A 57,671-nucleotide genomic window follows, 5' to 3' on the forward strand; every position below is an offset into this window, starting at 1 on the left:
GCCTGAGGATCGCGCCGCCACAGCCCGTCGGGTCCGCGGTAGTCGGGGATGCCCGAGTCCGTGGATATGCCGGCGCCGCTGAGGATGGCCACGAGAGTCATGCGGCGAGCGTACGCAGGGTCCCAAGGGGTCGCGAGCCCATTTCGCCCCCTCGGAGTGGCGGGCCCAGCGCCGCCATCACCCGCAGGGCGACAACGCGCCCCAGCCCCGTGAGCCGGTCCCGCACCCATGGCCGACACGGTCGAGGACAACGCATGAGGACAACGACTGAGGGCCCGGACACCCGTGGTGTCCGAGCCCTCACCCTCTGTTCAGAGATCGCTCTAGAGGTGCTGTGCCGCCCGCGCCTCTCGGCGATTGTCACGGAAGGTGTTGACCCGCCGTGCGGTGGCGAAGAGCGGTATCACCGCACCGAGCACCACCTGGAGCGCGCAGCCCGTCTGGAGCAGCAGATGCCCGCCCGGGGCGTCGAAGGCCCATGCGGCCAGCAGCCCCATCGCGGACACTATCCAGCCGAGCATCGCCACCGCGAGGACTCCCCGCGGCTTCGGGTACTCGACGCGGCTCACCATCAGCCACGCCGTACCGATGATCGCCAGCAGTGTCGGAATGAACGGAAGCTCCAGCAGGACGATGGAGACGACGGTGAGTGCGCCGAAGGGACTGGGCATCCCCTGGAACATGCCGTCCTTCATCGTCACGCACGAGAACCGCGCAAGCCGTAGCACCACCGCCAGGAGCACCACGATCGCGGCTACCGCCGAGACCTGTGGATGCGCGTCCTCCGCGACCATGCCGTACACGAGCACGAAGTAGGCCGGGGCCAGACCGAAGCTGATCAGGTCCGAGAGGTTGTCCAGCTCCGCACCCATCGGCGAGCTGCGCAGCTTGCGCGCCACCAGCCCGTCGAAGAGGTCGAAGATTGCGGCCAACAGCATCAGGATCACGGCGGTCGCGGCACTGTGCCGCGCCATACCCGATTCCTGGCTGCCGGTGAGGTGCGGGATGAGGATTCCGGTGGTGGTGAAGTACACCGCCATGAATCCGCAGGTCGCATTGCCGAGTGTGAGGGTGTCCGCTATCGAGAGCCGCAGTGAGAGCGGCATCTCCTCCGCGTCGTCCTCGTCCTCCGCATCGGCGACCCAGCCGGCCTGTGTTTCTGGATCAATCACGGTCAATGCGAGTCACCCCCGCGGTCGTGGTCTGCCCGACTTCGACCGCGACGTCGACACCTTCGGGAAGGTAGATGTCGACGCGTGACCCGAAGCGGATCAGACCGATCCGATCGCCTTGCTCGACCTTGGTGCCCTGGGGCACGTACGGCACGATGCGTCGGGCCACGGCCCCCGCGATCTGCACCATCTCGATGTCACCGAGTTCGGTGTCGAAGTGCCAGACAACGCGTTCGTTGTTCTCGCTCTCCTTGTTGAACGCGGGGACGAAGCCGCCGGGGACGTGCTCGACGGACGTCACCGTGCCGGCCAGCGGCGCGCGGTTGACATGAACGTTGAGCGGGCTCATGAAGATCGCGACGCGGGTGCGGCCGTCCTTCCACGGCATGATGCTCTGCACCACACCGTCGGCAGGTGAGATGACCCTTCCCTGGGTGATCTCACGCTCGGGGTCGCGGAAGAACCACAGCATCCCCGCCGCAAGCGCGGTGGTGGGCACGGCGATGGCTGCGGCACGCCGGGAACGGCGCGCACGGGCCAGGCTGAGTGCGGCAGTGGCGACGGTCGGCAGAAGCCACGGCGATGCTCCGCGTGCGAGGCGGACACGGCCGCGAGGTGCAGAGGTTTGGCTGTGGGGCATGGATGACCTTCGTAGCGGATGAGGCCGCGCTGGCAACGGGGATGGCGGCTTTCCGTCGATGCTATCGGTTGGGAGCCGCAACTGGGAAAGCCAGCAGTCGAGTCGACGATCGAAACGTGTTGATCAGGTGTGATCTTGTTTGCGAACGAATCAACCCAAAAGCGACAATCACCCCTGGAATCGGTACTCCTCAAGCAGTCGACGGCCAATGATCATTTTTTGAATCTCAGCAGTGCCTTCACCGATGAGCAACATGGGCGCCTCGCGGTAGAGGCGCTCGATCTCGTACTCCTTGGAGAAGCCGTACCCGCCGTGGATGCGGAAGGCGTCCTCGACGACTTCCTTGCAGTACTCCGAGGCGAGGTACTTCGCCATTCCGGCCTCTAGGTCGTTTCGTTCCCCAGAGTCCTTTTTGCGTGCTGCGTTCACCATCATCGCATGGGCGGCTTCGACCTTGGTTGCCATTTCAGCCAGTTTGAACTGAATCGCCTGGTGCTGGGCGATCGGCTTGCCGAAGGTGTTCCGCTGTTGTGCGTAGGAGATCCCCAGCTCGAATGCGCGCTGGGCGACTCCGCAACCACGCGCCGCGACATTGACCCGGCCGACCTCGACCCCGTCCATCATCTGGTAGAAACCCCGGCCGGTGGCCCCTCCCAACACGCGATCCGCAGGCAGGCGCAGCCCGTCCATGATCATCTCGGTGGTGTCGACGCCCTTGTACCCCATCTTGTCGATCTTCCCCGGGATCGTCAGCCCCGGACGGACATCGCCGAAGCCGGGCTCCTTCTCCACCAGGAAGGTCGTCATCGACTTGTGCGGCGCCGTGCCGGCCGGGTGTCCTTCGTCACTGCGCACCAAAACGGCCACCAGGGACGACGTACCGCCGTTCGTCAGCCACATCTTCTGCCCGGTCAGCAGATAGTCGTCGCCGTCGCGCACCGCCTTCGACGTGATGGCCGACACATCGGAACCCAGTGCCGGTTCCGACATGGAGAACGCACCGCGCACCTCACCCAACGCCATGCGGGGCAGGAAGGTCGCCTTCTGCTCCTCGGTGCCGTGCTGCTTGATCATGTACGCCACGATGAAGTGGGTGTTGATGATCCCCGAAACGGACATCCAGCCCCGGGCGATCTCCTCCACGCACAGTGCGTACGTGAGCAGTGACTCGCCCAGGCCGCCGTACTCCTCGGGGATCATCAGCCCGAAGAGCCCGAGGTCCTTCAGACCCTCGACGATCTGCTGCGGGTACTCGTCCCGGTGCTCCAATTCCGTCGCAACGGGAAGAATCTCCTTGTCGACGAAGTCGCGGACCGTCGCCAGGATCTCTTCCTGGACGTCGGTGAGCCCGTGCGTCTGGGCGAGTCGGCTCATGGCGTCACTTCTCCGTCTTCTCGGCGGGGGCCGCGGGCTTGTCGAGGGGGGAGACGGGCACGGGACGGCCGGGCTGCTCCCCGCCGCGCTCCTTGACGTACGCCTCGGTGGGGACCATCACCTTGCGGCGGAAGACGCACACGAGGGTGCCGTCCTGCTTGTAGCCGCGGGTCTCCACCGCGACGATCCCGCGGTCCGTCTTGGACTTCGATGGCGTCTTGCCGAGGACGGTCGTCTCGCCGTAGATCGTGTCCCCGTGGAAGGTGGGGGCCACGTGCCGCAACGACTCGATCTCCAGATTGGCGATCGCCTTGCCGGAGACGTCCGGTACGGACATCCCCAACAGCAGCGAGTAGACGTAGTTCCCCACGACGACGTTCTTCCCGAAGTCGGTCGAGTGCTCGGCGAAGTGCGCATCCATGTGGAGCGGGTGGTGGTTCATCGTGAGCAGACAGAACAGGTGGTCGTCGTACTCGGTGACCGTCTTTCCGGGCCAGTGCTTGTACACGTCGCCGACGGTGAACTCTTCGTAGGTCCGGCCGAACTGCATGGGTTCATCCCTCCGGGGCTTCGAAGACCGAGGTACGGCTGAGCCCGGCGGCGCGGCCCTTTCCGGAGATCACGAGGGCCATCTTCCGGCTGGCCTCGTCGATCATCTCGTCACCGAGCATCGCCGAACCCTTTCTGCCGCCGGCCTCCGACGTGTAGTGGTCGTAGGCGTCCAGGATCAGTTCGGCACGGTCGAAGTCCTCCTGCGACGGCGAGAAGACCTCGTTGGCCGCCTCGACCTGTCCCGGGTGGAGCACCCACTTGCCGTCGAATCCCAGTGCGGCGGCCCGGCCGGCCACCTCGCGGAAACCGTCCACGTTCTTGATCTGGAGGTAGGGGCCGTCGATCGCCTGGAGGTCATGGGTCCGCGCGGCCATCAGGATGCGCATCATGATGTAGTGGTAGGCGTCCGCGGGATAGCCGGGCGGCTGCTCGCCCACCACCAGCGACTTCATGTTGATCGATGCCATGAAGTCGGCGGGGCCGAAGATGATCGTCTCGGTGCGCGGTGACGCGGCGGCGATGGCGTCCACGTTCACCAGGCCCTTGGCGTTCTCGATCTGCGCCTCGATGCCGATCCGGCCGACGTCGAGCCCCATGGTCTTCTCGATCTGGGTGAGCAGCAGATCGAGCGCCACCACCTGTTGGGCGTCCTGCACCTTGGGCAGCATGATGCAGTCGAGGTTGTGGCCCGCGCCCTCGACCACGGTGACCACGTCGCGGTACGTCCACTCGGTGGTCCAGTCGTTGACCCGTACCACCCGGGTCTTGCCGGTCCAGTCGCCCTCGTTGAGGAACTTCACGATGGTGTGGCGGGCATCCGGCTTGGCGAGCGGAGCGCAGGCGTCCTCCAGGTCGAGGAAGACCTGGTCGGCGGCGAGCCCCTGGGCCTTCTCCAGGAAGCGCGGGTTGGAGCCGGGCACTGCCAGGCACGAACGACGCGGACGCAGACGGTTCACGGACCGGGTCATACGGAAACCTCCAGAGGGTCGAGCTTGTTCGCTTTTCGGATCACATCGACGATACGACCGATGATCTCCGTAATGCCGAAGTCCTTCGGTGTGAAGACGGCGGCGACTCCCGCCGCCTTGAGGGCTGCGGCGTCCGCCTGCGGGATGATCCCGCCGACGATCACCGGGATCGGAGTGTCGCCAGGCCCGCCGGGTCCCGGGGACGCGGCGCCCGCGGCACGCAGCCGGGTCAGCACGTCCGGTACCAATTCGGTGTGGGAGCCGGACAGGATCGACAGCCCCACGCAGTGCACGTCCTCCGCCACGGCCGCGGAGACGATGGCCTCGGGCGTGAGACGAATGCCCTGGTAGATCACTTCGAAGCCGGCGTCACGGGCCCGTACCGCGATCTGCTCGGCGCCGTTGGAGTGCCCGTCGAGACCGGGTTTGCCGACCAGCAGCCGCAGCCGCCCCACGCCCAGGTCGTCGGCGGTCCTGGCCACCTTGTCGCGTACGGCGGTCAGGGCGGGGCCCAGCTCCGCGCCGACGGCCACGGGCGCGCCGGCGACCCCGGTCGGCGCCCGGAACTCGCCGAACACCTCGCGCAGCGCCCACGCCCACTCGCCGGTGGTGACGCCGGCCCGGGCGCATTCCACGGTGGCCGGCATCAGATTGTCCGTCCCCGCCGCCAGCCGCTTCAAGGCGGACAGCGCGGCGGTCACTCTCGCGTCGTCGCGGTCGGCACGCCAGGCGTGCAGTGCCGCCACGACGCGTGCCTCGTTCGCCGGGTCGACCGTCATGATCGCGGCGTCCAGATCTGCGGTGAGCGGATTGTCCTCGGTGGACTCGAAGACGTTGACGCCCACGATCTTCTCGTCGCCGGCCTCGATCCGCGCCCTGCGCTCGGAGTGCGCGGCGACGAGTTGTGACTTGAGGTAGCCCGACTCGACGGCCGCCATCACACCGCCCATCCGCTCGATGCGTTCGATTTCGGCGGAACACTCCTCCACCAGTTCGGCGACCTTCGCCTCGATGACGTGCGAACCGGCGAAGATGTCCTCGTACTCCAGGAGGTCCGACTCGTGTGCCAGCACCTGTTGGATGCGCAGCGACCACTGTTGGTCCCAGGGGCGGGGCAGACCGAGTGCTTCGTTCCAGGCCGGCAGTTGTACGGCGCGGGCCCGTGCGTCTTTGGAGAGCGTCACGGCGAGCATCTCCAGGACGATCCGCTGCACGTTGTTCTCGGGCTGTGCCTCGGTCAGACCCAGCGAGTTGACCTGGACGCCGTAGCGGAAGCGCCGCTGCTTGGGGTCCTCGATGCCGTACCGCTCCCGGGTGATGTGGTCCCAGAGGCGGGAGAAGGCCCGCATCTTGCACATCTCCTCGATGAAGCGCACGCCCGCGTTCACGAAGAACGAGATGCGGGCGACCACGGCGCCGAACTGCTCGGGTGCGACCTGTCCTGAGTCCCTGACCGCGTCCAGTACGGCGATGGCCGTGGACATGGCGTACGCGACCTCCTGGACGGGGGTGGCCCCCGCCTCCTGGAGGTGGTAGCTACAGATGTTGATGGGGTTCCACTTGGGGATGTTGGCCACCGCGTACGTGATCATGTCGGTGGTCAGCCGGAGCGAGGGCCCCGGTGGGAAGACGTGCGTGCCGCGGGACAGGTACTCCTTCACGATGTCGTTCTGCGTGGTGCCCTGGAGCGCCGAGGTGTCCGCGCCCTGCTCCTCGGCGACGACCTGGTAGAGCGCCAGCAGCCACATGGCGGTGGCGTTGATCGTCATGGAGGTGTTCATCTGCTGGAGCGGGATGTCGTGGAAGAGCCGGCGCATGTCACCCAGATGGGAGACGGGCACTCCGACGCGTCCCACCTCGCCGCGGGCCAGGACGTGATCGGGGTCGTATCCGGTCTGCGTGGGCAGGTCGAAGGCGACCGAGAGCCCGGTCTGGCCCTTGGCGAGGTTGCGCCGGTAGAGCTCGTTGGACGCCTCGGCGGTGGAGTGGCCGGCGTAGGTCCGCATCAGCCACGGCCGGTCCTTGCGGCGATCGGTCATCAGGGCCCTCAGACGTTGCGGAAGCGGTTGATGGCGTCGAGGTGTTCGGCGCGCATCTCGCGGTCGCGGACTCCGAGACCTTCACGAGGTGCGAGAGCGAGGACCCCGACTTTGCCTTGGTGAAGGTTGCGATGGACATCGTAGGCCGCCTGCCCGGTCTCCTCCAGGGAGTAGACGCGGGAGAGCGTGGGGTGGATCTTGCCCTTGGCGACCAGCCGGTTGGCTTCCCACGCCTCGCGGTAGTTGGCGAAGTGGGAGCCGATGATCCGCTTCAGGGACATCCAGAGGTAGCGGTTGTCGTACTCGTGGGTGTAGCCGGAGGTCGAAGCGCAGGTGACGATGGTGCCGCCCTTGCGGGTGACGTAGACGGACGCGCCGAACGTCTCGCGGCCCGGGTGCTCGAAGACGATGTCGACGTCCTCGCCGCCGGTCAGTTCGCGGATGCGCTGCCCGAACCGCTTCCACTCGCGCGGGTCCTGGTGGTGCTCGTCCCGCCAGAATCGGTAGTCCTCGGCGGCGCGGTCGATGATGGCCTCCGCGCCCATGGCCCGACAGATGTCCGCCTTCTGGTCGCTGGAGACCACACAGATGGGCGTCGCCCCACCGGCGAGGGCGAACTGCGTGGCGTACGAGCCCAGGCCGCCGCTGGCACCCCAGATCAGCACGTTGTCGCCCTGCTTCATCCCGGCGCCGTTGCGGGAGACCAACTGCCGGTACGCGGTGGAGTTCACCAGCCCCGGGGACGCGGCCTCCTCCCAACTCAGGTGCGCGGGCTTGGGCATCAGTTGGTTCGACTTGACCAGGGCGAGTTCGGCGAGCCCGCCGAAGTTGGTCTCGAAGCCCCAGATGCGCTGCTCGGGGTCGAGCATCGTGTCGTTGTGACCGTCCGACGACTCCAGCTCGACGGAGAGGCAGTGGGCGACGACCTCGTCGCCGGGCTGCCAGGCGTTCACTCCGGGCCCGGTGCGCAGCACCACGCCCGCGAGGTCCGACCCGATGACGTGGTACGGCAGATCGTGCCGCCGCGTCAGCTCCGAGAGCCTGCCGTAGCGCTCCAGGAAGGCGAAGGTCGACACGGGTTCGAAGATGGACGTCCAGACGGAGTTGTAGTTCACCGAGGACGCCATCACCGCCACCAGCGCCTCGCCCGGACCCAGTTCGGGCACCGGCACCTCGTCGAGGTGGAGGGACTTGCGGGGGTCCTTGTCCTTGGTCGCCAGTCCGGCGAACATCTCGGTCTCGTCCTTGTGCACGGTCACCGCGCGGTAGGACTCGGGAACGGTCAGCGCGGCGAAGTCGGCCGGCGTGGTGTCCGCCGACTGGATCGCGTCCAGGATTTCCTTCACGGTATTGCCTCCGGCCAAGCGCATCGGGGAAGTCCAGGGGGATGCCCCGGGGAATGTGAGGGCGTTCTGCTGTGGAGGTGTGCCGTCGGTTCGGCGGTGGTGCCTTGGGCAGCGCGGGTGGGCGCAGCGGGAGCCTGTGACGCAGGCGTCCGGGCGCTAGCTCGATGGCTTGCTGGGACAGCCGGCGTACGAAAGGTCTCTGCACGCCGGCCGCCCGGACGTTCTTCACGCTATGGCACGCCGTGCCAAGTGACAAGACACTGCGTGCCAGTATTTTTCTCAAGTGTCATCCCGGCGCCACGAATGAGCAACACGCAGGGGCCGCCCCTGGTGGGACGGCCCCTGTACGCCCGTGCCGGGCGGGTCATGAGTGGTACGGCGGAAAGATCCGGCGGTGCGGCGGAAAGATCCGGGAGGTGCGGTTCCTCTCGTGGTTCCGGGCCGGGCCGAGGGGCGGCCCTGCCCGGGGGGACCGGGCGTCTGGCCCGGGGATCGTGGCAGCGGGACTGGTCAGCCCCGCTGCTCCAGGAGGGCGCGCTCGATGGTGCGCAGCACGTCGTCCAGCGGAGCATCGGTCCTGGCCACGGCCACCAGCACCTTGTCCTGGCCGGTCAGTACCACGGGCGCCTCGTCCGAGGCTCCGGTCGTCTCCCGGGCCTTCGACTCCGCTCCGGAGTCCGAAGGCGACTCCCGGGTGGTGTCCGGCCCCCGCTCGCCGACCTTGGCCCGGCCGGCTCCTATCCCCGTTCCGAACGTCTCCCGGACGATGGCGAAGGCGTGGTCGAGCTGGGCTTCCACATCACCCTCGCCACCCGCGCGCAGCCAACGCCGCAGCACGTGGTTGTGCGCGGTGACGACCGCCGATGCGGCCACCTCGGCCAGCAGCGGATCGTCGTTGCCGACGTGGTGGTCACGCTCGTCGAAGTGGCCCAGCAGGTAGCGCGTGAACAGCCGCTCGTAGCGGGCCACCGAGGCGATCTCCCGCTCTCGCAGGGTGGGCACCTCACGGGTCAGCCGGTAGCGCTCCACGGAGACCGCGGGGGAGGCCGCGTACATCCGCATGACCTCTTTGATCCCCCGGCACACGGTGTCCAGCGGGTGTTCGTGCGCGGGCGCCGCGTTGAGCACCGCCTCGGCCCGTACCAGGGTGTCGTCGTGGTCCGGGAAGATGGCCTCTTCCTTGGAGCGGTAGTGCCGGAAGAAGGTGCGCCGGGCGACCCCCGCCGCCGCGGCGATCTCGTCGACCGTGGTCGCCTCGTACCCCTTGGTCGCGAACAGTTCCATGGCCGCGGTCGCCAGTTCTCGACGCATCTTGAGCCGCTGGGCGGCTGCGCGGTTGCCCGCGGCACTTTCGGGAGCGTCGGCGGCGGACTTCGGACGGGGGGACCGACGGCTGGGGTCGGAGGGCTGGGGCATGACCCGAACGTACTGCATCCGCGCAGGAGAGCGCGCCTGCGGGAGACCGGCGCGGACGCCCTCGGCGGGCTCCCGACGAAGGCGCGGGGAGCCCACCGAGGGGGGTGCGTCGGGGGACGGGCGAAGGAGCCCGCCCCAGCCGGCCGGAGGGTCAGCGTCGGGCATGTTCGCGAAAGCCACGCCCCGACTTGCGGCCGAGGCAACCCGCTGCCACCAGGTGTTCCAGGAGGGGCGCGGGCGCCAGGCCGGGGTCGCGGAACTCCCGGTGCAACGCCTTCTCGATCGCGAGGGAGACATCGAGCCCCACCACGTCGAGCAGTTCGAAGGGGCCCATCGGGTAGCCGCCGCCCAGCTTCATGGCCGCATCGATGTCGTCGGGACTCGCGTAGTTCTCCTCCACCATCTTGATCGCATTGTTGAGATAGGGGAACAGCAGCGCGTTCACGATGAACCCGGCCCGGTCGCCGCAGTCGACTGGGTGCTTCTTGATGCTCGCGGTCACCGAACGCACGGTGGCGTGGACCTCGTCCGATGTGAGCACCGTACGGACGACCTCGACCAGCTTCATGGCTGGCGCGGGGTTGAAGAAGTGCATCCCGATCACGTCCTGCGGGCGGCTCGTGGCCCGGGCGCAGGCCACGACGGACAGCGACGAGGTGGTGGTGGCCAGGATCGCGCCCGGTCGGCAGATCTTGTCGAGTTCGGCGAACAGTTGCCGTTTGACCTGGAGGTCCTCGGCGACGGCCTCCAGGACGAGATCGACTTCGCCGAGGGCGTCCAGCGAACCCGACGGGGTGATCCGGGCCAAGGTGCGGTCTCGGACCTCGGCCGTCATCCGTCCCTTGTCGACAGAACGTGAAAGGGACTTGGCGATACGGGCCTTGGCGTTCTCGGCCTTCTCCTGGGAGCGGGCGACGACCACCACGTCGTGCCCCGCCCGGGCGAAGACCTCCGCGATACCGCTCGCCATCGTGCCGGAGCCGGCCACTCCGACTGATCGGACCTCGCGACCCACCGGTTCCCGCAACCCGGGCCGAACGGTCAGTGCGTCCGGCAGTACCGCCGATGCGTCGGGGTCACCCGTGGTGTCGGCGGCGGCATAGGTGTAGAAGCCCCGGCCGGCCTTGCGCCCGGTCAACCCGGCCTCCGCCAACTGTCGAAGGACCGGCGCCGGCGCGTGCAGACGGTCCTTCGACTGTGCGTACATCGCCTCCAGGACCGTGAGGGCCGTGTCCACGCCGATCAGGTCCAGCACCGCGAGCGGTCCCATGGGGAGCCCGCAGCCCAGCCGCATCGCGGCGTCGATGTCCTCGCGGGACGCGTACTTGGACTCGTACATCGCCGCGGCCTGGTTGAGGTAGCCGAAGAGCAGTCCGTCCGCGATGAAACCGGGTCGGTCCCCGATGGAGACCGGCTCCTTCCCGAGTTCTCGGGCGAGCACGGTGACGGCTTCCACGGCGGCCGGTGAGGTCAGCACCGACGAGACCACCTCCACCAGCTTCATCGCGGGCACCGGATGGAAGAAGTGCAGGCCCAGCACCCGTTCGGGGTGTCGCCCTGAGTCGGCCGCCAGTTGGGTGACCGAGAGGGCGTTGGTGCCGGTGGCCAGGATCGCGGTGGGCCGCACCAGACGGTCCAGGGCCCGGAAGACCTGTCGCTTGACCTCGTACGACTCGGAGACGACCTCGATCACGAGATCGGCTTCCGCCGCCGCTTCCAGTTCGTGGAACGTCCTGAACCGGGCCAGAACGTCCTGCCGTTCGGCTTCGGTGATGCGCCCGCGTCGCACCGAGCGAGCGGTGGACGCCTCCAGACGGTCCACGGCCCTGCGGGTGGCCGTGGGGCTGATGTCGATGCCGATGACCTCACGGCCCGCTGTGGCCAGGAGTTCGGAGATGCCGGTGCCCATGGTGCCGAGGCCGACGACGGCGATGGTGCTCAAGGGGATGTCCATGGAGGGGACTCCAGGTGAGTGACGACTGAAGGGGCAGAGGTGCGCACCGCGGGCACGAGGGGCCGCGGGAGGCGCGAAAGGCGTGGATGGAGCCCCGCCGTGCGATCGCAGGGCGGTGGACGTGCGGGGCGGAAGTGCAGGTCCGGGCGGTATCGACCGAAACATCAACGGGCCGAGGGGACTTTGGCGACGGGGCTTGGGGCAGAGCCCTTCACCCAGGGGGGAAGTGCCGACGGACTCTGTCCCGGAGTCCCGTCGTACTGCGGTGCGCGACCGACTCACGCACGCGTGTGCTTGCCGAACCGACTGCACTCGTGGTGGCTGCGTCACCAGGCCACCGACGAGATCGCGGGGGTTGCCCGCTCACTTGAGATTAACTCGCGGGTAACGAGCGCGCCAGCCCCCTTCGCCTGTGATCTGGGTCGCCAGTGAACCGATTCTTCGTGGCGCTACGCTCATGACTCATGGACGAAGAGTTACGTTCGCTGGCCATGCGCCTCCGGACCGAGTCCGGCGGGTCGCCGGCATTCGAACGACTGTTGACCACTGCCGACCGCGAAGAGCTGGCCCGGGCCCTCGTCGAGTACGAACGCCCGCTGTGGGCCAGGGAACTGGCCGCCTTTCGGCTGGGATGCGAACGGGACCCCAGGGCGTTCGAACCGCTGGTTCTGCTGCTGAACCACCGCGACCCGGAGCGCTGTATCGCGGCGGCCCATGCCCTCGCGACCCTGGCTGACCCCCGCACCCCCCGTGCCGCCGCAGCACTCGCCACCAATGAACGCAGGGTCGCCTACGCCCTGGTGCCCGTGCGGCTGTTGACCCGACTGCGTGCACCCGAGTCCGTGCCGGCGTTGATCGCCGTGCTCGGCCGGAGGCTGGCGCCGGGCGACTCCCATGCGCGGGTGGCTCTGGCCTGCGTGGAGGGACTGGGGGCTCTCGGTGACGCCCGGGCGGCTGCGGTACTGGAATCGGCCCGCTGGCATCCGAGACTCGCGGCGGCGGCCGAAGCCGCTCTCGCCCGGCTGGGGTGACGCCCCTTCAGCAGCGTACCCATGGCGCCCGGCCCGACTACCCCACCGGCCCGATACGCGCCGCGGGCTCCGCAGCCGCCTCGGCGGTGCGGAGCCCGCGGCTCCCCCGATTCCCCCACCGCTGCACCGGGGTCCTGGTGACGGCGGGGGCGCTGATGTCCCACGGTGGGGACTGCTTTCAGTAGGGCCTCAGTAGGGCCTCAGTAGAGCTTGGCGACCGCGGTCTGCGTGGTCTTCTTGAACCCCGCCAGCGGAGCACCGCTGAGGTCGCCCAACTGGCTCCAGCCGACGACGGTCACCGTCCGGCCGTCACGCCCCACCGAGTAGAGGGCGATGTCCGTCGAACCGACGCCGGGATCGGCGGTGTCGACGCTGTAGACGTACGCGCCCTCCTCCACGTTGATCTTCCCGTGGTACTTGGACGTGCCCTTCAACCCCGGGTACTCCTGCTGGAGGCGCTTGAGGCAGCCGCTGATGGAGGTGCGCAACTGGGTCACCAGCGTCTTCGCCTTGGCCTCCGTGGCGGCGACCGTGATCGTCTGGTGGGCGCTGGTGTCCAACTCCGTCTGGAACAGCCGGTGCTTGCTGGACGCCTTGGGAGCGATCTTCTTGGTGCAGAAGTCGGCGGCGGCCCCCGACTTGATGCCACCGGCCGTCCACGGGGTGAGCGAGGCGGGCAGTTGCTTCGCCGTCAGGAAGACGGGAGCGGGAGCCGCGGTGGCCGCGGACATCGAAGCGATCGTCATCCCGATGGCTGCGGCGGTCACGGCAGCGGTACGGAGCATGTTCATGGAAGTGCTTCCCCCTGGTGGTGGTTGGTGGAACGGTCATCAGCTTCGACGGCCCGTCGGCCGATGGGCAAGGGTCTCCGTCGGGGGTGGAACGATGGAACCATTCCACCCCCACTGACGTGGGAATACTCGGGAGGGGTGGAACGCCATCCTGGAACGGACCGGGGGCTGTACGGGTGAGCACAGGGGACACGGAGGCGTTCGCGCAGCGGCTGCGGGAGATGCGGGAGGCATCGGGGCGCAGTTACGGGGCGCTGGCGCGGCGGGTGGGGGTGAGCGCCTCGACCCTCCACCGGTACTGCTCGGGTCACACCGTGCCCATGGAGTTCGCTCCCGTCGAGCGCCTGGCGCGACTGTGCGGATGCCGGGGCGATGACCTGGTCGCGCTCCACCGCCTCTGGGTGCTCGCCGACGCCGAACGCACCAGACGCCAACTGGCCGCACAGGGAACGCCGGGCCCCGCACAGGGAACGCCGGGCCCGGAGTCGGACGGGAGACCGCTCGCCGACACCACGCACACCGTCCCGGCGCCGGTGGACGGCCTCGACGGTTCGACCCCCGCGAAGGAGCCTTCCGCGTCGGGGCCTTCCGACGAGCGGTCCGTCAACGAGGACACGGCCGCTCCCGATGCGCCTTCGGCCGAGGACCCGCCGGAGGTCACGGTGGTCCTCGGTGCCCGTCGGCCACGGCGTCACCACCGGGCCGTGTACGCGTCGGTCGCAGTGGTGCTGACCACCGTCAGTCTCGTGCTGCTGCTGGCCTTCGACCGGGCGCCGTTCTCCCGCGCCGATCGACAGCGCACGACCGTCGAACAGCCGGACGGCACCCGAACCGGACAGGCGTCGGCAGCCACACCGGACGGTCGCCCGAGCGTCGCGACCGTGCCCCCTTCCCCCTCGGCGTCCGCCTCCGTTCCGTCCTCCGGGGCGTCCCGGCGCGGACCGTCGACCGAAGGCACCGGGGTGAGCGGCTCCCCGACCACCACCCCTTCGCGGCGGACCACCGCCCCGGCAACCCCTGGCGGTCTGCCGTTCTCCTGGACCCTCGACCAACACGTCTGGAAGAACGAGTGCGATCACGCCTACCTCGTCGACCGGACCCCCTCCCGAGTGCCCCCGCCACCGTCCGAGTCCGACGCCGCGCCCTGGGCCGGCTCCCTCGGGGCGGTGCACGGCGGCGAGACCATGGTGCGGATCGCCGTGCAGGGCAAGACCGATCGGGCGGTCGTCCTGCAAGCGCTACGGGTGCGGACCGTCGCCCGCCGCACACCTCCGCAGGACAACGTGTATCTGATGAACGTGGGATGCGGCGGCTCGCTCACCCCGCGGATGTTCGATGTCAACCTTGACGCTCCGCGTCCCACCGCCCGGTCGGTGGCCGGCAGTGACGCCGGTGTGGAGATCCCCGCGGTCTCCTTCCCCTATCGGGTCTCCGCCACCGATCCCGAGGTTCTGTTGGTCACCGGTCGCGCCGTCGACTGCGACTGTGACTGGTATCTGGAACTGGAGTGGACGAGCGGGTCCGACGCCGGGACGGTACGCATCGACGACCGCGGACGCCCCTTCCGCACCAGTGGGATCAAGGGCCGGCCGACCTATGAGTACGACACGATCGAGGGCACCTGGCGACGGGTGAGCGTCGAGGGCAGGGGCGGTACGGAGGGTCCGTCGCAGCCCTGATCGGTCGGGCGGGCACCCGTTGTGCGGTCCGGGCGGCCCGGCCCGTGCCGCAGAAAGGTCCCGTGGGAAGGATCGCGCGAGTAAGGGTGAGGGTTTCAGAGCAGGGTCAGCTGTGTCTGTTCCGCCGTGGTTGCCCCTGTGCCCGTGGACTCCGGGGCCGGCGGTCGGATGCGTCGGGGCATTCCCGGGCCGGCGGGTCCGATGCCGAACTCCGTCGCCAGTTCGTGCACCTGCCGGGTGATGCGGCGTTGGTACCAGGTGGGTGCGTACGCCCCCTCCGCGTACAGCCGCTCGTATCGACGTACCAGGAACGGATGGTGTTCCTCCAGCCACGCCATGAACCACTCGCGCGCCCCGGGCCGCAGATGCAGGACGAGGGGGGTGACCGAGGTGGCGCCCGACTCGGCTATCGCGCGCACCGTCGCCCTGAGCTGGTCGGGATGGTCGCCGAGGAAGGGGATGACGGGGGCCATCAGCACTCCGCAGCCGATGCCGTGATCGGTCAGGGTGCGGACGACGTCGAGCCGGCGTTCCGGTGCCGGAGTGCCCGGTTCCACCGTGCGCCAGAGGGCTTCGTCGATGAATCCGACCGAGACCGAGATCCCCACGTCGGTCACCTCGGCCGCCTGTACCAACAGATCGAGGTCGCGCAGGATGAGCGTCCCCTTGGTCAGGATCGAGAACGGATTGGCGTGGTCGCGCAGCGCGGCGATGATGCCGGGCATCAATCCGTACCGACCCTCCGCCCGCTGATAACAATCGACGTTCGTGCCCATCGCGATGTGCGCGCCACGCCACTGACGGGAGCCGAGCTGGCGGCGGAGCAGTTCGGGCGCATTGGTCTTCACGACGATCTGGGAGTCGAAGCCGAGGCCGGTGTCGAGGTCCAGATAGCTGTGCGTCTTGCGGGCGAAGCAGTACACACAGGCGTGAGTACAGCCCCGATAGGGGTTCACCGTCCATTCGAACGGCATTCGGGAGGCCCCGGGCACACGGTTGATGATCGACCGGGCGCGCACCTCGTGGAAGGTGATCCCTCTGAACTCAGGAGTGTCAAAAGTCCTGGTCGTCACCGCTGACGTGGCGAAAAGGGCGGCGTCCGCGGCGGTCCGCCGCGCCGACGGGGTCTCCGCCAGATGGTCCCAGCGCATGGTCGCCTCCTGAGTAGTTCTCTCCCCGGTCCCTAGAATAGAACAACTGTTCGCACAAGAAGCGCAACCCCTGCGCTTCGCGCCGTGCGTCGGCCCCGGATTTGGGCCGCCGCACCTGAGGTGATTGGCTAGGGCGCCCCTGGAGGCACCCCCGAACAACCGAGTGCTGGAGGAACAGCAATGGCGCAGGTCGAGTCCACGACGCAACGGACCATCGCGGCGGACGCGGCGACGGTGTTCGACACACTGGCCGACTACGAGAACACCCGTTCGAAGCTGCTGCCCGGGCAGTTCAGCGAGTACGAGGTCCGCGAGGGCGGCGACGGCGAAGGCACCCTCGTCCACTGGAAGCTCCAGGCGACCAGCAAGCGGATCCGGGACTGTCTGCTCGAAGTGACCGAGCCGACCGACGGCCAGCTGATCGAGAAGGACCGCAACTCCTCCATGGTCACCACCTGGACGGTCACCCCGGCCGGGGAGGGGTCCTGTCAGGCCGTCGTCACCACGGTCTGGACCGGTGCGGGCGGCATCGGCGGATTCTTCGAGAAGACGTTCGCGCCCAAGGGCCTCGCCCGGATCTACGACCAGGTGCTCGCCAACCTCGCCAACGAGGTCGAGAAGGAGGCCAAGCGGTAACCCTTCGGGTGGGATCGTCGTAACACTCACTGTTTCGAGTGGTTTTCCCGCGGGGCCGTGCTGCGCCGGGTGCGCCGTGGACCGCGGGAAAGCCTCTGCCGGTCCTGTGCCGTGCACCGGGCCGAACGGCCCCCGGTCCGCCCGTTCGGCTCGAAACTGACGGGGTGCGGGGCCATGCGGTCCGCATCCGGACCCGCTGCTCATGGCTAGGCTCCTGGACCGTGGGCCCGGTTTCCATGGACGTACGGACGCCTCCCGGCTGATTTCCGCTGTTCTGCCCACTCGGAGCGTCCCGTGCATCGGGCAGCGGTTCGTACCGCACACTTGCCCTGGGAACGCACAGGCGATAGACCCCTGTTGACGTTTTGTCATATCCCTGGGGGGCTGGCCATGAGCGTGACGAGCCGATATCGGGATGCCTGGGAAGGATTTTGGGCCGAGGCGCCCGATGAGCCGGGAGCGGTCTTCTGGGACGCGGAGCCCGCGCTGACGGCGAGTCGACATCTGGCGCGCTACGAACCGCTGGTGGAGGACGCCGGGCTCACCATGGTGGACCTCGGCTGCGGCAACGGCACCCAGACCCGTTTCCTCGCAGACCGGTTCCCCGAGGTGCTGGGCGTCGACCTCGCCCATGCGGCGATTGACCTGGCCCGACGACAGCAGGCTGCGGCCAGACCGTCCCGATGTCCGGGGCTTCTCTCCTTCCGGCCGTTCGATGCCGTGGACGAGGAGTCGGTCGCCGGGTTGCACGACGAGGTGGGCGACTGCAACGTCTATGTGCGTGGGGTGCTGCACCAGGCGGACCCCCGAGATCGGCAACGCCTCGCGGATGCGGTCGGCGTGCTCGTGGGAGAGCGCGGTCGTGCCTTCGTGGTGGAGTTGACCGAGGCGGCCGGGATTCGGCTGGCGCAGCTCGTCAGCTCGCCCTCGGGACCGCCGGCCAAGCTCCTGCCGGTCTTCCGGCACGGGATCGTTCCGGGTCCGCTGCCGGACGAGGAACTGGTCGAACTCTTCGCCCGATCCGGGCTCTCGACGCTGGCCGGCGGGGAACTGCCCCTGACGACGACCGAGTACGAACTCGACGGCTCCCGCATCGAACTGCCGTCGAAGTGGCTCGTCCTGGGGCGCCGCCCCTGACCGACGGTCAGGTCCCGTGCCGTGTCACGGTACCCACCGCGCAGGCGGGGTCGGGTCGTACGGGCGGTTTCGCCCCGTACGACCCGGGCCCGTTCTCCGGTGTGCGCGGGGCTATGGACTGCGTCGATCCGCGGCCACGGCGAGACATGCCGCGATCAGCACCACGTTCTTGATGATGTACTGCCCCTCCAGTGTGGGGGTGCCCATCTGCCCGTTCCACATCTCGTCCGGCAGGATGAACAGCGCGGCGAACACCCCGGTCATATGGAGGAAGAACGCCGTGAGGACCAGGCGCAGCAGGACTCCGGATATCAGTCCCACGCCGATTGCGGTCTCGAAGAGTGCGAGCAACGGCCGGGAGAACTCCGGTGGTACGAGGTCGAAGGTCAGCACGCTCATGGTCCGGGTGGCGACGTCCTCCGCGGGGCTCGCCGCCGGCACGAACTTCATCACTCCGAACCAGAAGAAGACCAGTCCGACCGATATGCGAAGCACGGTGGTGCTGTGTACCTGATAGCGGGCCAGTACGGTCCCGATCAGAGGCTTGCTGCGCCGTCGTCTGCCCGTCGGGGCCATCACCAGGGGCCGTTCGGCCACCCGCCGCGACGTGCTGCTGGTGCGTTCGGTGTAGCTCATCGTCGTCCGTCCTTCCCGAGGGCGTCGCACCAGCTCCCGATGTCCCCGAACTCACCGTCTGGGGAGCGGTCCGCCAACGCCTCGGTCTCGATTCATCCTGACGATCGCTCGTGGGGTGCGACCGCCGGTCGTGCGCGCATGGGAAACGGCGATCGCCCTGCTTGCCGACCCGGATGGTCCGTCCGGTCGCCTGTGGGCGTGACGGCTTCGGCAGGGTGATCCCGCGGTGATGCGCTGTGTGCGTGTTTCTGGTGTTCTGGCGCCCTTACCGATCGGTGGCCGGGGAGAGCGCCGGCGGTGGGGGCCGCCGTCGCCCTGAAGTGGCCACGGTGACGACCGACCCGGAACGAGGGGCTCGTGCTGGAGCCGGGGCGGGCGCTGTGGGTGACTGCGGTCTCGCAGCGGGACGCGGTGGCACCCGGCGATGCCGGGGGAGTGCCGCCGTACCGGGGCTGATCATGTTGGGGGCATGACATTCAACGGTGTGTCGGCCATGGGTCCGTAGTGATGGGGCGCGTGGGGGCGCCGATCGGCTCTGTGTCAAACGCATGGTTCCTCGTGGGGGTGGGGGGATGCGACTGAGCTATGCGTTCGAATCTGGCATCACGCTATAAGCTTCTGCCCATGTCCGTAAAGGTCTGGACCAATACCCGTTCCTTGTGTGCACGGACCAGTTCCCTTCGGCGCCGCACCCGTAGGACTTCAGATCCCCTCCAGTCGCACCGTCGAACGGGATCACACCACATCCGCCCGTAAAACCCCACTCCTGTTCATCCCGGGTGTCGCTGAACTCCCCGCGGTACAGGGTAAGTTGCGTCCGAAGGCAACGGCGCGGGAGTGCACCTCCGTGCCGGCACACACCATCGACGTACCCATGATGGGCTCGCGGTACGGCACGGGCGTACGGGAGAACCCTTGGTTCCCCGTACCGTTCGGGGGCATCCGGACACCGCACGGTGTCTACGGGTCCGTCATCATCGGTCGGTTCGTGGCCAAGTGCGGTGTGTTCGTCGACGGGGCCGCTCGACGAACGTGCGCCACCTCGCATGCCCCGGTTCCTCAAGGGTGAGCTACGCACATCATTTTTCCCAGGTCAAGGGGCCATACCGTCGAGTACGCCGGGACCGGGCAGCCGTCGGGGCGACTTGCCCGCCCCCCGAGCGGACTGTTGGCTGGATCGGGTGATCGGGTGCAGTTCGGCCGGGCCGCCTCCAGTCGCCGCGCCGGGACACGGCGCGGGCCCAGTGCCCGAGGACGACGGTACGGATGATCTACTCGAAGCCGATGCGACCGATGCGTCCGATGTGGCCGGTGTGACCGGCATTAACGACAGAGGTCAGTGGGGCAGTGGATCCCGCTGGCCCGGGAAGAACAGGGCGAGCTGTGAAGATCCTCATCAGCGCCGACATGGAGGGCGCCACGGGTGTCACCTGGCCGGCCGATGTGCTGCCCGGCACACCCCAGTGGGAACGCTGTCGCACCATGTTCACCTCCGACGTGAACGCGGCAGCGCTCGGCTTCTTCGACGGCGGAGCCGACGAGGTCCTGGTCAACGAGGCGCACTGGTCCATGCGCAATCTGCTGCTGGAGCAGTTGGACGAGCGCGTACAGATGCTGACGGGCCGGCACAAGTCGCTCTCCATGGTCGAGGGCGTCCAACACGGCGACGTGGACGGGATCGCCTTCATCGGCTACCACACCGGAGCCGGCGCGGAAGGGGTGCTCGCCCACACCTACCTGGCCAACTCCATCACCGGCGTCTGGCTCAACGGCACCCGGGCCAGCGAGGGTCTGCTCAACGCCCAGGTCGTCGCCGAGTTCGGCGTCCCGGTCGTTCTCGTCACCGGAGACGATCTGACCTGCGTGGACGCCGACGGCTATGCACCCGACGCCCGCAAGGTCGCCGTCAAGGACCACGTCTCACGGTACGCGGCCGTCTGCCGCACCCCCACCCGCACCGCTGCCGACATCCGCACCGCCGCCCGACAGGCAGCCGCGCTCGCCGTGCGCCACGAGCCGGTGCAGGCCGGACCCTTCACGGTGGAGTTGGAGTTCGACGCCGAACACCTCTCCGCCGCGGCCACGGTCGTACCCGGTGTGGCGGGCAGCGGTGAACGACGCGCCGCGTACACCAGCGAGACCATGTTCGAAGCGATTCGCACGTTCAAGGCGGTCACCACCATCGTTTCGGCGGCCGTGGAGGAGCAGTATGGCTGACATGAACGCATCTGTCGGGCGCCGCGGAGCGGTCGACACCGGCCCCGTCGATGCGCAGGCCCTGGACGAGGTGGTGACCTTCACCTCCGAGTTGATCCGGATCGACACCACCAACCGCGGCGGCGGAGACTGCCGGGAGCGCCCCGCCGCCGAATACGCGGCCGAGCGGCTCGCCGCCGCGGGGCTCCAGCCCCTGATGCTGGAGCGCACCGCCGGTCGCACCAACGTCGTCGCCCGGATCGAGGGCACCGATCCCACCGCGCCGGCCCTCCTGGTCCACGGGCATCTCGACGTGGTGCCCGCCGAGCCCGACGACTGGTCGGTCCACCCCTTCTCGGGAGAGGTCCGCGATTCGGTGGTCTGGGGGCGCGGCGCCGTCGACATGAAGAACATGGACGCGATGATCCTGTCGGTCGTCCGGGCCTGGGAACGGGCCGGGGTACGGCCCCGCCGGGACATCGTGGTCGCCTTCACCGCCGATGAGGAGGCGAGCGCAGAGGACGGGTCCGGATTCCTCGCCGACGAGCACGCCGACCTCTTCGAGGGGTGCACCGAGGGGATCAGCGAGTCCGGCGCCTTCAGCTTCCACGCCGGGCCGGGGATGACGCTCTACCCCATCGCGGCGGGGGAGCGGGGCACGGCCTGGCTCAAGCTCACCGCCCACGGCAGGGCCGGCCACGGCTCCAAGGTCAACCGGTCGAACGCGGTCAGCAGGCTCGCCGCCGCCGTCGCCCGCATCGGCGAGCACCAGTGGCCGGTCCGGCTCACCCCCACGGTCCGCGCCGCCCTGGCCGAACTCGCCCGGCTGCACGGCGTCCCCGCCGACCCGTACGCCCCGGACTTCGACGCCGACGCGTTGATTGCGCAGCTGGGACCCGCCGCGGCCCTGGTCGAACCCACCGTGCGCAACAGCGCCAACCCCACCATGCTGGATGCTGGATACAAGATCAATGTGATCCCCGGTCATGCCACCGCCTACATCGACGGGCGGATGCTGCCCGGTGCCGAGGACGAGTTCGCACGGACCATGGACCGGCTCACCGGGCCCGATGTGGAGTGGGAGTTCCACCACCGCGAGGTGGCGTTGCAGGCACCGGTCGACTCGCCGACGTTCGCCAAGCTCCGTGAGGCCGTCGAACGCTTCGACCCCGAGGGTCACGTGGTGCCGTACTGCATGGCCGGCGGCACCGACGCCAAGCAGTTCTCCCGACTCGGCATCACCGGCTACGGCTTCTCGCCGCTGAAGCTGCCCGCCGGATTCGACTACGCGGCGATGTTCCACGGCGTCGACGAACGGGTACCCGTCGAAGCCCTGCACTTCGGCGTCCATGTGCTCGACCACTACCTCCGAACCGCGTGAAGTCCCAGTGAACCCGCTGACAAGGGAGTCGGACATGGCACCCACGGCCGCCTTCGGTACCTGGCCGTCACCGATCGACGCCGCGCTCGCCGCCTCGCACGACGGGCGCCCCGAGTTCCTCGGCACCGTCGGCGACGAACTCTGGTGGACGGCGCCCCGGCCCGCCGAAGGAGGCAGACGCGCCCTGGTGCGACGGCGCGCCGACGGAGCCGAGGAGTCGGTCCTCCCGGCGCCCTGGAACGTCCGCAGCCGGGTCATCGAGTACGGCGGCCACCCGTGGGCCGGCGCACTCCGCCCTGACGGCACCCCGCTGGTCGTCTTCGTCCACTTCCCCGACCAGCGGCTGTACGCCTACGAACCGGACGCCCCCGGCGCCGAACCGACACCGCTCACCCCTCTCTCCACGGTCGGCGACGGCCTGCGCTGGGCCGATCCGCAACTGCACCCGGAACGGGGTGAGGTGTGGTGCGTGCTGGAGGAGTTCACCGGTGCCTCCCTCACCGATGTGCGCCGGGTGATCGCCGCCGTGCCCCTGGACGGCTCCGCCGCCGACGACCGCGCGGCCGTGCGCGAACTCACCGACGACCGTCACCGCTTCACCACCGGGCCGAGGCTCTCCCCGGACGGCCGACAGGTCGCCTGGATCGCCTGGGACCACCCCCGGATGCCCTGGGACGGCACCTCGGCGATAGTGGCCGATGTCGGCCCGGACGGCCCGTTCACCGCGGTGCGCGAGGTCGCCGGAGGCCCCGAGGAATCCATCTGCCAGGTCGAATGGGCCCCGGACGGCTCGCTGTTGTTCCTGTCGGACACCACCGGCTGGTGGGAACCCCGCCGACTCCGCCCCGACGCCCTGACGGCAACAGCCGGACGCCCACCCACCGCCCCCGGGGCGGGTGAGGCCCTGTGCTCCGGACGCGGCGAGGAGTTCGGCGGACCGCTCTGGAAGATCGGCCTTCAGTGGTTCAAACCGCTCGACGACGGACTGATCGCCGTCATCCACGGCACCGGCACCACGGCACTGGGCATCCTCGATCCGGACACCGGCGAAGTGGTCGACGCCGCGGGCCCCTGGACCGAATGGGCCGCCTCACTCGCCGTCCAGGGCGATCGCGTCATCGGCGTCGCGGCCAGCCCCCGCAGCGCGTACGAGATCGTCGAACTCGACACCCGCACCGGACACACCCGGGTCATCGGGGCGCCCCACGACGATCCGGTGGACCCCGCCTACTACCCGGAACCCCACCTCCGTACGTTCGCCGGCCCCGGGGGCCGCGCGATCCACGCACACGTCTACCCGCCCCACAGCCCCGACCGAACCGCACCCGACGACGAACTGCCCCCGTACGTCATCTGGGCCCACGGCGGACCCACCGGCCACTCTCCCCTCGTCCTAGACCTGGAGATCGCCTACTTCACCTCCCGCGGCATCGGCGTGGCCGAGGTCAACTACGGCGGATCCACCGGATACGGCCGTAAGTACCGGGACAGCCTGCGCGAGCAGTGGGGCGTCGTCGACGTCGAGGACTGCGCGGCCGTCGCCCGGGCGCTGGCCGCCGAGGGCACCGCCGACGCCTCGCGGCTCGCCATCCGGGGCGGCAGCGCCGGCGGATGGACCACCGCCGCGTCCCTGGCCCGCACCGACGTCTACGCCTGCGGAAGCATCAGCTATCCCGTGCTGGACCTGCTCGGCTGGGCATCAGGAGAGACCCACGACTTCGAGTCGCAATACCTGGAATCCCTCATCGGCCCCCTCACGGACGTACCGGACCGCTACCGGGAGCGCTCACCGCTCCAGCACACCGACCGCATCACCACCCCCTTCCTGTTGCTCCAGGGGCTCGACGACGTCATCTGCCCGCCCGTACAGGCAGAACGGTTCCTCCAGCAGATGACGGGCCGCGGCATCCCCCACGCCTACATCGCCTTCGAAGGCGAGGGACACGGCTTCCGCCGGGCCGAGACGATGGTGCGCGCGATCGAAGCGGAACTCTCCCTCTACGCCCAGACCTTCGGCTTCGAACGGTCGGACGTCCCCCTACTGGAGCTCAAGAAGTGACCCTCACCCCCCTGACCCGGGCCGCTCGACTGCGACCCGGGGCCAAGGTCGCCATCGTCGCCCCCAGTGGTCCCGTACCCGACGAACGGCTCGACGAGGGCCTGGACGTCCTGCGCGGTTGGGGGCTCGATCCGCTCGTCATGCCGCACGTCCGCGGCGCCCACCGGGACTTCCCGTATCTGGCCGCGACCGACCACGACCGCGCACGGGACCTCACCGAAGCCTGGTGCGATCCCAGCGTCTCGGCCGTCCTGTGCGCCCGTGGCGGCTACGGCGCACAGCGGATGGTCGACCTACTGGACTGGACGGCGATCCGGGCCGCCGGGCCCAAGGTCTTCGCCGGCTACAGCGACATCACCGCCCTGCACGAGGCGTTCGCCACCCGGCTGGGACTGGCCACCCTGCACGGCGCCATGCCCGGCGCATTGACGTTCCTCAAGGACGAGACCACCCGAGAGTCCCTTAGAGCGACCCTCTTCGAACCGGAGTCGGTGCAGGTCCTCGCACTGGAAACCGCGGGCACCCTGGTGCCGGGCCGGGCCCGAGGCATCACCCTCGGCGGCTGCGCCAGCCTTCTCGCAGCCGACCTCGCGACGCCCAACGCCCGGCCGAACGCCGCAGGCGGAATCCTCCTCCTCGAAGACGTGGGCGAGGACGACTACCGCATCGACCGCATCCTGACCCAACTCCGGCGGTCGGGCTGGCTGGACGGCGTACGGGGCATCGCCCTGGGTTCCTGGGCGGAGTGCGGCCCCTACGAGCGCGTACGGCGGGTCCTGTTGGATCGACTCGGTGGTCTCGGTGTTCCCGTCGTCGAGGAACTGGGCTTCGGGCACGCGGCGCAGAACCTCACGATGCCGCTGGGTGCGTCGGCGGTGCTCGACGCGGACGCCGCGACCCTGACCCTGGACGAGCCCGCCCTGATCTGACCGCCCCTTCCGAACACCCCCTTCCGAACACCCCCTTCTGACCACCTCGTTCTCGCACCTCGCGGGGTCCGCGGGGTCCGCGGTGATCGGTTTCCGCGTCGTCCCGTCCGTGCGCCCGGACCCGGATCGCCGGGACGAACGTGCCCCTTTTGAGCCCAGCCGTTTCGCATGGTGGGACGGTGTGCGCGCGTAGACGTTCGCAAAGGTGGCGTGTACTGATCGTCGGGGTGGCACGATGGGCACATGAAGGGGCAGTTGGAGTCGTGGAGCGCACGACGGGCCCGCCCTGTTCCCGGCACGGTCATCCATCCCGTGCACGGCCAAGACGGCGCCGACCTCGCCCGGGCCGGCTCCCTCGACGACGGGCCGCACCTTCGGATCGATCCACCCCGGCCGCACCGCCCGCAGCCCCTGCACATGGTGATGGCGCTGCTCCTGGCCACGGCCGGTGGCGCCCTCACGCTCTGGCGGGTCGACCCGCACTGGACGGGGCCGCTCTGGCTCGGTGGCGGGGTGCTCGCCATCGGCCTGTGGCAGCTGACGCGTGCGGCGTGGGCCCGGCGCGGGCGCAACGCCAACCACCCCGACCACGCCGACGGCGCGGCCCTCGACGCCGAGCGACTCGACGCAGCCGCCATACGACTCGGCGAGTGGCTGCGCACGGCCTACGACCAGGAAGAGCGTCGCGCCCGCCTCCACGATCCGATCCCGATCCAGGTCCGCTGGCGCCCGGCCGATCCACGGCTGTCGGACCACGCGGCGAGCATCAGCCGGGGCAGCAGCCAACTACCCGACCTCGGCGGAGAATTCGACGACATCAACGACGTCTTCGCCCGGCTCCCCTCGCGTCGACTGGTCGTGCTCGGCGCCGCCGGGGCGGGCAAGTCGGTGCTGGCCCTGCGCTTCGCCCGCCGCGCCCTCGGCAAGGGCCCCGTGCCGGTGATCCTTCCGCTGGCCTGTTGGCAGCCGGGCCGTCAGTCCCTCTGGCAGTGGGCGGCCGAGTACCTCGCCGACCGTCATCCGCGGCTCGCCGACCGGGACGACGAGCGCCGAGCGGTCGCATCGGCGCTGCTGCGCAGCGGCCGTGTCCTGCCCGTGCTCGATGGCTGGGACGACATCCCCGCCGTGCTCCAGCCCGGCGCACTCGCCGAGTTCCACGCGACCCTCCGCCCCGCCGCGGGATTTGTGCTGACCAGCCGTACGGACGCCTACCGGAACGCCGTCGCGGGCAGTCAGGTCCTGACCGCCGCCGCCGTCGTGGAGCTCGAACCGCTCACCGTCGTGCAGTTGGCCGAGTACCTGCCCCGCGCGAGCCGTCCCACCAGCGCCGCCGGTCGCATCGCCACCCAGTGGGACCCCGTCCTCGACCGGCTCCGTACTGACGGCACCAGTGGTGGAACCGCGCCCGGGGACCCGGCCGTCGGCCGGCTGCGGGCCGTACTGTCCACTCCCTTGATGGTCGCGCTGGCCCGTGCCGCCTACAGCGACACCCGTGCCGACCCCGCGGAACTGCTCGACGACACCGGCGAGTTCCCCGACGCCGACACCATCCGGGCCCATCTCTTCGACCGTTTCCTGCCCTCCGTCTACCATGGCCCGCTCGGCGACCGCAGCTGGAACCCGATCGCGGCAGAGCGCTGGCTGCGCTTCCTCGCCCGCCATGTCCGCTCCGGCGGTACCGGGGAGTTGGAGTGGTGGCGGCTGGATCTGGCCGCCCCTCGATGGACCGGACCGCTGGGCTTCCTTCCCGCCATCGCCGCCATGACCGCCGTCGCGTACGGGATCGGCCTGGGCGCCGCCCGTACGACCGTCGCTCCGGGAGGCACGGTCTGGCCGACGCTGGCACTCCTGGCCCTCATCGCCCTGGTGCTCGGATGGCGCGTCATCGACGCCGCCGTACTACCGGCGCCGCGGCGTTGGCGTGCCAGGCTCTCCCGTCCACTGCCGCTCACCGAGCCCGCGGACACCTCCGCGGCCAGCACCCCCTGGCAACTGCTCGGACAGGACCGGACCGCGGCCTTCCTCACCGGGGTGCAGCGACCGTTGAGTCAGGACGGCTGGTTCGGAGCGCTGCGTACGGCACTGGTCCTCACCCCGATCGCCGTGTTGCTGTGGCTGCTGTCCGCGGGCGCCGACCGGAGCGGGGACCGGACCTGGGCCGCCCCCGTGCTGCTGGGGCTGATCGCCTGGCTGCTGTACGGGGTCGCGCTCTCGGCCTGGGGCCGGTACACGGTGGCACGCTTGTACCTCGCCGCCCGCGGCAAACTGCCCTGGCAGCTGGGCGCCTTCCTGCACGATGCGCACCGCCGCGGCGTACTGCGGCAGAGCGGTGGACGCTACCGCTTTCGCCATCGAGAACTCCTCGACCGACTCGCGGGCGACCCCCTACCGAAGCGTCCCGTGTCCCCGCGCGGCAAGCAACGCGTCAATCGAGCCGTACTGGAGATCGTTGCCGGGCTGACCGTCATGGTCTGGCTGTTCGCCGCGGCGGTGCACACGCTGGGCCCGCCCGGGCCCGTCCACACCGTCGCACCGGCCTGCTCCCTGCTCACGGCCGGCCAACTCGCCCCCGCGATCAGCGATCCGCACAGTCAACCCGACGGCCGGAACGGAGGCCCGGACCGGTGCCGCTGGACCGAGCTGGCCCCGTTCCACCGTGATGTGCGCGTGGAGGTGACTGTCACCGTCGAGCGCCCGGACGGCGGACGGAGCGCACTCACCGTCGCCGACCGTCGGGTGCAGGACCACCGCGGCGACCGGCTCACCGGAGTGGGCGACGCAGCGGAGATACGATCCGACGACCTGCGGCCGGGTGAGGCCACGGCGTCCGTACGAGCACGGGCGAAGAACGTCGTCGTCGATCTCCACTACCGGGAACAGGCGTCGGACCGGCCCCGGGTGGCCTCGATGGCGGGCATCCTGACCCGTCAGGTGCTCCACAACGCCGGGCTCGGCCCCTCTCCGGGCACTGCGCTCTCCGCCGTCTCCAGCCCCCCGCTGCCGGCGCAGTCCAAGTACCTGCGCTACCGCAAGGAGGACCCGCGCTCGCTCAAGGGGCCCGTGTGGCAGTCGGGCGACCGTTCCCAACTGCTGGAACTGGACGGCTTCCCCTTTGTCTTCAGGGGCCCGCCGATGGAGTGCGAGCGCGGCCCGGTGTGCCGGACCGAAGCCGTCGGCTCCGCCGCGGACGGCAGATCGATCCACGGCCGATTGACGGCGGACCTGCGCCCCTGCGGAGCGACGCCCTGCGACGGAGAGAGCGTCGGGCGCTACCTCGACGCCGTTTCCACCCGGCGCACCACGGCGACCGACTGGTCGTGGGCGGACGCCACGACCGTCATCGCCGACTTCTCCTGCCGTGACGAGCCGACCACCGACCGGCCGGACCCGGACGGGTTGCGCTGTGTCGAACTGGTACGGGCGTTCAGTCTGGACGGTCGGCACTATCTGCTGGGACTGCGGACCGTCGTCGCCGAGGAACACGCGGACGTGATGCGCAAGACCGTCAACGACATCTACACGCAGAGCCGTCCGCCCGCGCAGCCGAAGCGCTGAGCCTACGGTTGCTCAGTCGGTGGACGGGGCGTCGAGCGCCGCGTACCCCGGGCGGATCACTTCGTCGATCAGCCGACGCCGCTCCGGCAGCGGCAGGAACGCGGACTCGACCGCGGCGACGGTCAACTCCTCGAAGACCTCGCGGCCGTACCCGAAGGCCCGTACCAGATGCTGGAACTCCTGGCTCATGGTGGTGCCGGAGACCAGGCGGTTGTCCGTGTTGAGCGTGACGCGGAAGCCGAGGCGGCGCAGCAGGTCGATGGGATGGGTGGCGTAGTCCTTCGCGGCGCCTGTCTGGAGGTTGGAGGTCGGGCAGATCTCCAGGGCGATGCGGTTGTCCCGAACGTAGGACGCCAGCCGGCCGAGCGTGGCCGTGCCGTCCTCGTGGACCGTGATGTCATCGGTGATGCGCACCCCGTGACCGATCCGCTCCGCACCGCAGATCTGCACGGCCTCGTGGATGGACTCGGCGCCCACGGCTTCACCGGCGTGAATGGTGAAGTGGCAGTTGTGTCGCTTGAGGTGCTGGAAGGCCGGCAGATGGCGGGCCGGGGGGTTGCCGATCTCGCCGCCTGCGATGTCGAAGCCGGCCACCCCGCGGTCGCGATGGGCGACGGTGAGTTCGGCTATCTCCAGTGAGCGATCGGTGTGCCGCATCCCGGTGAGCAGGGCGCGGACCGTGATCCGGCCACCCGCGCGCCGCTCGCCCTCGCGGAACCCGGCGTTGACGGCGTCCACGACCTCGTCGAGGGTCAGCCCGCGCTCCAGATGCTGTTCGGGCGCGTACCGCACCTCGGCGTAGACGACCCCGTCCGCAGCGAGGTCCTCCGCGCACTCGGCGGCCACGCGCTCCAGTGCGTCCCGGGTCTGCATCACCGCGCAGGTGTGGGCGAACGTCTCCAGGTACCGCTCCAGCGAGCCGGAGTCCGCCGCGTCGCGGAACCAGTCGGCCAGTGCCGCGGGGTCCTCGGTGGGCAGCGCGCGGTAGTCGTGCTCCCGGGCCAGCTCGATGATGGTCGCGGGGCGCAGGCCACCGTCGAGATGGTCGTGGAGAACGGCCTTGGGCGCGCGGGTGATGTCAGACAAGTGCATGCAGCGGGAGTGTACGGCACCTCTGGGGGCGCCGCCGTGACGGCCGTCTCCCGCCGGGATGTCCGGGATGCCCGGGCGGGTCAGGTGGCGGCTGCCCGGCTGTGGGCGGGGCAGGGAGTCTCGGATCAGGATCGCCCCGAGTGCAGGACGGGGCGCCGGAGCGGCCGGAGGCAGCAGGACGTGCAAGCGTGCAGAACGCGCAGGACCGGGAGCCTCGGATCAGCCCGACTGCACGACCGGGAGGGCGGGTGCGCCCGTCGGCAGCATGTGCTTGGCCGCGAGGACGGGGGTGCCGTCCACTCGCACCACCTGGGTGATCAGTACCGCGGGGGTCTGGGGAGCGCGGTCCAACTGTTCACCGCGGCGTCGGCCGAGCAGGGTCGCGGTCACCGTGCTGTGTCCGGTCAGCGGCAGTGCGCGCGAGGCGCCGACCAGCGCGGCGAGCATGGAGCCCGCCTCGCCCGCGGTCGACCGCAGGGCGTCGGCGAAGGCGGGATGGGCCCGCTCCAGCACCTCGCCCGGGGCCGCCCACTCCTGGCTCAGCGCCGCTGCCGTGCTCTCCGTCTCCAGGACGGATTCCCAAAAGCGCAGTTCGGCATCGGCCGGGGCGAGCAACTGGTGGGTGGTGAAGTCGGTCGGCTCCTCCACCGCCCGCAGCAGCGGGCGCACTCGTACCGGTGCACCGGTGGACAGCGTCTCCTCCAGCGGCTGGATGCGTTCGTGGCCCCGGCGCGGCGGGCTGAGGTTGACCGTGCGGCCCACCCCGCGGCGTACGGTCAGCAGCCCGTCCTCCTGGAGCAGCAGCAGGGCCTCGCGCAACGCCGGCCTGCTGACGCCGAGCTCGGTCGCCAGCCGGGGCTCGGACGGGAGGGTGCAGCCGGGCGGATAGACGCCCTCGTGGATCGCGTCGGCGATGCGCTCGTACAGCGCCACGACCGGTCGGCGCTGCGGTCGGTTGACGGTCACGGTCCGCTCCTCGCGCAGGAAGTCACCGTGATCATCGAAGACCACGGTTGATGGACCCAAGCTTGTCAGACAACATCCCGCGCCAGTCGCAGTCAGCCGCTCCGGCTACTTGTCAGACATCAGCCGCACCCGTTCCTCTGCCGGGCCGTGGACCGTCGAACGCATCGCTGCCCTCACCCGAACGGACCGCTCCACAGCACCCCGTCGTGGAGCACGGCCCATTCTGGTGGCATGAGTGCTCAGGATGCATCGAGGGGCAGGAAGAGCGGCTTCAGGGATCGGCTGACGCCGGGGCGGATCGCGGTCGGCGTGCTCACGATCCTGGCCATCATCTTCATCTTCGAGAACACCCGGGAGGTCAAGATCCGCCTCCTGATCCCCGAAGTCACCATGCCGCTCTATCTCGCCCTGCTGGCGATGTTCGTGATCGGGGCACTGTGCGGCGGCTACCTCTTCCGCCGACGCCCCCGCTAAGGCCCGCCCGATAGCCTGGCCGGATGTCCCCCTCGCCCACCAGCACACCGCCGACAGGACCGCCCCATCTGGCCCTCGGCCCACATGTGGGCATCCGGGAGATCACCCACGCGGATGGCACGGAGTTCATCGCGGCAGCGCGCGCCAGCACCGCCCACCACCGGCCCTGGCTCTTCCCGCCGCTGACCCCGAGCACGTACGCCACCTACGCCCAGCGGCTGATCGACGACCCCGGACGGATGGGGTTCCTGGTGTACGAACGGCTGGGCGGCGGCGGGCACGGCGGCGATCCGTCCCGGACGGGACCCGCGCACGCGCACCACGGTGGCGACCCGACCCGGACCCCGCCCGAGCCCGCTCGGCATGGCGGCGACCCGTCCCGGACCCCGCCGGATCCGGTGCCGGACCGCCTCGCCGGCTTCATCAACATCAACAACATCGTGCACGGCTCCTTCCGCTGTGGAGCCCTCGGATACGGGGCGTTCGGCCACGCCGTGGGCCGCGGCCTGCTGAGCGAGGCGCTCGACCTGGTCGTCCGCCATGCCTTCGGCCCCCTGGGCCTGCACCGCCTCGAAGCGAACATCCAACCGGCGAACCACGCCTCCCTGGCACTCGTCCGCCGCGCCGGCTTTCGCCTGGAAGGACTCTCACCCGCCTTCCTGCACGTCGACGGCGCCTGGCGCGATCATGAGCGCTGGGCGCTCACCAGCGAGATGGTCGAGGGCCCGTCCTTCGCCAGCTCCGAAGACTGACCCCCCGATCCCCCTGTTCGGCGGCCCGATGACCCTGTTCGATGGTCATCGGGCCGCTGCCCGTCGGAGTCGGCGGCCTTCGGAAAGCGAAGTGAGGTTGTCTTGGCCACATCCGTGCGGCGTACCGTACTGAACCTGCCCGCGGCCCCGGTGGGCCCGGCCAATCCGCTGCCCGCACTGCGACCGCTCCCCACGTCGTACTCACTCGACGAGCGTGCCGCAGCCGGACTGCCGCGGGACATGGCCCGTCAGATCGGATACGAGCCCCTGCACAGCCTGCTGCCCGTGCGGATGCTCGACGGCTACGACCGCGAGCGCACCCCCACCGAACTCGACGCGCTCGTCATCGAGAACGACCATCTGCGCGCCACCGTGCTCCCCGGCCTCGGCGGGCGGGTCCACTCCCTGCACCACAAGCCCACCGGACGGGAACTCCTCTACCGCAACCCCGTCTTCCAACCCGCGCACTTCGCCCTCAACGGAGCCTGGTTCTCCGGCGGCATCGAGTGGAACATCGGTGCCACCGGCCACTCGACCCTCACCTGCGCACCCTTGCACGCGGCCGTCGTCCCAGCCCCCGACGGCGGCGAGATGCTCAGGCTCTGGGAGTGGGAACGACTGCGTGACCTGCCCTTCCAGATCGACCTGTGGCTCCCGGCCGACTCGGCCTTCCTCCATGTGGGCGTGCGCATCCGCAATCCCCACGAGGAGCGGACCGTCCCCGTCTACTGGTGGTCCAACACCGCCGTGGAGGAACACCCCGACACCCGAGTCCTCGCCCCCGCCGACCGGGCCTGGCACCATGAACACTCCCGTCCGCTCCAGTCCGTACCCGTACCCCAACACGAGGGCACGGACCGTACCTACCCCTCCCGCAGCGAGCACCCCGCCGACTACTTCTACGACGTGGCGAGCGCCGACCGCATCTGGATCGCCGCGGTCGACGGCGACGGCCACGGCCTCGTCCAGACGTCGACCGCCACCCTTCGGGGACGCAAGCTCTTCCACTGGGGATCGGGACGCGGCGGCACACGCTGGCAGCGCTGGCTCACCGAGCCGGACACGCCCCGGTACGCCGAGATCCAGGCGGGCCTCGCCCGTACCCAGCTCGAACACGTCCGTCTCGAAGGCGGCGGCGAATTCAGCTGGTTGGAGGCGTACGGACCGCTGAGCGCCGATGCGAAGGCGATACACGGCGAGGACTGGACGGCGGCCCGTGCCGAGGTCGAGTCACGACTGGCGGACGCGCTGCCCCAGGAGACGTTGGAAGCCGCGTACCGCGCCTGGCTGCCCCATGCGGACACCGAACCGGTCCGTTCGCTCGCCACCGGATCGGGCTGGGGCGCACTCGAAGTGCTGCGCGCCGGATTCGCCCTGCCCGGTACGCCCTTCGCCCCGTCCACCCTCGACGACGACCAGGCGCCCTGGCAGGAGCTGCTGGCCACCGGGGTGTTCCCCGAACCGCGCCGCGTGTTGCCCCCGGGCCCGTCCCTGGTCGCCCCGCACTGGCGCGACATGTTGGAGACCGCACCCGCAGACCCACTGACGGAGTATCACCTCGGAGTCGCCCAATGGCACGCGGGCGATCTCGCCCAAGCCGTCCGCAGCTGGGAACGGGGTCTGGAGCTCGCACCCTCGCGCTGGCCGCTGCTGCGCTGCCTCGCGGTCGCCGACCAGGTGGGCGGTCACCCCAAGCGCGCGGCTGAACGCTTCTGCGAGGCGTTCGACGACCTCTGCCAGGAGCGGCGCGACAGCGGGGAGACGTGGACGGCGGCGACTGCCGCCCTCGGGCGGGAGGCCATCGAGGCGCTCCTCGCGGCCGGGCGTACGGAGGAGGCCCGACTGGTGTGGGCGCGGCTGCGGCCGGCCGTGCAGCAGCGCGGACGGTTCCGTCTGGTCCATGCTCGGCTGTTGCTCGCCGAGGGGTACCGCGACGAGGCGCGGGCGATCTTCGAGGGCGGCTTCGAGGTGGCCGACCTCTACGAGGGCTCCGAGGTGCTGGCGCAGGTCTGGTCCGAGCTGTCGGACGACCCGCTGCCCGAGGAGTACGACTTTCGGATGCGCCCTGCCGACTGAACGCATCGACTGAATCCACCGCTTGAATCCACCGCTTGAACGCACCGCGGGTGGTGCTACGGGAAACCCGGTGAGGCCGTCGGGCCGACAGCCGGGACCGCGGGCACGAACGTCGGCGATCCGTCGCTGACGGTTCGTGCCCGCGGTCCCGTACTTGACCATGCGTCAGAGGGACGGCTTGCGGTCCGCGTACTCGAAGACGGAGCCGTCCGGGTGTACGGCGATCAGATTGCGACCCACCGGCGTCGGCACCGGTCCCGCAATGACCTTGGCCCCCACCTCGTTGAGCGTCGCGTGGGTCTCGTCCACATCGCGGACGGCGATGGTCGCCGTCACCTTGCGCAGCACTTCCAGCTCCGACTCGGGTCCGCTCATCAACAGGAAGCACCCCACTGCCGCCACGGACACACCACCGCGCTCGAAGCGCAACGGAGTGGTGCCGGTGAGGCGTTGGTAGAAGGCTGCTGCGGCCTCCAAGTCGTCGACGCAGACGCGCAAGGTCGTTCCGAGGATCTCCATGTTGCGAGCCTAGTTTGTGACGGCGGGTGACGGAAACGCCACCGACGAGTCACCGGTCAACTGCCGGTGTGTTGGCAGGGATCACCCACCGCGGAGGGGGAGCTCCTACGGCGTCAGGCCCGGCAGATCAGCTCGCCGTGCGGCACCAGGTACCAACCGTCGTCCTGGGCCCCCCACTCCCGCCAGCCCTCCGCGATGGCCGTGAGACGATCTGCCGTGGTGTAGCCGTCGTCCACCGCGATGCTCGCGTACACCGATCCCGTGGTGCGGTCCGCCCACAGCCCGCTCCACCACGCACGCTCCTCGGGCGTGGCGAAGCACCAGTTGGAGGCCGTGGCACGGATCTCGGTGAATCCCGCCGCCCGCGCCCATGACAGGAGTCTTCGGCCGGCGTCGGGCTCGCCCCCGTTCGCGCGGGCGACCTGGCGGTACAGCGTCTGCCACTCGTCCAACACGGGGACCTGCGGGAACCAGGTGAACGCGCCGTAGTCACTGTCCCGTACGGCCACGATCCCACCGGGGCGGCACACCCGTCGCATCTCGCGCAGGGCGCCCACCGGATCCCCCACGTGTTGCAGCACCTGATGGGCGTGGACCACATCGAAGGAGTCGTCGGGGAAGTCCAGTTCGCCGACGTCGGCCACTGCGAAGTCGGTGTGGGCGAGGCCGCGTTCCTTCGCCAGGTTTCGGGCCTGGTCGACGATCTCGGGGGCGATGTCCACCCCCGTGACGTGCCCGCCCGGCACCAACTCGGCCAGATCCGCGGTGATGGTGCCGGGCCCGCAGCCGATGTCCAGGATCCGCATGTCGGCGGTCAGTTCACCGAGGAGATACGCCGCCGAGTTGGCGGCCGTACGCCAGGTGTGCGAGCGCAGCACCGACTCGTGATGGCCATGGGTGTAGACGGCGGATTCCTGTGGCATGGCGGACCTCCCTGGAGCGGTTGGGAGCTCCACGGTACGCCCGCTGGCCGAATAATGAGATGGCCGTCTTGTTATGTGGACAACTCACAGGAGGGCCTGCGGTCGGTACACCGTCAGTGCACCCACCGCCTTGTCCACGGTGAACTCGGCCGGAGCCAAGGTCACTTCACCGTCGTACGCCAACGGTGTCCCGGGCTCCACCCCCGTGATCCGCAACCGGTGCAACTGCTCCGCGGCATGGACGGGAGAGCGGCTGAGCGGTCCGGCGAGCGCCGCCGCCATCAACCGCAGCCCGGGCCAGCGGCCCCCGTGCACCACCCGGACGTCCAGCAGCCCGTCCGCCAGGTCCTGGCGGTGCCCCGGAGTGGGCCCCACCCGCTGGTAGACGCCGTTGCCGGCGAACAGCAACCACATCGGCCGGTGCCGCCCCTGTACCGAAGCCTCCAGTGGACGCCCGTGGCGGAGCACCCGGGCCGACGCCAGCACCCCGGCTGGCCAGCCGCCGATCCGCGGTGACCAGCGCTCGCGGATGTTCACCAACTCCGGGTAGACACCGAGGCTGAAGGTGTTGAGGAAGTACCCGGGGCGACCGTCGGCCTCATCCGGGCCGGGAGTGAACCGACCCAGGTCCACCTTGACCGCATCTCCTGCGACCACTGCCCGAAAGGTGTCCTGCGGAGTCTCGATCCCCAGGTCATACGCGAAGTGGTTGAACGTGCCGCCGGGGAAGACCGCCAACGGAACATCCTGTTCGATGGCGGCGGCTGCCGCTCGGTTGATGGTGCCGTCGCCGCCGAACACGCCGAGGGCACGGCAGTTGCGGGCAGCCTTGTCCAAGGCCGGGCCCAACTCGCCCGGCCCGCACTCCACCACCTCGGCGAGCGGCAGCGCCTCACCGATCAGCTCCGCCGACTCGGCCGAACCGGAGCGGCGGTTCACCACGATCACCAGGCCTTCGCCGTCCGCCAGCGCCGGAGCACTCGTGTGCGGCCTGCCGGGCGTCGGCAACTGCGACCGCGTCGGGACCATGCCCCGGATGGCAAATGCGGCGCCCACCCCGAGCGCCGCGCCCGCGAGCACATCACTGGGGTAGTGGACACCGGTGTACACCCGCGAGAACGCCACCGAAGCCGCCACCGGAGCGACCACCGCACCCCAGCCCTTCGACTCCAACGCGACACCGGTGGCGAACGCCGCGGCGGACGCGGCGTGGCCGGAGGGGAAGGACGTGGTGAAGGGCTGACGCTTCAGTCGCCGTATCACCGGCACCGCATCAAGCACCGGACGCGCCCGGCGCACCGACCGCTTGCCGATGGTGTTGATCGTGGCGGAGGCCAGGGCGAGCGACGCCATCCCGCGGACCGCAGCCCGCCGCGAACGGGCGCTGCCGCCCAGCGCGGCGATGCCGGCCGCGGCCCCCAACCACAACAGCCCGTGGTTGGCGCTGCGACTCAACCGGGGCAGCACCGGTTCGGCACCCGGCCACTCCCGTGTCGCGACCGCTTGGAACACCTGGCGGTCCAGACGGCTGAGCAGACCGGGGACGTCCGTCCGCAACCTCGGGTTGTGCTGTGCGTGCTCAGGAGACATGGATCGCGCGTACCCCGCCCGAGGGCTTCCCACGCACGGTGCCCCCGTTCGCCGAGCACCCCATCACCCCTGCTCCTCGCGTTCCCCTCGGGTTCCCCACGCGTTCTTTGCGCTCGAACCCGTCGAACGGGCCGAAGGCATGTGCCCGAGCCCTGTCGAACGGGCCGGAGCCATGGTTAGGATCGCCCGCATGGTCATCACCCAGGACGACAGGGCCCTCCCGGCAGCGATACCGCGCCGACCACGCCCCTGTTCCTGTTGATCTGACCCACGAGCGCACGCGACGGGCCGTACTGGCTTCCGCCGACTGCGCTGATCACCTCCCGCCGTGGTGGAGCCCGCGAGAGGCCGCCCGCTCGCCCCTGCCGTGCCCGGGGCGTCGGCGCGCTGCCGAACCCAGAGCCCGACCGACACCCGGCATCCGTCACCACTGCGCCGCACGCGTACCCCACCCCCGAGGAGCACCTCATGCCTCCCCTGTCCGCAGCCCTCTCCACGCACCGCCGTGACCTGCTGAAACTCATCGGCGCCACGTCCGTGGCCACTGGGCTGCTGCCGGCCTTACCCGCCCGTGCCACCCCCCAGCCACCGGCCCCCGCCCCGATCGCCCCGGGGATCGTGAAGCCGCTTCCGCCCGAGGTCTTCACCATCCGGGGCACCAATGCGGAAACCCGCTTCGAGGCGTTCCGCGACACCGGTCACCTCACCCCCGCCGACCGCTTCTTCGTCCGCAACCACACCTCCACCCCGCGCCTGAACGAGAACGACTGGCGGCTGACGGTGTGGGGCGGTGCGCTCAACGGCCGCCGGTCCGTCGACTTCAGCTATGGACAGTTGCGATCCCTGCCGTCGGTCACCCGAACCGCCGTCGTGGAGTGCGCCGGCAACGGACGGAGCTTCTTCACCACCCAGCAGGGCGAAGCCGTCAGCGGCACCTCGTGGACGCTCGGAGCGATCGGCGCCGCCCGCTGGCGCGGCGCCCGACTGCGCGACGTGCTCCACCGGGCCGGAATCTCCTCGGCCGCCGTGGACGTCATGCCGCGCGGCCTGGACGACGACTTCATCAGCGGCGGGCTCAACCTCGGCCGGGTGCGCCGTCCGCTGTCCATCGCCAAGGCCCTCGACGATGTGATCCTCGCGTACGAGATGAACGGCGAACCCCTGCCGTACGACCACGGCTTCCCGGTACGTGTGATCGTGCCCTCCTGGATCGGCATCGCCTCCATCAAATGGCTCGGCGACATCGAAGTCAGCGACAGGCCGTTGGAGTCGCCGTGGAACACGCAGTTCTACCGGCTCTTCGGTGCCGGCCATCCTCCCGCAGGCAGCCAGCCGCTCACCCGACAGACGCTCAAGAGCGCCTTCGAAATCCCCGTCGGAGCGGCGTTGGAGGTCGACAGGACCCATCGGCTCACCGGACGGGCCTGGTCGGCCGCTGCGCCCGTCCACACGGTCGAGGTCAGCACCGACGGCGGCGCCCACTGGCATCGGGCGCACCTGCGTGACGCCCCGCGCCGCCACGGTTGGGTGCGCTGGTCCCTGCCCTGGCACCCGCGCCGTACCGGTCCCGTCGAACTGCTCGCCCGGACCACCGACCGCGCCGGGAACCGCCAACCCGACCGCACCCCCCACAACACCCAGGGGTACCTCTTCGACGGGATCGTCCGGCACCCGGTCACCGTGGTCGCGCCGGGCTAGCCCGCCGGGCGGTCCAGCCCGAACCTCCGTATAAAGGGCACGTGAGCCAGGCGCCGGGCCGGCTCCGGCAGCGCGAGGGCCCAAGGAGCGGGATGCGGCGGACGGAGACCGAAGGGCACGGCCCCGTCCGCTACGGCCCGCCCGCACCCGAGCCGGGACTGCCCGTGCCCGCGGAACTGTCCGAAGTCCTGGCCGCCGCCGCCGGCCGCGCCGAGGGCGAGCCGCCCGGCGGCGGTCCGCTCCTGCGCGAGGCGGCGTCCGGCTACTGGTCGCGGCGCGGACTGCACACCCGCGCCGACCAGGTGGTCGCAGCCGCCGGACCCCAGCCGCTCCTCTTCGCGCTGATCGGCGCACACGACGGCGATGTGCTGATGCCCCGCCCCTGCCCCGCCTGGTGGACCCCGCAAGCCCGACTCCTGGGCCGGCCCGCCTATCACGTGCCCACACCGGCCGAGTGCGGTGGCGTACCCGATCCGTACGCGCTGCTGGAGACCGTCCGGCGGGTACGGGCCGAAGGCGGCCGTCCCGGTCTGCTGCTGCTGTCCGTCGCCGACGACCCCACCGCGACCGTACCGCCGCCGGAAACGGTGCACGAGGCGTGCGAGGCCGCGATCGGCGAGGGACTGCACATCATCAGCGACGAGACCTGGCGGGACACCCTCCACCGGCCCGCGGGAACCGTGCTCCTCAGCCCCGCCGAGATGTGCCCCGACGACGTCACCGTGGTCACCGACCTGGCCGGTGGCTTCCTGCCCTCCTCCTGGCCCGTGGCCGTCGCCCGCTTCCCCGCAACGGCGCGCGGCGCGGCCCACCGGGCCCGCACCCTCGACGTGCTGACCGCCATCGGCGCGCTCGTCGCCGAGCCGCTGGCCGCCGCCGCGACCCGCGCGCTCGACGAACCCGCCCCGCTGACGGCCCACCGGGAGCATGCCGTGGCCCTCCATGCGGCGGTGGCCGGTGCCCTGCACCGGGCGGTCCTGGCCCGCGGTGCCCTGTCCCGGCCGCCCCAGGTCGGTCGGCACCTCTATGTGGACCTCGGGCCCCTGCGGCCCCGCCTCGCCGAGAACGGCGTCGCCGATTCGATGGAGCTGGAGGAGTATCTGACCGCACGGCTCGGGGCGCCCGCACCCGGAGGCCACCGGTTCGGCGATGAGCTCGGTGCGCTCCGGGCGCGGTTGGCGACCGCACCACTCCTCGGGGAGACGCCGCAGCAGCGACAGGAGTCCCTCACCTCGCCGGCGCCGCTGGAATTGCCGCATGTCGCGGCTGCGTTGAACATGCTGGAAAGGGCCTTCGACGAATTGCGGTGAACGGAGGCAGGATGGCCGAGCACGGAGTGCCGACGGATGCGGCGGACCCACCGCAGGAGGAGGAACCGGCCTCCGGCGGGATCGGGACGCTCGGCCGCAGGGCCGGGCGGGCACTGCCGGACGCCTATGGATCGTCCACCCGCCCCCTGGGCGAGGTCCGTCACTGGCCGCGTTCCTTCGCCGACCGACTCACGGCCCCACTGCCCGGTGTCCGGGCCCTGGCGCGCCTCGCCCGCGAGGGCGCGGCCCGCCCCCGCACGGCCGGGCTGCGGGACATTCCGCTCCTGCCCTTCGCCCCCGGCCCGCTGCCCGTCGTGGACAGCACCGCGATCGCCGTGACCTGGGCGGGACACGCCAGTTGGGTGCTCTCCATCGGCGGTCTGACCGTTCTGACCGACCCGGTCTGGTCACGGCGCATCCTCGGCACCCCGGCCAGGATCACCCCCGTCGGCGTGCGCTGGGCCGACCTCCCGCCCGTCGACGCCGTGGTGATCAGCCACAACCACTTCGACCATCTCGATGCCCCGACCCTCAAGCGGCTTCCCCGACGCACGCCCGTCTTCGTGCCCGCCGGCCTCGCCCGCTGGTTCCGCCGTCGCCGTTTCACCCGGGTGACCGAACTCGACTGGTGGGAGGGTACGGAGTTGGCCGGCGTCCGCTTCGACTTCGTCCCGGCCCACCACTGGTCCAAGCGCACCCTCACCGACACCAATCGTTCGCTCTGGGGCGGTTGGGTGCTCACGGACCGCATCGGCCGGACCGTGTACTTCGCGGGAGACACCGGATACGGACACTGGTTCCGGGAGATCGGCCGGCGCCACCCCGGTCTGGACGTGGCCCTGCTGCCGATCGGGGCCTATGCGCCGCGCTGGTGGCTGCGCGATGTCCACACCGATCCCGAAGAGGCCGTGCGCGCCTTCGTCGACCTCGGAGCCCGGAACATGGCCCCCATGCACTGGGCGACCTTCGTCCTGTCCAGCGAACCCGTTCTGGAACCCCTGGCGCGGGTCAGAGCCGCCTGGGAGCACATCGGACGGCCCCGGGAACAGCTGTGGGACCTGCCGGTCGGCGGCTCCCACGTACTGACCGCCTGAGCGCCACCGCCCGGCGCGTACGTCGCACTCCACCGGCACCCGGCGGTGTCTTCGGTCATCAGGGCGTCGAGCTTTGAGGGCTTCGGGCTCCTCGGGTCGTCGGGTCCGCTCAGGCGTGCTGACCCGACGACCCCGGACGGCGCCGACGGAGCCCGCGCCAGAGCGCCGGTGCCCCACTGATCACCACCGTCAGTGCCACCGCCAGGGCCACCCCCTTCCACGGCTCGTCGAACAGCGATCCCCCCAGAATCCCGATCAACTGGTACGTCACCGCCCAGGCCAGACAGGCCGGGAGATTGCCCCGTACGAACGTGCGCAGCGGCATGGTGGCCAGCAGACACGCCAGCATCACCGGTATTCGCCCGGCCGGAATGAGCCGGGACAGCACCAGGACGGCCACGCCGTGGTCCTCCAGCTTGCGCTGTGCCTGCGCCAACCGGTCCGGATCGGCATGGCCGCGCAACTCCTCCAGCCAGCGGGAACCGCTCTTGGAACGCACTCCGCGCTGCCCCAGCCAGTAGAGCGTCACATCGCCGACGAAGGCCGCGAAGGAGGCGACCAGGAAGACGAACAGCAGTGCGAGCGGGGCCGTCTGGTGCACGGCCACCACCGCAGCCGAACTCACCACGGCACCTGTGGGCACCACGGGAACCAAAGCCCCCAGCGCCACCAGGAGAAAGAGCGAGGGATAACCCACGGCCTGTTGGGTCGACTCGGGCGGAAGCCGCTCCATGACGTCCGAAATCCCCGCCAGGGCGTCCGAGAACAGGGTGGTCACCCGTCGACCTCCGGTCTCCACCGCTCGCCGTGACCGAGCCGGTGCACGGCCACATCCGGGGCGAGTCGGGCCGTCTTGCGGACGAACTCCTCGCCCGGGGCGTGGAACTCGTGGGGCCGGACCCCGTCCATCCCGATCGGCCAGTAGGTGCCGTAGTGCACCGGTACCGCACAGCGCGGCCCGAGCGCGGCCACCGCCTGCGCCGCTCGACCGGCATCCAGGTGACCGTGGCCCAGATAGGGCCCCCACCCGCCGACCGGAAGCAACGCCAGATCGATCGGACCGACCTCCGCCGCCATGGAGTCGAAGAGACCGGTGTCCCCGGCGAAGTACGTGCGCGCCTCGCCGGTGATCACATAGCCCAGTGCGGGGGAGCGGTGCGGTCCCACCGGCAGTCGCCGTCCGTCGTGGAGCGCGGGCACCGCCCGTACCGTCACGCCACCCACGCGCACCTCCTCACCGGGGGAGACCTCGGTGAGCTCCAGGCCGAGTCGCCCCAGCCCGGGGACCGCTTTGACGGCGCCGCGCGGCACCACCAGCCGGGTGCCGGCTGCCAGCCGCGCCAGCGACGGCAGATGGAGGTGGTCACGATGCAGGTGGGAGACGAGCACCGCGTCGGCGACCGCCGCTTCGGGCGGTGGCACCGCACCCCGTCGTCTGCGCAGATGGGCCAGTCTGCGGACGAAGAGCGGATCGGTCAGCACCCGCACCCCGGAGTCCTCGACCGTACAGGTCGCATGACCCCACCAGGTGACGTCGACCGGCACGTCCGTCCTCCCTCGTTCGTACGGGCTTTTGGTACGAGCCTAGGGCCTCATCCGGAGTAGGGTCTGCGGGCGAACGGCGAAATCGGAGGGGACGACCATGGGCGGCCTACGCGTGGCGGCGATCGCGAGCCTCACACCCCTCGAAGAGCTCGACCGTCACCCCTTCCTCGTGGACACCCGTAGCCAGCAGCGGATGTGTACCCACTGGGCCCGTCAACGAGGACACACCGTCACCCGTCAGCTGGTGTTCTGCGGGGTGCGCCACGACCTGTGCGCGCTCTGGGCGGACGTGGACCACGACCGCGTCGACCTCTTCCTCGCCCCCAACCGAAGCGTGCTGGCCAGGGCGCTGGCATCGGTGCCGGACTTCATGGCGGAGTGCGCCCGGCGCGGGGTGGAGGTGCGGACCGCGGACCTGCCCGAGCCGGTGTACGACGCGGCGATGAAGGCGGATGTCCACCGCAGGCTCTCCATGCCGACCGCGGGCTACGACGGCTGCTGACACCCCGCGCACCCCGGCGCGATCACCGCGCGGGAGGGATGGGAGATCGAACCGGAAGACCTGGCGCACATCTCGCCGTACCCGACCGAACACATCGACCGGTTCGGCGAGTACAGCACCCACGAAGTCTCCATCCAGCCGGCAGCGTACGACCCGATTGACGTCGGCTTCACCCCACTCCGTGAGCAGGGTCTGATCGCCGCCGGCCTCGGTCTGGCCGCTTGATCCAACGCTCTCGGCTATACGGCCGCCCTTTTAGATCGGGATGCGGGTCCGCTAGGTGATGGGCCGCAGAAAGCTGACGACGGCCTCCTTTTCCACGTCGATACCCTGCTCGATCTGAGGCGGGACGGGTTCGAACGCATCCAGTTGGATGGAGCGCGAGCCGGGGCCGCGGGTCCACGTGGCGATGGCCAGGCCGTCGGCGATGACGGTGGGCCTGATGAGGCCGCCTCCCGGCCAGACGCGGGCCTGGTGCAGAGCCGGGACCGACAGCTCGCGGGTGCGGTAGCCGATCAGGTAGTTGTCGTAGGCGGGCAGCATACGAACGTCCGGGGTGTCAGACGGGCCCGGGAGTTGTTTCACCTGCCCGGCGAGCATGGTCCATGCACCGTACTCGGTGATCACGTCGGATTCCGCCAGGATTTTCCAGGCCCTACGGGCCCAGGTGATCGGCAGTCCGGACCAGGCGGCGAAGTCCTCCAAGGTGGCGGGGGCGTGCGCGGTCAGGTACCGGCGGGCCAGCTCGGCGAGAGCATCGTCGCCCTCCCATCGGAAGCACCCGGTGGCGGGCAGCCAGTCGTCGAGCAGCACATATGTGGCCTCACCTGCACGCTGCGGACCATGGCAGAGGGTGCCGGTGAGTGCCGCGTGGCGGATCAAGTAGAACGGCGCCTGCCCGTCCGGTGGAACACCGAGGGTGGTGAGGCGCTCGGTCAGCTCGGCCCGGGTGAGTGGGCCGTGTGCGGCAAGAGCACGCCGGATGAGATGGTCGGCGCGCTGGCGCAGATCATCGCCCAGGCCCAACTGCTGGTAGCGGCGGCTGGTCGCGGCAAGGATCCGCGGGGACAGCAACTGCAGCACCCAGCGGGCATCGTCGCTGGGGATGGTGTGCAGGGTGCCGCGCATGTACCAGTTGCGGACGATACTCCGCTCATTTTCGTAGGCCGTGCGGATGGCCCGGGCGGTGATGTCCCGGCCGCGTACCCGGATGCCCAGGTCGGCGGCCGTGGCGTCCTGGGCCTGGATGGCGAAGACCCGTCGGACGACCGCCTCGGCAGAGACCTCGCAGGCTCCGCCGGCCAGGGCCTGCGCGCAGGCCCGCAGCCTGCGGATGCTCGCGTGGTCAGGCATCGGGCGCTGCCTCTCGGTCGGCGCGGTCAGGAGACGGCCTTGTCGAGGACACGGGCGAGTTCGGTGGGCGCGGACAGCATCGGCCAGTGCCCGGTGGGCAGGTCGAAGCGCCTCCACGGAGGCTGGCTCAGGTAGGCCAGCATCGGCACCCCGGCTTCCAGCAGCCCCGTGAAGTCCCGGCAGGCGATCAGGACACGGTCCACCCCGGGACCGGGCTCGGTCGGGCCGGCGAGACGCTGGGTGAAAGTGCCGAACGGCTGAGGGGTGGCACCCGCGCGCAGAGCGTTCCGCTGGCCCTCATCGAGCCCATCGAGGCTGCTGGACAAGCCCAGGACCTCAAGGGGCGGCATCGGTAGCCGCCACCCGTCGCCGGAAGCGTCGACCTGTTGGCACAGTTGGTCCGCTGCCTGCGGCGGCATGAGGTCGAGCATGCACATGCCTGCGGCGAACGGGGCGCTGTCCACGTAGATCACGCGCTCCAGGCGGTCGCCGAGACGTCCGGCTGCCCCGGTCACCGGGGCAGCCGCGTAGCTGTGGGCGACCAGCGTGACCTCACGCAGACCGTTCCGCTCGACGAAGCCGGTGATGTCCGCGATGTGCGTGTCCAGATCCGTCTCGGGTCCCCCCTGGTCGGCGTGCTCGGCCAGGCCCGTCAGTGTCAGCGGCAGCGCCGAGTGGCCGCGCTCCCGCAGAGCGCGGACGGTGTCTTCCCAGGCCCACGCCCCGAGCCAGGCGCCGGGAACGAGTACGAAGGTGGCCATGTGATCTCCCAGAAGTAGGTGCTGCGGGGAGCGTAGAGTCGATACAGGACAGAATCCGCCCTGAAATGCCGAGTGATCCATGTCGCATCCCCTGACCCGTGTGCTGACCCTGCTGGAGCTCCTCCAGTCCAACGCCCGACTCACCGGGACGGAGCTGGCCGACCGGCTGGACACCGATGTCCGCACGGTGCGCCGGTACATGTCCCACCTGCGGGAACTGGGCATCCCCGTGGAAGCCGAACGTGGCCGCCACGGCGGCTACCGACTGGCCCGCGGCTACCGGATGCCACCCCTGGTCCTCACCAATGACGAGGCCCTCGCCGTCGTCCTTGGCCTGCTCGCGGCAGAACGCCTCGGCATGGGCACCACCGCACCGGCCACCGCCGGTGCCCTGGCCAAGATCGAACGGGTGCTCCCGCAGGCCCTGCGCGAACCGCTCGCCGCCATGCGGCAGACCCTGTCGTTCACCGCCAACGCCGTCGTCGGACAGGCACCCGGAACCGGCGTCCTGCTGGCCCTGGCCCAGGCATCCCGCGCCCACACGACCGTCGCCATCAGCCACCAGTCCTGGCGCCAGGAACACACCGAACGCGACATCGACCCCTACGGCGTGGTCTTCCACACCGGCCGCTGGTACGTCGTCGGCCACGACCACCTCCGCGACGGCCTGCGCACCTTCCGTATCGACCGCATCACCTCCGTCACCTCCGTCACCTCCCGAGTCGACGGCTTCACCGCACCCGACGGCTTCGACCCCGTCGCCCACCTGAATGCGACCCTCGCCCAGGGGCCCTACCGCTGGCAGGTCGAGGTGACGATCCACGGCCCCCTCGATGAGATCGCGCGCCGGCTGCCCCGCTCAGCGGTGACCCTCACCGCCCAGCCCACCGGTGTTCTCATGCACGCACGGGCAGAACGGCTGGACGGCATGGCCCACCTGCTCGCCTCCATGGAATGGCCCTTCACCATCCACCAACCCGACGAACTACGGCAGGCGCTCAAGACTCTGGCCGACCAACTCACCGCAGCCGCCCAACGAAGGCCGGAAGAACTACCGCAGTAGCGGCCCGCCGGGATGATGCCCCCGATCCCGCACCGCCCCGATCCCGACCGACCTGGCCCGTCCCCGCCCCCGTCCCCGATCGAACCCGGAGCCGTCCCTGAGACCCCACACCGGCGGATCGGCCACCGCGTCGGCTGTGCCAGGCTGGAGCCCTGTTCCAAGGTGAGGTGGGATCGGAGTGGCCGAAAGGCGGTGGCGCAGGGCCGGCAGTGCCCTGCTGCGCGTGATCGTGGTGTGGGCGGTGTCCACGCTCACGCTGTTGGCGCTCGCCGGGCTGCTGCCCGACTTCCAGTTGCAGTCCGACGACGGGGACAGCGCCACCCGGACCGCGGTGACCGCCGCCTGGGGCGCCGGCGCCTTCGGCCTGCTGACCGCCCTCGTCTGGCCCCTCGTCGTACGCGCCCTGCTGCTCGTACCCGCACTGGTGCTCGGTCTGCTGGTCTTCTTCCTGAACGGCTCGCTGCTGCTGATCGCCCTCCGGCTCATCCCCGACGGCCGGGGCGACGCAGCGCCCGAGACCGCCGTCGTGGTCGCGGCCGTGATGTCCGCCGTGGCGTCCGCGACGTCCACCGCCCTCGCGGTCAGGGACGACGACGCCTACGGCCGCAGGCTCTCCCGACTGGCCACCCGGCGCCGCCGCCGACAGGGCGCGAACGGCACCGGCAGCGACTGCCCGGGGATGGTCTTCATCCAACTCGACGGCGTCGGCCACGACGTCCTCCTGCGAGCGGTCAAGGACGGACTGATGCCGACGCTCGCCGGCTGGCTGGACGGCACCCACCGCCTCACCCCGTGGCGCACGGACTGGTCCAGCCAGACCGGTGCGAGCCAGTTGGGCATCCTCCACGGCTCCAACCACGACGTCCCCGCGTTCCGCTGGTACGAGAAGGACACCGGGCGCGTCATGGTGAGCAATCGGCCCGCCAGCGCCGTGGAACTCCAGCGCCGCGCCATCGAGCGGACCGGGGACGGCGGTCTGCTCACCCTGGACGGGGCGAGCCGCGGCAACCTCTTCAGCGGCGGGGCCGACCAGGTCGCCCTGGTGCTCTCCGTCTCCACCCGCCGGGGCCGGGAGAACCGCTCCCGCGCCGGATACTTCGCCTACTTCTCCGACCCCGCCAACGCGGTCCGCACGGCACTGTCCTTCGTCGCCGAGGTCGCGCGGGAGATCCAGCAGTCGATACGCGCCCGACTGCGCGGCGACCACCCCCGGGTGGCCCGCGGTGGCCTGTACCCCCTCATCAGGGCGTTCGCCACGGTGGTCGAACGGGACGTGGTGGTCGCCGCCGTGATCGGCGACATGCTGGCCGGACGCACCGCCGTCTACGCCGATCTGGTCGCCTACGACGAGGTGGCCCACCACTCAGGCCCGCACAGCCGGGACGCCGCCCTGGTGCTGGAGTCACTGGACCGTGCCGTCGCGCTGCTCGCCAAGGCCGCGGCCCACGCGCCCCGCCCCTACCGGATCGTGTTGCTCTCCGACCACGGGCAGAGTCCGGGCGAGACCTTCGAAGGGGCGTACGGACTCACGCTGAAGGACCTGGTGCGGGCGGGGTGCGGGCTACCGGTGTCCCGGCGCGCCGGGCGTACGGTCTGCGGGGCCGAGGCGCGGGACGCGGCGGCCGATGCCCTACGGATCGGTCTGCACCGACGGCGCGAGGAGGAGCAGGACTTCGCCGCATCGGCAGCGCCCGGCCCGGGTGCCACTGCCGACACCCCGTGGGAGCGTCGGGATCAGATGGCCGCCGACCCGATCGTGCTCGCCTCGGGAAACCTGGCGCTGATCTCCTTCCCCGACCAGCCGGGCCGGCTCACCCGGGAGCAGATCGAAGCCCGTCATCCCGCCCTGCTGAGCACGCTCGCCAACCATCCGGGCATCGGGTTCCTGCTGGTCGCGAGCGAACGGCACGGCTCCGTTGTGCTCGGCCCCTCCGGCGTCGAGGTGCCGATCGCCGAGTTGACCGACGACGGTCCGCTCGCGCCCTTCGGCAAGGGCGCCGCCGAGGCCGTACGTCGCACGGACTCCTTCCCCCATGTCGCGGACATCATGGTCAACTCCGTGTACGACCCGGGAACCGGCGCGATCCACGCGTTCGAGCAGCAGATCGGGTCGCACGGCGGGCTCGGCGGGGAGCAGTCCCAACCGTTCCTCATGGCACCGGTCGAACTCGGCGACCCCCTGCACGGCACGGAGGCGGGGGACGCCGGAGGTGAACTGGTGGGTGCCGAACAGCTGCACCGGGTGCTCAAGCGCTGGCTGCGCGAGTGCACCGGCCCCCAGATCCCGCTGGAACTCGACGGAGACCGGGGCGAACCACAGGGGCAGGACGGCGGACAGCGACTCGAAGCCACCCCGCCGGGAGAACGCTAGCCGCGCCGACGAGCGGCTGCTGGCGTCGTGACCCGCCCGGGGGCACCGCCGTCTCCCACCCCGGGCGCGCTCAGCGGAGCGCGGCCAACTGCTCCGTCAACGTCCGTGTGGAACGGAAGGTCGCACCGATCAGGGCGACGTGCTTCCAGTGCAGGGTGCCGTCGCCGGCGATGATGAACACCGAGCGCCGCACCCCCAGCCCGGGCAGGGTCACCCCGAAGGCCCGGGTCACCGCACCGTCGGCGTCGGCGAGCAGGGGCATCCGCAGTCCGTACTTGCGGGCGAACGCCTCATGACTGTCCACGCTCTGCGGACTGATCCCCCAGACCTGCGCCCCGCAGTCGGTGAAGTCGTCGAGTCCGCTGGAGTACGAGCACAACTGCTTGGTGCAGACGCTGGTGTCGTCCCCCGGGTAGAAGGCGAGCACCAGCGGATGCCCCCGCTGCTCGCTCAGGGTGAAGTCGCGGCGCTCGAAGGATCCGTCCACGAGGACGCCGCCGGGGAGGGTGAAATCGGCGATCTGCTGGCCGCGTTCGGGTGAGGCTGCCAAGGTGACTCCCGTCGGAATGCGGCCTCCGGTTGTTGTGGACCGGACGCAGCCGTGGAGCGAGGCTCGATCGAGCTCTGACCTCGACCATTCTCCGGATCAGCGGCGCGCCTTGTCAGCACCCCCCGGCGCTGACACGTCAGTGCGGGCATTACCTCCTGGGTAATCGACCCCCGTCGCCCGCGGCGGCAGTCTGGACCCACCGGGACCCCGGCGGCGCACTCCGCCCGAGGCCCGGACCCCAAGAGTCCTGATGACCTCGATGGAGGCCCAGCATGTCCGCCACGTTCCTCTCCGGCATCGCCCGCACCACCGAGCCGCAGACCATGCTGCGCCGCTTCCTGCTCCTCGACGCAGTCGTCACCGGGGTCAACGGCCTGGCCTACGCGGCAGTTCCCGGCACCGTCGCCCGACTGACCGGGGTGGACGAGGGGCCTCTCCTGGTCATCGGGATCTTCCTCATCGGATACGCCCTCGCGGTCGCAGCGATCGGGGCCCGACGCAACCCGCCGGCGCTCCCGGTGAAGCTCGTGATCGAGTGCAATGCGCTGTGGGTCGTGCTCAGCCTCGTCTCGCCCCTGCTCTGGTTCGATCCGACCGTCGCCGGTTCGGTGTGGATCGTGCTCCAGTCCCTGGTCGTGGCCGGTTTTGCCGCCGTCCAGTGGGCGGCTCTCGGAGCACGGGAGAACACCCTCAGAGGGTGAGGGAGCGCAGGAAGTCGACGGTCGCCGGGTCGGCGGGCAGGAATGTCTCGATGGCCAACTCGGCGACCGTCACGTCCATCGGGGTGTTGAAGGTGGCGATCGAGGAGACGAACGAGAGCACCGGCCCCCGTGTTCGATCTGCATCGAGCGGATCCGGGCCGAGGCGACCTCGTCAGTCCTGCCAGTCCCTCGCTTCGCCGAGCAGGGCCGCAAGGCCGCTGTCGATGTCGAGGGCCCGACTCTCCGACTCCGCCGGAACCGTGGCGTACGAGTGGAGCAGGAAGTGTCGGAGCCGGCCGCTCGCGAAGCGCAGCAGGGCGACTCCCTCGGCGGAGCGCAGCTCCACCATCGTGTGCGTACGGTCGTAGGGCCAGATGTGGACGTCGCCCTCGCCCGACGGCGTGTGCAGTCCCGAATCGAGGAGAGCACGGGCGAAGGTCCAGGTCACGCAGGCTCCGTCGAGGGAGACCGCGGTGGGGAACACCATGTGGACCGCGAGTGGGTCCCGGGCGTCGTAGTTCAGACAGACGGTCACGGTCACGGGTACGAGTGCGTCACTGATGAGATGAGCCGGGACCGACTGTTCAACAGTGGGGAACATCGAGGGTCTCCTCTGTGGCTGCTTGGTCAACTCCTCGGGGGTTACGACGCAGTTCGGCTCCGGGAAACTCCATCAGGATGACGATCGGATGATGTGACCTATGTCACTCGAACTGGTGTGTGTGGTCTTCGCCCAGCTCACACGGGATCGATGGGGGGATCCTCAAGGGCGCACGGCTGGACCGCGCAGCGGACTCGGTACGACATCCAGGTGATTCCTTGACGACAACGGGCCCGGCAGAGCCGTCGGCCGATGACGCCGGGTGCGCACTCGTACGTCGGCGAGGGGATCGGGCCGGGCCGGAGCGTCGCCCGCCTCGGCGCGCCGCCGTCCGCCGACGGAGCCCGCTCCCCGGGAGCCGGCGATGGCATCGCCGATCCGGCGGCGGCCTCCTTGCGCACGGCATCGGTGACGTAGGGCGAGCGCAGTATCTGCGACAGCCGCACCAACCCCTCGCGTCCCGGACTGAGCGCCGCCGTCAGCGCATGGACGCCGGACTGCGCCGGGTCCGTACCCTCACCCGGTGGCTGGCCCTCGCGCCGGGCCTCCACCGCGGTGACCACCATCGCCGCCACCCCCACGGCCCTCGCGTACCGCCTCGGTGCATAGCCCACGACCGCCGATGCATAGGCGCGCCGCCGCACCCGGTCGTCGAGGTACGGCTGGAGCCTGAGCAGTTCGTCGTGGATCACCGTCTCGCGGACCGTCAGCCGCAGTTCGGGCGCCGCCCACCAGGGAATCCGGGGGCGCCGCGGAGGTTCGGCACCCGGCTGCGCCCGGCTGAGCCAGTGCCACAGCGCACCGAGGCGCGTATAGGTGAGGCCGGCGTGGAGCGCTGCCGTGAACCGCGGCGCGAGGAGCGGCACCAGGAACCCGATCGCCGTGGTCAAACCGCCGGCCGAGGCCAGCAGCGGCGCCGCCGTCGTACTGAGCGCGTCCCAGTTCCCGCCCGCCCATCGAGCGCCGATCGCGGTCAGTTTGGCCAGGCCGAACGACAGGTTGAAGAAGAACCCGGCGACCAACAGACAGAGCCCCACCCGCAGCCACTGGCCCACCGCCCGCGCCCACAGCAGGCACATGAGCGTGGTCACGGCGGCGGCCACCGTGTGCGCCAGCAGATAGAGGACGATCATCTCCCGCAGGTACGGGGTGTCGGCGTAGTAGGTGTCGAAGTCCCGCAGCCGCTCCACCGGCGCCTCCCCGAGCGCGAAGAGGACGGGGAGGAGGGCGATCACCGTTCCGTACGCGGCCATCCAGCCCCGGGTCACCCGTCGTACGCGCGAGGGGGGTCCGCCGCGCCAGTAGGCGATCAGTACCAGACAGGTGCAGCTGAAGGCGCACAGGAAGCAGTAGACGAGGGGGGCGGCGATGTTCGGGGTGCCCGTGAGGCGATTGATCAGCGCGATGGTGGCGGGGGCGGCGAGCACGAAGCAGGAGGTGGCGGTGAAGAGCACGAAGTGCACCGAGCGCACGAGCGGATCACGCCAGCCGCGGCGCAGCCCGGGCAGTTTCGCGGCCAGGGCCAGCGCGAGGACGATGGAGGGGAGGTAGTAGTCGCTGTTGCGCATGGATCAGCCTTGGCGGTGTCCGAGGGATGCCTGGATGCGCCGGGCGAGAGCGCTGGTGGCCGCGGCGCCCTCGGGACGCTCCAGCCAACGCCGCAGATGGGTCCCGAGTTCCAGCCCGAAGGTCTCCGCCTCCGTCTCCTGGGCCTGACGGAAGTCGGTGCGCGCGGCGAGTTTCTCCACGGCAGGCAGTCCGGTGCCGTCGGTGGCCAACCGGGCGGCTGCGGTTGCCCCGTTCGGCGTCCCGTGCGCGGGGTCGACCAGAGCGGTGTGGTGCGCGCTGCTGTGACCGGCCACCATGTGCCAGACCTCATGGCCGAAGATGATCAGTTGGTGGAGGGGTGAGGTGGTGGCCTGGACACAGATGACGTCCCGGTCGGCCATGTCCAGATAGAGCCCGCTGGCCGTCTGCGGGGGGAAGTCGACCAGATGGAGGACCACGGGCCGACCGCGCCGCTCGCTGAGCCGGGCGCACAGGGCGGCGAAGACCTCATCGGGACCGACCGGCCGGGCCTGTTCGAGTGCACGGGTCAGTTCGTCGCGAAGCTGGCGCATCGCGCTCTTGGTGCCCACTCCGCTCCCCCCGCCTCGACGACCTCGGCCTGCGAACACACCGTATCGAGGCCGAGGGGGTACGGGCGTGGACTCCCGGTAACGTGCTGAGGAATCCGGACACGATCGAGTGATGTCCGGCGGTCCGCCTGCGCTGTGCGCACCGATGCGCGGCACGTCGGGAGCGCCGGTCCCGATGCGCACCGGAGGAGGCTCGTCAGGCGTCCCGGTCGGCGCGCCCGGAGTCGTGTCGTACGACGGCCGGTTCGCAGGTCGCGCCCGGGCCCTGGTCGCCGAGGCTGAGGAACCCGAGCTCCCGCCGGGTCAGCGGCGGTCCGGCGAGCAGGGGCCGCAACGGCCCCCGTACCGCTCCGATCAGGACGTCAGGGCGGATCAGCCGGTCGAAGCCGGACTGGAGCGTCATCACGTCCGTGAGCGCCTTGGCCATGGAGTACGAGCCGGTGGAGGTGGTGACGAGCCGGTTGACATACCGGCTCACCAGCCGGTCCACGGCGTTGGGCAGCCGGCCCCGGGAACCGGGGTAGAAGATGTCCTGCCCGGTCGCGAGGGCCCAGGCCACCTGGGCGGGGCGGGCGATCGCACGCTGGGCGCGACGGGCGAGACCCGGGGCGGTGACCCCGGCCCGGCGCAGTTCGCCGCGGAGTGCGACCGCTCCGAGCGCAGCCACCGACATGCCCTGCCCGTAGACCGGGTTGAGCGCGGCGACGGCATCGCCGACCACCACGTATCCCTCGGGAAGGTGTCGGCACCGCTCGTACAGCCGCCGCCGGTTGACCGTGCTGCGCGTCACCGTGATCGCGCTCAACGGCTCCGCGTGCGCGAGGAGTTCCCCCACGAGCGGATGACGCACACCTTTGGCGAAATCCAGATAGGTGGACTCGTCACTCGTGGGCTCGCCCCCACGCGTGCCGGACAGACTCACCAACCAGCGCTGGTTCTCTATCGGCATGATGCCCGCGGATTGGCCGGGCCCGGGCAGCCGGGCATCGGGCTGGATGACGAAGACCGGCGAGTCCTCGGAGCCGACCGGCGCGCGGTAGACCCTGCTGGCGTACGCCACGCCCGCGTCCACGGCCAACTCCCTGACCGGGCCCACCCCCAGTTCCTGCAACCACCGGGGACCCGGCGAGGAACGGCCCGAGGCATCGACGACGAGATCGGCGGTCAGTCGTCGCTCGGAGCCGTCCCTCAGACGTATTCGGACACCGTCGACCCGTCGGGCATCTCCGGTAAGCCCCAACAACTGGGCCTCCTCCACCACCGAGACACGCGGCTGACGCAGCACCTGGTCCCTGATCACCCAGTCCAGCAGATCCCGGCTACAGGCGATCAGATAGTGCGATTCCGGCCAGCGCCGGTACCACCCGCCCGGCGACAGCGAGACCATCCCGGTGGGCAACGGCACCCGTCGTGCACCGGCGGCCAGCAGTCTGCCCGTCACTCCGGGAACGAGCGACTCGACGGCATCCGCGCCGCCTGACCACAGAGTGTGGAGGTGCCGGGCCTGCGGCAGGCCCTTACGGGGGAGTGGTTCCCGGGGCAGGGAGTCGCGCTCCACGATGGTCACTTCATCCACGAACGCCTGGCACGCGGTGGCCGCCAGGACACCCGCGAACCCTCCTCCGATGATCACTGCCCGACGTATGTGGGCGGCTCGCGGGGATCTGACGGGGTCACTCATGAGTTGCTGCTCTCCGACAGGGCCGCCCGGCGGCACGCTTCATGGACGAGGGGCGAACGGCGCAGTGCCAGGGACATCTGCACGAGGTCATCCGCTTGGGTGGAAGGTTGTACGGACTCCTTGCCCTCGGCAAGGGTCGTCCGGCCGGGGTGCGCCGCCTGCACCTCGCTGGCCGCAGCGATCATCGCGGCGTCCGCGAGGATGCGGGCCCGGTCCGGCGGATGGTCCTGGGCCAGGGCGTGGCCCAGCACCTCGTCGTGGACCGCCGCGTCGAAGTATGGACGCAGACCGATGATCGCGTCGTGGATGGCCGCCTCGCGCTGGGTGAGCCGCAGTTCCAGCGACGCCCAGGGGCCGATGGCCACTCCTGGCGCTCCCCGCCCGGCCCCGCCCGTCAACTGCTTCTCCAAAGCGGCCAGATGGCAGTACCGCACCGCCGTCCGCCAGCCGATGCCCACGCGTTGGGTCACCAGCGGGAGGATGAAACCGCCGCCGACCAGCGGTGCGGCCACCGAGGCCAGGGGGCGGGCCACATCGGTGGACAGGGTGTCCCAGTCGTGGCCGGCCCAGCGCGCACCCACGGCCGTCAACTTGGCCACGTCGAAGCCGAGGTTGAGGATGTACCCCCCGAAGATCAGCAGCAGACCGACCCGGAGCACGCCCTTGACCTGGAGGGACCAGCGCCAGCAGAGCACGGTCATCACGATCGACGCCACGCTGTGCGCCAGCAGATACAGCACGATCATCTCGCGGATGAAGGGCGTGTTGGCGTAGTAGGTGTCGAGGTCCTCGCGCCGTTCGACGGGCGCGTCCCCGAGGACGAACAGCACGATCAGAGCGATGATCACCAGTCCATAGGCGATCACGCAGAACGACGAGGCCCTCCGCGTCTGTTCCGTGGTGCCGCCGCGCCAGATGATGATCAGTACGACACAGGCACCGCTGAACGCGGTCAGCACCCCGTAGACCAGGGGCGCGGCGAGATTGGGCACCCCCGAGATCCGGTTGATCGCCGCCACCGTCGGAACGGCCGCGAGCAGGAACACCAGACTGGCGACGAGCAGGAGCCCGCAGACCGCGCGCAGCAGGATGTCGTGCCGGTTGCGCACCAGGGCCGGCAGCTTCACCAGGAAGGCCCCGAAGAGGAGCGCGGCCGGGGCGGTCATGCTCACGTCGTCCATAGGGCACCATCCCGTCCGGGGTGCACCACGGCGCCGGCCGTCGGTGTGCGGCGATCCGCTGTGGGACGTGCGCTCCATCGGCGCGTTGCCCCGTCCATGCTCCGCACGGCCCACCCCCGGTTCTGCCCGACGTCTCAACCGCCCTCGAACGGACACTCGTCGGGCTGCTCCACCCACGTGTCACCGTACGCCGCGAGCCGTGCCCCGCGCGCCCGGGTCCCTCGGCACGGTCTGCCGCGTGTCGGGACTTGGTGGGGGCGGGGTACGTATGCCGCGATGTAGTGCATCAGTATGCAACAGGCTTGATACGTCATGACAGTTGACCGGGTGCTGACCCTTAAGAAGGGTGTCCTCCCGACCGTTCCGGGCCGCGGACGTGCCCCTTCGTGGTGCGTGATGGCAGCACGTGGCAGGGGGCGCGGAGGTACGGCGGCACGGAGGTACGGAGATATCGGGCATGGGCGGGGGTCGCGGGGAGGGGGAGGCGCCCCCGGCCGAAGCCCGGCCATGCTCGACGTTCTCCTGTAACGGTGCTCCCCGAGGAGCGACGGCTCGGGGACGCCGGACGAGACCGTACATTCGTTCGGTTCATGTGGTGTGAACGGGACACCGTCGCCGCACGGTCCCGTCCCGTCCTGCGGATGCGGCACCCGGCGTCGCGGGGCACCATGGCCCCATGCTGCTGGCTCGACTCGCCGATGTGTCCAGGGACGTGGCCGCCACCTCAGCACGCTCGCGGAAGACCGAACTGCTGGCCGGGGTCTTCTCCGACACCGACCCCGAAGTGGTCGCCCTGGTCATCTCCTATCTGGCCGGGCGCGTCCCCCAGGGCCGCATCGGCATCGGGTGGAGCACCCTGAAGGAGCAGCCGCCGCCCGCGCGGAGCGCCACCTTGACCGTTCTCTCCGTCGATCGGGCGCTGACCGCGCTCGCCGAGCTCCAGGGCCCCGGCTCCCAGGGCGAGCGCAGACGTCTGGTGGAGGAGTTGATGTCCGCCGCCACTGCGGACGAGCAGCAGTTCCTCACTCGGCTGCTGCTGGGAGAAGTGCGGCAGGGGGCGCTCGACGCCATCGCGCTGGAGGCCGTCGCCCGTGCCGCGAACGCGCCGCCGGCGGCCGTGCGCCGGGCGGTCATGCTCGACGGCTCCCTCCCGAGGGTCGCGAGGGCACTCCTCGCCGAGGGCCCCGAGGCCCTCGCCCGGTTCCGGCTGAGGGTCGGCACCCCCGTACACCCCATGCTCGCCCACACGGCGAAGACGGTCGGCGAGGCCGTGGCGACGCTCGCCGCCCCCTGCGCGGTCGAGGAGAAGCTCGACGGCATCCGCATCCAGGTCCACCGCGACGGGGCGCTGATCCGGATCTTCACCCGTTCCCTCGACGACATCACCGATCGACTGCCCGAGGTGAGCGCGGCTGCCCGCGCCATGAGAAGCGATCCCTTCATCCTGGACGGCGAGGTCATCGCGGTCGACGCTTCGGGCCGGCCCGTGCCCTTCCAGGAGATCGCCTCCCGGGTGGGGTCGCGCACCGATGTGTCGGCGGCCCGTGCGGCACTGCCCGTGTCACCGGTCTTCTTCGACGTTCTGACCGCGGACGGCGAGGACACCCTGGACCTTCCCGGAATCGAACGCCATGCCGTGCTCGACCGCGTGGTCCCCGGGCCGATGCGCATCCGGCGGACCGTGGTCGAGGATCCGTCGGACGCGAACCAGCGCACCGCAGCGGAGGAGTTCATGGCCGCCACCCTGCGGCGCGGCCATGAAGGCGTCCTGGTCAAAGCGCTTGACGCACCCTATTCGGCGGGCCGCCGCGGACGCGCCTGGCTGAAGGTGAAGCCCGTGCACACCCTGGATCTGGTGGTCCTCGCCGCCGAATGGGGGCACGGTCGCCGCACCGGGTCGCTCTCCAACCTCCACCTGGGTGCGCGCACCGCCGATGGCACCTTCGTGATGCTCGGCAAGACGTTCAAGGGGCTCACGGACGAGATGCTGCGCTGGCAGACCGCCCGCCTGGGCGAACTGGCCCTCGATGACGACGGATTCACGGTACGGGTGCGCCCCGAGCTGGTGGTGGAGATCGCCTACGACGG

At 70.3% G+C, this 57,671-nt stretch carries 48 protein-coding genes and 1 pseudogene (2 of these 49 cut by a window edge); 20 read left to right on the plus strand and 29 right to left on the minus strand.

Annotated elements, in window-relative coordinates:
- From ABZ348_RS11820 to ABZ348_RS11865, 10 genes are all read right to left on the minus strand, one after another.
- Window positions 1–101, minus strand: the 5' portion of a protein-coding gene (locus ABZ348_RS11820; RefSeq protein ID WP_358931852.1) for a Sir2 family NAD-dependent protein deacetylase. It extends 619 nt beyond the left edge of the window; only the first 101 of its 720 coding nucleotides appear in the window; it begins with the start codon at window positions 99–101; the stop codon falls past the left edge of the window.
- A 222-nt stretch (window positions 102–323) separates the two neighbouring features.
- On the minus strand, window positions 324–1,178 hold the full coding sequence (gene pssA, locus ABZ348_RS11825; RefSeq protein ID WP_358931854.1) for a CDP-diacylglycerol--serine O-phosphatidyltransferase: 855 nt from the start codon (window positions 1,176–1,178) through the stop codon (window positions 324–326).
- Window positions 1,165–1,812, minus strand: a complete 648-nt coding sequence (locus ABZ348_RS11830; RefSeq protein WP_358931856.1) for a phosphatidylserine decarboxylase — start codon at window positions 1,810–1,812, stop codon at window positions 1,165–1,167. The genes pssA and ABZ348_RS11830 overlap by 14 nt, the downstream gene beginning before the upstream one ends.
- A 168-nt stretch (window positions 1,813–1,980) precedes the next feature.
- The gene (locus tag ABZ348_RS11835; protein WP_358931858.1) at window positions 1,981–3,186 is read right to left on the minus strand and encodes an acyl-CoA dehydrogenase family protein; all 1,206 of its coding nucleotides are present in this window, start codon (window positions 3,184–3,186) and stop codon (window positions 1,981–1,983) included.
- Window positions 3,187–3,190: 4 nt separating this feature from the next.
- Window positions 3,191–3,736, minus strand: a complete 546-nt coding sequence (locus tag ABZ348_RS11840; RefSeq protein WP_358931859.1) for a MaoC family dehydratase — start codon at window positions 3,734–3,736, stop codon at window positions 3,191–3,193.
- A 4-nt stretch (window positions 3,737–3,740) separates the two neighbouring features.
- Window positions 3,741–4,706, minus strand: coding sequence for a CoA ester lyase (locus tag ABZ348_RS11845; protein ID WP_358931860.1), 966 nt, complete (start codon window positions 4,704–4,706; stop codon window positions 3,741–3,743).
- Window positions 4,703–6,745, minus strand: a complete 2,043-nt coding sequence (locus tag ABZ348_RS11850; protein WP_358931862.1) for a methylmalonyl-CoA mutase family protein — start codon at window positions 6,743–6,745, stop codon at window positions 4,703–4,705. Before ABZ348_RS11850 ends, ABZ348_RS11845 begins: the two co-directional genes overlap by 4 nt.
- Before the next feature lie 8 nt (window positions 6,746–6,753).
- A complete protein-coding gene (ccrA, locus tag ABZ348_RS11855) occupies window positions 6,754–8,091 on the minus strand; it encodes a crotonyl-CoA carboxylase/reductase (protein ID WP_358931864.1) in 1,338 nt (445 codons plus the stop codon).
- 510 nt (window positions 8,092–8,601) lie between these two features.
- Window positions 8,602–9,507: a TetR family transcriptional regulator gene (locus tag ABZ348_RS11860; protein ID WP_358931866.1), complete on the minus strand. Its 906-nt coding sequence runs from the start codon at window positions 9,505–9,507 to the stop codon at window positions 8,602–8,604.
- A gap of 151 nt (window positions 9,508–9,658) precedes the next feature.
- Window positions 9,659–11,461, minus strand: coding sequence for a 3-hydroxyacyl-CoA dehydrogenase family protein (locus ABZ348_RS11865; protein ID WP_358931868.1), 1,803 nt, complete (start codon window positions 11,459–11,461; stop codon window positions 9,659–9,661).
- A gap of 464 nt (window positions 11,462–11,925) precedes the next feature.
- Between ABZ348_RS11865 and ABZ348_RS11870 the strand changes: the two genes are divergently transcribed.
- The gene (locus tag ABZ348_RS11870; protein ID WP_358931870.1) at window positions 11,926–12,492 is read left to right on the plus strand and encodes an adenylosuccinate lyase; all 567 of its coding nucleotides are present in this window, start codon (window positions 11,926–11,928) and stop codon (window positions 12,490–12,492) included.
- A gap of 200 nt (window positions 12,493–12,692) precedes the next feature.
- On the opposite strand, the gene ABZ348_RS11875 is transcribed toward ABZ348_RS11870, so the two are convergent.
- Window positions 12,693–13,283: a hypothetical protein gene (locus tag ABZ348_RS11875; RefSeq protein WP_358931872.1), complete on the minus strand. Its 591-nt coding sequence runs from the start codon at window positions 13,281–13,283 to the stop codon at window positions 12,693–12,695.
- Window positions 13,284–13,459: 176 nt separating this feature from the next.
- Between ABZ348_RS11875 and ABZ348_RS11880 the strand changes: the two genes are divergently transcribed.
- The gene (locus ABZ348_RS11880) at window positions 13,460–14,962 is read left to right on the plus strand and encodes a helix-turn-helix domain-containing protein (protein WP_358931874.1); all 1,503 of its coding nucleotides are present in this window, start codon (window positions 13,460–13,462) and stop codon (window positions 14,960–14,962) included.
- Window positions 14,963–15,057: 95 nt separating this feature from the next.
- Here ABZ348_RS11880 and ABZ348_RS11885 read toward each other — a convergent pair whose 3' ends face one another.
- The gene (locus ABZ348_RS11885) at window positions 15,058–16,113 is read right to left on the minus strand and encodes an Rv2578c family radical SAM protein (RefSeq protein ID WP_358931875.1); all 1,056 of its coding nucleotides are present in this window, start codon (window positions 16,111–16,113) and stop codon (window positions 15,058–15,060) included.
- 180 nt (window positions 16,114–16,293) lie between these two features.
- Here ABZ348_RS11885 and ABZ348_RS11890 point away from each other — a divergent pair, with 180 nt between their 5' ends.
- The gene (locus tag ABZ348_RS11890) at window positions 16,294–16,749 is read left to right on the plus strand and encodes an SRPBCC family protein (protein WP_358931877.1); all 456 of its coding nucleotides are present in this window, start codon (window positions 16,294–16,296) and stop codon (window positions 16,747–16,749) included.
- A 390-nt stretch (window positions 16,750–17,139) separates the two neighbouring features.
- Entirely contained in the window at window positions 17,140–17,886 is a 747-nt protein-coding gene (locus ABZ348_RS11895; RefSeq protein WP_358931879.1) for a class I SAM-dependent methyltransferase, read from the plus strand.
- Window positions 17,887–17,997: 111 nt separating this feature from the next.
- Here the strand turns inward: ABZ348_RS11895 and ABZ348_RS11900 are convergent, their stop codons facing one another.
- Entirely contained in the window at window positions 17,998–18,522 is a 525-nt protein-coding gene (locus tag ABZ348_RS11900; protein WP_358931881.1) for a DoxX family membrane protein, read from the minus strand.
- Window positions 18,523–19,905: 1,383 nt separating this feature from the next.
- On the opposite strand from ABZ348_RS11900, the gene ABZ348_RS11905 reads away from it, so the two are divergent.
- From ABZ348_RS11905 to ABZ348_RS11925, 5 genes are all read left to right on the plus strand, one after another.
- On the plus strand, window positions 19,906–20,739 hold the full coding sequence (locus ABZ348_RS11905; protein ID WP_358931883.1) for a M55 family metallopeptidase: 834 nt from the start codon (window positions 19,906–19,908) through the stop codon (window positions 20,737–20,739).
- A gap of 1 nt (window position 20,740) precedes the next feature.
- Window positions 20,741–22,099, plus strand: coding sequence for a M20/M25/M40 family metallo-hydrolase (locus ABZ348_RS11910; protein WP_358931885.1), 1,359 nt, complete (start codon window positions 20,741–20,743; stop codon window positions 22,097–22,099).
- 34 nt (window positions 22,100–22,133) lie between these two features.
- A complete protein-coding gene (locus ABZ348_RS11915; protein WP_358931886.1) occupies window positions 22,134–24,158 on the plus strand; it encodes a prolyl oligopeptidase family serine peptidase in 2,025 nt (674 codons plus the stop codon).
- Entirely contained in the window at window positions 24,155–25,087 is a 933-nt protein-coding gene (locus ABZ348_RS11920) for an LD-carboxypeptidase (protein ID WP_358931888.1), read from the plus strand. Before ABZ348_RS11915 ends, ABZ348_RS11920 begins: the two co-directional genes overlap by 4 nt.
- Window positions 25,088–25,330: 243 nt before the next feature.
- Entirely contained in the window at window positions 25,331–28,642 is a 3,312-nt protein-coding gene (locus ABZ348_RS11925) for an NACHT domain-containing protein (protein WP_358931890.1), read from the plus strand.
- Between the two features lie 12 nt (window positions 28,643–28,654).
- Here the strand turns inward: ABZ348_RS11925 and ABZ348_RS11930 are convergent, their stop codons facing one another.
- Window positions 28,655–29,734: an adenosine deaminase gene (locus tag ABZ348_RS11930; RefSeq protein WP_358931892.1), complete on the minus strand. Its 1,080-nt coding sequence runs from the start codon at window positions 29,732–29,734 to the stop codon at window positions 28,655–28,657.
- A 219-nt stretch (window positions 29,735–29,953) separates the two neighbouring features.
- Window positions 29,954–30,700: a GntR family transcriptional regulator gene (locus tag ABZ348_RS11935; protein WP_358931894.1), complete on the minus strand. Its 747-nt coding sequence runs from the start codon at window positions 30,698–30,700 to the stop codon at window positions 29,954–29,956.
- A gap of 231 nt (window positions 30,701–30,931) precedes the next feature.
- Here ABZ348_RS11935 and ABZ348_RS11940 point away from each other — a divergent pair, with 231 nt between their 5' ends.
- The 3 genes from ABZ348_RS11940 to ABZ348_RS11950 all read left to right on the plus strand — a co-directional run bounded on the left by ABZ348_RS11940 (window position 30,932) and on the right by ABZ348_RS11950 (window position 34,002).
- A complete protein-coding gene (locus ABZ348_RS11940; RefSeq protein WP_358931896.1) occupies window positions 30,932–31,174 on the plus strand; it encodes a LapA family protein in 243 nt (80 codons plus the stop codon).
- Window positions 31,175–31,197: 23 nt separating this feature from the next.
- Window positions 31,198–31,926 (plus strand): GNAT family N-acetyltransferase, encoded by a 729-nt coding sequence (locus ABZ348_RS11945; RefSeq protein WP_358931898.1) that lies wholly within the window; start codon window positions 31,198–31,200, stop codon window positions 31,924–31,926.
- Window positions 31,927–32,028: 102 nt separating this feature from the next.
- Window positions 32,029–34,002: a DUF5107 domain-containing protein gene (locus ABZ348_RS11950; RefSeq protein WP_358931900.1), complete on the plus strand. Its 1,974-nt coding sequence runs from the start codon at window positions 32,029–32,031 to the stop codon at window positions 34,000–34,002.
- Window positions 34,003–34,167: 165 nt separating this feature from the next.
- On the opposite strand, the gene ABZ348_RS11955 is transcribed toward ABZ348_RS11950, so the two are convergent.
- The 3 genes from ABZ348_RS11955 to ABZ348_RS11965 all read right to left on the minus strand — a co-directional run bounded on the left by ABZ348_RS11955 (window position 34,168) and on the right by ABZ348_RS11965 (window position 37,034).
- Window positions 34,168–34,521 (minus strand): VOC family protein, encoded by a 354-nt coding sequence (locus tag ABZ348_RS11955; protein WP_358931901.1) that lies wholly within the window; start codon window positions 34,519–34,521, stop codon window positions 34,168–34,170.
- Between the two features lie 113 nt (window positions 34,522–34,634).
- Complete coding sequence (locus tag ABZ348_RS11960; protein ID WP_358931903.1) at window positions 34,635–35,444, minus strand: class I SAM-dependent methyltransferase; 810 nt, start codon at window positions 35,442–35,444, stop codon at window positions 34,635–34,637.
- An 84-nt stretch (window positions 35,445–35,528) separates the two neighbouring features.
- Complete coding sequence (locus ABZ348_RS11965) at window positions 35,529–37,034, minus strand: phosphatase PAP2 family protein (RefSeq protein ID WP_358931905.1); 1,506 nt, start codon at window positions 37,032–37,034, stop codon at window positions 35,529–35,531.
- Window positions 37,035–37,502: 468 nt separating this feature from the next.
- Between ABZ348_RS11965 and ABZ348_RS11970 the strand changes: the two genes are divergently transcribed.
- From ABZ348_RS11970 to ABZ348_RS11980, 3 genes are all read left to right on the plus strand, one after another.
- The gene (locus tag ABZ348_RS11970; protein ID WP_358931907.1) at window positions 37,503–38,732 is read left to right on the plus strand and encodes a sulfite oxidase; all 1,230 of its coding nucleotides are present in this window, start codon (window positions 37,503–37,505) and stop codon (window positions 38,730–38,732) included.
- 92 nt (window positions 38,733–38,824) lie between these two features.
- Window positions 38,825–40,042: an aminotransferase class I/II-fold pyridoxal phosphate-dependent enzyme gene (locus tag ABZ348_RS11975; RefSeq protein WP_358932219.1), complete on the plus strand. Its 1,218-nt coding sequence runs from the start codon at window positions 38,825–38,827 to the stop codon at window positions 40,040–40,042.
- Window positions 40,043–40,053: 11 nt separating this feature from the next.
- Window positions 40,054–41,136, plus strand: a complete 1,083-nt coding sequence (locus ABZ348_RS11980) for an MBL fold metallo-hydrolase (RefSeq protein ID WP_358931909.1) — start codon at window positions 40,054–40,056, stop codon at window positions 41,134–41,136.
- Window positions 41,137–41,245: 109 nt separating this feature from the next.
- On the opposite strand, the gene ABZ348_RS11985 is transcribed toward ABZ348_RS11980, so the two are convergent.
- Both ABZ348_RS11985 and ABZ348_RS11990 read right to left on the minus strand, forming a co-directional pair.
- Window positions 41,246–41,869 carry a VTT domain-containing protein gene (locus tag ABZ348_RS11985; RefSeq protein ID WP_358932221.1) on the minus strand — a complete coding sequence of 208 codons (624 nt, stop codon included), beginning with the start codon at window positions 41,867–41,869 and terminating at the stop codon, window positions 41,246–41,248.
- Between the two features lie 41 nt (window positions 41,870–41,910).
- Window positions 41,911–42,681 carry an MBL fold metallo-hydrolase gene (locus ABZ348_RS11990; protein ID WP_358931911.1) on the minus strand — a complete coding sequence of 257 codons (771 nt, stop codon included), beginning with the start codon at window positions 42,679–42,681 and terminating at the stop codon, window positions 41,911–41,913.
- Window positions 42,682–42,778: 97 nt separating this feature from the next.
- Here ABZ348_RS11990 and ABZ348_RS11995 point away from each other — a divergent pair, with 97 nt between their 5' ends.
- Window positions 42,779–43,183: a hypothetical protein gene (locus ABZ348_RS11995; RefSeq protein WP_358931913.1), complete on the plus strand. Its 405-nt coding sequence runs from the start codon at window positions 42,779–42,781 to the stop codon at window positions 43,181–43,183.
- Between the two features lie 276 nt (window positions 43,184–43,459).
- Here ABZ348_RS11995 and ABZ348_RS12000 read toward each other — a convergent pair whose 3' ends face one another.
- Together ABZ348_RS12000 and ABZ348_RS12005 are read right to left on the minus strand one after the other, a co-directional pair.
- Window positions 43,460–44,536 (minus strand): winged helix DNA-binding domain-containing protein, encoded by a 1,077-nt coding sequence (locus ABZ348_RS12000; protein ID WP_358931915.1) that lies wholly within the window; start codon window positions 44,534–44,536, stop codon window positions 43,460–43,462.
- Window positions 44,537–44,562: 26 nt separating this feature from the next.
- Window positions 44,563–45,297 (minus strand): alpha/beta hydrolase, encoded by a 735-nt coding sequence (locus ABZ348_RS12005; protein ID WP_358931917.1) that lies wholly within the window; start codon window positions 45,295–45,297, stop codon window positions 44,563–44,565.
- A 79-nt stretch (window positions 45,298–45,376) separates the two neighbouring features.
- Here ABZ348_RS12005 and ABZ348_RS12010 point away from each other — a divergent pair, with 79 nt between their 5' ends.
- Both ABZ348_RS12010 and ABZ348_RS12015 read left to right on the plus strand, forming a co-directional pair.
- Entirely contained in the window at window positions 45,377–46,360 is a 984-nt protein-coding gene (locus ABZ348_RS12010) for a YafY family protein (RefSeq protein WP_358931918.1), read from the plus strand.
- Window positions 46,361–46,538: 178 nt separating this feature from the next.
- On the plus strand, window positions 46,539–48,731 hold the full coding sequence (locus tag ABZ348_RS12015) for a phage holin family protein (RefSeq protein WP_358931920.1): 2,193 nt from the start codon (window positions 46,539–46,541) through the stop codon (window positions 48,729–48,731).
- A 70-nt stretch (window positions 48,732–48,801) separates the two neighbouring features.
- Here the strand turns inward: ABZ348_RS12015 and ABZ348_RS12020 are convergent, their stop codons facing one another.
- Entirely contained in the window at window positions 48,802–49,281 is a 480-nt protein-coding gene (locus tag ABZ348_RS12020) for a peroxiredoxin (RefSeq protein WP_358931922.1), read from the minus strand.
- A gap of 272 nt (window positions 49,282–49,553) precedes the next feature.
- On the opposite strand from ABZ348_RS12020, the gene ABZ348_RS12025 reads away from it, so the two are divergent.
- Window positions 49,554–49,982 (plus strand): hypothetical protein, encoded by a 429-nt coding sequence (locus tag ABZ348_RS12025; protein ID WP_358931924.1) that lies wholly within the window; start codon window positions 49,554–49,556, stop codon window positions 49,980–49,982.
- Here ABZ348_RS12025 and ABZ348_RS12030 read toward each other — a convergent pair.
- From ABZ348_RS12030 to ABZ348_RS12055, 6 genes and pseudogenes are all read right to left on the minus strand, one after another.
- Window positions 49,972–50,126: pseudogene (locus ABZ348_RS12030) on the minus strand (transcriptional regulator); the annotation flags it as partial. The gene ABZ348_RS12025 and the pseudogene ABZ348_RS12030 overlap by 11 nt on opposite strands.
- A gap of 28 nt (window positions 50,127–50,154) precedes the next feature.
- A complete protein-coding gene (locus ABZ348_RS12035) occupies window positions 50,155–50,583 on the minus strand; it encodes an SsgA family sporulation/cell division regulator (protein WP_358931925.1) in 429 nt (142 codons plus the stop codon).
- Window positions 50,584–50,720: 137 nt separating this feature from the next.
- Complete coding sequence (locus ABZ348_RS12040; protein ID WP_358931927.1) at window positions 50,721–52,151, minus strand: MAB_1171c family putative transporter; 1,431 nt, start codon at window positions 52,149–52,151, stop codon at window positions 50,721–50,723.
- Window positions 52,152–52,154: 3 nt separating this feature from the next.
- Window positions 52,155–52,703, minus strand: a complete 549-nt coding sequence (locus ABZ348_RS12045; protein ID WP_358931929.1) for a hypothetical protein — start codon at window positions 52,701–52,703, stop codon at window positions 52,155–52,157.
- Between the two features lie 214 nt (window positions 52,704–52,917).
- A complete protein-coding gene (locus ABZ348_RS12050) occupies window positions 52,918–54,402 on the minus strand; it encodes an FAD-dependent monooxygenase (RefSeq protein WP_358931931.1) in 1,485 nt (494 codons plus the stop codon).
- Window positions 54,399–55,583, minus strand: a complete 1,185-nt coding sequence (locus tag ABZ348_RS12055; protein ID WP_358931933.1) for an MAB_1171c family putative transporter — start codon at window positions 55,581–55,583, stop codon at window positions 54,399–54,401. Before ABZ348_RS12055 ends, ABZ348_RS12050 begins: the two co-directional genes overlap by 4 nt.
- A 676-nt stretch (window positions 55,584–56,259) precedes the next feature.
- Between ABZ348_RS12055 and ABZ348_RS12060 the strand changes: the two genes are divergently transcribed.
- A protein-coding gene (locus ABZ348_RS12060) for an ATP-dependent DNA ligase (RefSeq protein ID WP_358931935.1) crosses the window boundary here: on the plus strand, window positions 56,260–57,671 show its 5' portion. Its footprint extends 154 nt past the window's final position; only the first 1,412 of its 1,566 coding nucleotides appear in the window; its start codon is at window positions 56,260–56,262; the stop codon falls past the right edge of the window.

The organism is Streptomyces sp. NPDC005963 (genome assembly GCF_040638655.1).
Taxonomy (GTDB): Bacteria; Actinomycetota; Actinomycetes; order Streptomycetales; family Streptomycetaceae; genus Streptomyces.

Excerpts from the sequence above, each read along its gene's own strand:
- ABZ348_RS11965 (WP_358931905.1), bottom strand. The coding sequence starts at position 37,034 with ATGTCTCCTGAGCACGCACAGCACAACCCGAGGTTGCGGACGGACGTC.
- ABZ348_RS11835 (WP_358931858.1), bottom strand. The coding sequence starts at position 3,186 with ATGAGCCGACTCGCCCAGACGCACGGGCTCACCGACGTCCAGGAAGAG.
- ABZ348_RS11875 (WP_358931872.1), bottom strand. The coding sequence starts at position 13,283 with ATGAACATGCTCCGTACCGCTGCCGTGACCGCCGCAGCCATCGGGATG.
- ABZ348_RS11975 (WP_358932219.1), top strand. The coding sequence starts at position 38,825 with ATGCGGCGGACGGAGACCGAAGGGCACGGCCCCGTCCGCTACGGCCCG.
- ABZ348_RS11900 (WP_358931881.1), bottom strand. The coding sequence starts at position 18,522 with ATGAGCTACACCGAACGCACCAGCAGCACGTCGCGGCGGGTGGCCGAA.
- ABZ348_RS11850 (WP_358931862.1), bottom strand. The coding sequence starts at position 6,745 with ATGACCGATCGCCGCAAGGACCGGCCGTGGCTGATGCGGACCTACGCC.
- ABZ348_RS12000 (WP_358931915.1), bottom strand. The coding sequence starts at position 44,536 with ATGCCTGACCACGCGAGCATCCGCAGGCTGCGGGCCTGCGCGCAGGCC.
- ABZ348_RS11910 (WP_358931885.1), top strand. The coding sequence starts at position 20,741 with ATGAACGCATCTGTCGGGCGCCGCGGAGCGGTCGACACCGGCCCCGTC.
- ABZ348_RS11845 (WP_358931860.1), bottom strand. The coding sequence starts at position 4,706 with ATGACCCGGTCCGTGAACCGTCTGCGTCCGCGTCGTTCGTGCCTGGCA.
- ABZ348_RS11895 (WP_358931879.1), top strand. The coding sequence starts at position 17,140 with ATGAGCGTGACGAGCCGATATCGGGATGCCTGGGAAGGATTTTGGGCC.
- ABZ348_RS11985 (WP_358932221.1), bottom strand. The coding sequence starts at position 41,869 with ATGGAGCGGCTTCCGCCCGAGTCGACCCAACAGGCCGTGGGTTATCCC.
- ABZ348_RS12040 (WP_358931927.1), bottom strand. The coding sequence starts at position 52,151 with ATGCGCAACAGCGACTACTACCTCCCCTCCATCGTCCTCGCGCTGGCC.
- ABZ348_RS12035 (WP_358931925.1), bottom strand. The coding sequence starts at position 50,583 with ATGTTCCCCACTGTTGAACAGTCGGTCCCGGCTCATCTCATCAGTGAC.
- ABZ348_RS11885 (WP_358931875.1), bottom strand. The coding sequence starts at position 16,113 with ATGCGCTGGGACCATCTGGCGGAGACCCCGTCGGCGCGGCGGACCGCC.
- ABZ348_RS11970 (WP_358931907.1), top strand. The coding sequence starts at position 37,503 with ATGCCTCCCCTGTCCGCAGCCCTCTCCACGCACCGCCGTGACCTGCTG.
- ABZ348_RS11840 (WP_358931859.1), bottom strand. The coding sequence starts at position 3,736 with ATGCAGTTCGGCCGGACCTACGAAGAGTTCACCGTCGGCGACGTGTAC.
- ABZ348_RS12050 (WP_358931931.1), bottom strand. The coding sequence starts at position 54,402 with ATGAGTGACCCCGTCAGATCCCCGCGAGCCGCCCACATACGTCGGGCA.
- ABZ348_RS11930 (WP_358931892.1), bottom strand. The coding sequence starts at position 29,734 with ATGCACTTGTCTGACATCACCCGCGCGCCCAAGGCCGTTCTCCACGAC.
- ABZ348_RS11865 (WP_358931868.1), bottom strand. The coding sequence starts at position 11,461 with ATGGACATCCCCTTGAGCACCATCGCCGTCGTCGGCCTCGGCACCATG.
- ABZ348_RS11890 (WP_358931877.1), top strand. The coding sequence starts at position 16,294 with ATGGCGCAGGTCGAGTCCACGACGCAACGGACCATCGCGGCGGACGCG.
- ABZ348_RS11945 (WP_358931898.1), top strand. The coding sequence starts at position 31,198 with ATGTCCCCCTCGCCCACCAGCACACCGCCGACAGGACCGCCCCATCTG.
- ABZ348_RS12005 (WP_358931917.1), bottom strand. The coding sequence starts at position 45,297 with ATGGCCACCTTCGTACTCGTTCCCGGCGCCTGGCTCGGGGCGTGGGCC.
- ABZ348_RS11955 (WP_358931901.1), bottom strand. The coding sequence starts at position 34,521 with ATGGAGATCCTCGGAACGACCTTGCGCGTCTGCGTCGACGACTTGGAG.
- ABZ348_RS12010 (WP_358931918.1), top strand. The coding sequence starts at position 45,377 with ATGTCGCATCCCCTGACCCGTGTGCTGACCCTGCTGGAGCTCCTCCAG.
- ABZ348_RS11925 (WP_358931890.1), top strand. The coding sequence starts at position 25,331 with ATGAAGGGGCAGTTGGAGTCGTGGAGCGCACGACGGGCCCGCCCTGTT.
- ABZ348_RS11870 (WP_358931870.1), top strand. The coding sequence starts at position 11,926 with ATGGACGAAGAGTTACGTTCGCTGGCCATGCGCCTCCGGACCGAGTCC.
- ABZ348_RS11915 (WP_358931886.1), top strand. The coding sequence starts at position 22,134 with ATGGCACCCACGGCCGCCTTCGGTACCTGGCCGTCACCGATCGACGCC.
- ABZ348_RS12045 (WP_358931929.1), bottom strand. The coding sequence starts at position 52,703 with ATGCGCCAGCTTCGCGACGAACTGACCCGTGCACTCGAACAGGCCCGG.
- ABZ348_RS11995 (WP_358931913.1), top strand. The coding sequence starts at position 42,779 with ATGGGCGGCCTACGCGTGGCGGCGATCGCGAGCCTCACACCCCTCGAA.
- ABZ348_RS12025 (WP_358931924.1), top strand. The coding sequence starts at position 49,554 with ATGTCCGCCACGTTCCTCTCCGGCATCGCCCGCACCACCGAGCCGCAG.
- ABZ348_RS11830 (WP_358931856.1), bottom strand. The coding sequence starts at position 1,812 with ATGCCCCACAGCCAAACCTCTGCACCTCGCGGCCGTGTCCGCCTCGCA.
- ABZ348_RS11980 (WP_358931909.1), top strand. The coding sequence starts at position 40,054 with ATGGCCGAGCACGGAGTGCCGACGGATGCGGCGGACCCACCGCAGGAG.
- ABZ348_RS12055 (WP_358931933.1), bottom strand. The coding sequence starts at position 55,583 with ATGGACGACGTGAGCATGACCGCCCCGGCCGCGCTCCTCTTCGGGGCC.
- ABZ348_RS11940 (WP_358931896.1), top strand. The coding sequence starts at position 30,932 with ATGAGTGCTCAGGATGCATCGAGGGGCAGGAAGAGCGGCTTCAGGGAT.
- ABZ348_RS11860 (WP_358931866.1), bottom strand. The coding sequence starts at position 9,507 with ATGCCCCAGCCCTCCGACCCCAGCCGTCGGTCCCCCCGTCCGAAGTCC.
- ABZ348_RS11960 (WP_358931903.1), bottom strand. The coding sequence starts at position 35,444 with ATGCCACAGGAATCCGCCGTCTACACCCATGGCCATCACGAGTCGGTG.